General features: G+C 69.0%; 54 protein-coding genes (2 of these 54 running past the window's edge). 31 read left to right on the top strand and 23 right to left on the bottom strand.

Translation table 11 applies throughout. From position 1 onward, the window contains the following. The 3 genes in view from JOE30_RS11010 to JOE30_RS11000 are tightly spaced (each overlapping or abutting the next) and all read right to left on the bottom strand, a layout consistent with a single transcriptional unit that may run on beyond the window. Positions 1 to 157, bottom strand: the 5' portion of a protein-coding gene (locus JOE30_RS11010) for a prenyltransferase (protein ID WP_307806141.1). Its footprint begins 941 nt before the window's first position; only the first 157 of its 1098 coding nucleotides appear in the window; its start codon is at positions 155 to 157; its stop codon lies off the left edge, out of view. Further along, complete coding sequence (locus JOE30_RS11005; protein ID WP_204866664.1) at positions 144 to 896, bottom strand: class I SAM-dependent methyltransferase; 753 nt, start codon at positions 894 to 896, stop codon at positions 144 to 146. Before JOE30_RS11005 ends, JOE30_RS11010 begins: the two co-directional genes overlap by 14 nt. Further along, positions 890 to 2137: a glycosyltransferase family 4 protein gene (locus tag JOE30_RS11000; RefSeq protein ID WP_204866663.1), complete on the bottom strand. Its 1248-nt coding sequence runs from the start codon at positions 2135 to 2137 to the stop codon at positions 890 to 892. The genes JOE30_RS11005 and JOE30_RS11000 overlap by 7 nt, the downstream gene beginning before the upstream one ends. Positions 2138 to 2310: 173 nt before the next feature. Between JOE30_RS11000 and JOE30_RS10995 the strand changes: the two genes are divergently transcribed. Continuing rightward, complete coding sequence (locus JOE30_RS10995) at positions 2311 to 2790, top strand: SRPBCC family protein (protein WP_204866662.1); 480 nt, start codon at positions 2311 to 2313, stop codon at positions 2788 to 2790. Positions 2791 to 2798: 8 nt separating this feature from the next. Here JOE30_RS10995 and JOE30_RS10990 read toward each other — a convergent pair whose 3' ends face one another. From JOE30_RS10990 to JOE30_RS10975, 4 genes are read right to left on the bottom strand one after another with little or no spacing between them, the layout of a single operon-like run. Next, positions 2799 to 4892, bottom strand: a complete 2094-nt coding sequence (locus JOE30_RS10990; RefSeq protein ID WP_204866661.1) for a xanthine dehydrogenase family protein molybdopterin-binding subunit — start codon at positions 4890 to 4892, stop codon at positions 2799 to 2801. After that, a complete protein-coding gene (locus JOE30_RS10985; RefSeq protein ID WP_204866659.1) occupies positions 4889 to 5908 on the bottom strand; it encodes a xanthine dehydrogenase family protein subunit M in 1020 nt (339 codons plus the stop codon). Before JOE30_RS10985 ends, JOE30_RS10990 begins: the two co-directional genes overlap by 4 nt. Then, positions 5905 to 6462, bottom strand: coding sequence for a 2Fe-2S iron-sulfur cluster-binding protein (locus JOE30_RS10980; RefSeq protein WP_204866657.1), 558 nt, complete (start codon positions 6460 to 6462; stop codon positions 5905 to 5907). Before JOE30_RS10980 ends, JOE30_RS10985 begins: the two co-directional genes overlap by 4 nt. A 51-nt stretch (positions 6463 to 6513) precedes the next feature. Further along, positions 6514 to 7311 carry a PIG-L family deacetylase gene (locus JOE30_RS10975; protein ID WP_204866655.1) on the bottom strand — a complete coding sequence of 266 codons (798 nt, stop codon included), beginning with the start codon at positions 7309 to 7311 and terminating at the stop codon, positions 6514 to 6516. 118 nt (positions 7312 to 7429) lie between these two features. On the opposite strand from JOE30_RS10975, the gene JOE30_RS10970 reads away from it, so the two are divergent. The 5 genes from JOE30_RS10970 (at position 7430) to JOE30_RS10950 (ending at position 11807) form a co-directional block, all read left to right on the top strand. Then, positions 7430 to 7765, top strand: a complete 336-nt coding sequence (locus JOE30_RS10970; RefSeq protein ID WP_204866653.1) for a DUF3140 domain-containing protein — start codon at positions 7430 to 7432, stop codon at positions 7763 to 7765. Positions 7766 to 8045: 280 nt separating this feature from the next. Beyond that, complete coding sequence (locus tag JOE30_RS10965) at positions 8046 to 9284, top strand: glycosyltransferase (protein ID WP_204866652.1); 1239 nt, start codon at positions 8046 to 8048, stop codon at positions 9282 to 9284. A 185-nt stretch (positions 9285 to 9469) separates the two neighbouring features. Next, positions 9470 to 9862 (top strand): STAS domain-containing protein, encoded by a 393-nt coding sequence (locus tag JOE30_RS10960; protein WP_051612937.1) that lies wholly within the window; start codon positions 9470 to 9472, stop codon positions 9860 to 9862. Then, on the top strand, positions 9859 to 10368 hold the full coding sequence (locus JOE30_RS10955) for an ATP-binding protein (protein ID WP_204866650.1): 510 nt from the start codon (positions 9859 to 9861) through the stop codon (positions 10366 to 10368). Before JOE30_RS10960 ends, JOE30_RS10955 begins: the two co-directional genes overlap by 4 nt. A gap of 89 nt (positions 10369 to 10457) precedes the next feature. Continuing rightward, the gene (locus tag JOE30_RS10950; protein WP_307806140.1) at positions 10458 to 11807 is read left to right on the top strand and encodes a SpoIIE family protein phosphatase; all 1350 of its coding nucleotides are present in this window, start codon (positions 10458 to 10460) and stop codon (positions 11805 to 11807) included. On the opposite strand, the gene JOE30_RS10945 is transcribed toward JOE30_RS10950, so the two are convergent. Beyond that, positions 11787 to 12338, bottom strand: coding sequence for a CinA family protein (locus tag JOE30_RS10945; RefSeq protein WP_204866648.1), 552 nt, complete (start codon positions 12336 to 12338; stop codon positions 11787 to 11789). The two genes, JOE30_RS10950 and JOE30_RS10945, sit on opposite strands and share 21 nt — an antisense overlap. Positions 12339 to 12447: 109 nt before the next feature. Between JOE30_RS10945 and nadE the strand changes: the two genes are divergently transcribed. Beyond that, positions 12448 to 13272, top strand: coding sequence for an ammonia-dependent NAD(+) synthetase (nadE, locus tag JOE30_RS10940; RefSeq protein ID WP_204866647.1), 825 nt, complete (start codon positions 12448 to 12450; stop codon positions 13270 to 13272). Between the two features lie 345 nt (positions 13273 to 13617). Here nadE and JOE30_RS10935 read toward each other — a convergent pair whose 3' ends face one another. Beyond that, positions 13618 to 14592: a ferritin-like domain-containing protein gene (locus tag JOE30_RS10935; RefSeq protein WP_204866646.1), complete on the bottom strand. Its 975-nt coding sequence runs from the start codon at positions 14590 to 14592 to the stop codon at positions 13618 to 13620. A gap of 151 nt (positions 14593 to 14743) precedes the next feature. Here JOE30_RS10935 and JOE30_RS10930 point away from each other — a divergent pair, with 151 nt between their 5' ends. Next, positions 14744 to 14998 (top strand): hypothetical protein, encoded by a 255-nt coding sequence (locus tag JOE30_RS10930; RefSeq protein ID WP_204866645.1) that lies wholly within the window; start codon positions 14744 to 14746, stop codon positions 14996 to 14998. A gap of 127 nt (positions 14999 to 15125) precedes the next feature. On the opposite strand, the gene JOE30_RS10925 is transcribed toward JOE30_RS10930, so the two are convergent. Beyond that, positions 15126 to 15593: an NUDIX domain-containing protein gene (locus tag JOE30_RS10925; protein ID WP_204866644.1), complete on the bottom strand. Its 468-nt coding sequence runs from the start codon at positions 15591 to 15593 to the stop codon at positions 15126 to 15128. A gap of 98 nt (positions 15594 to 15691) precedes the next feature. Between JOE30_RS10925 and JOE30_RS10920 the strand changes: the two genes are divergently transcribed. Beyond that, positions 15692 to 17350 (top strand): catalase, encoded by a 1659-nt coding sequence (locus JOE30_RS10920; protein ID WP_204866643.1) that lies wholly within the window; start codon positions 15692 to 15694, stop codon positions 17348 to 17350. Positions 17351 to 17603: 253 nt separating this feature from the next. On the opposite strand, the gene JOE30_RS10915 is transcribed toward JOE30_RS10920, so the two are convergent. After that, positions 17604 to 18515, bottom strand: a complete 912-nt coding sequence (locus JOE30_RS10915) for a manganese catalase family protein (RefSeq protein ID WP_027503974.1) — start codon at positions 18513 to 18515, stop codon at positions 17604 to 17606. Between the two features lie 132 nt (positions 18516 to 18647). On the opposite strand from JOE30_RS10915, the gene JOE30_RS10910 reads away from it, so the two are divergent. The 8 genes from JOE30_RS10910 (at position 18648) to JOE30_RS10875 (ending at position 26752) form a co-directional block, all read left to right on the top strand. After that, positions 18648 to 19994, top strand: coding sequence for an APC family permease (locus tag JOE30_RS10910; protein ID WP_204866642.1), 1347 nt, complete (start codon positions 18648 to 18650; stop codon positions 19992 to 19994). Between the two features lie 84 nt (positions 19995 to 20078). Then, positions 20079 to 20336 (top strand): hypothetical protein, encoded by a 258-nt coding sequence (locus JOE30_RS10905; RefSeq protein WP_027503975.1) that lies wholly within the window; start codon positions 20079 to 20081, stop codon positions 20334 to 20336. Continuing rightward, complete coding sequence (locus JOE30_RS10900) at positions 20333 to 21592, top strand: cupin domain-containing protein (protein ID WP_204866640.1); 1260 nt, start codon at positions 20333 to 20335, stop codon at positions 21590 to 21592. The genes JOE30_RS10905 and JOE30_RS10900 overlap by 4 nt, the downstream gene beginning before the upstream one ends. An 8-nt stretch (positions 21593 to 21600) precedes the next feature. Next, positions 21601 to 22503: a sucrase ferredoxin gene (locus JOE30_RS10895; protein WP_204866638.1), complete on the top strand. Its 903-nt coding sequence runs from the start codon at positions 21601 to 21603 to the stop codon at positions 22501 to 22503. Between the two features lie 52 nt (positions 22504 to 22555). Continuing rightward, complete coding sequence (idi, locus tag JOE30_RS10890; protein WP_204866636.1) at positions 22556 to 23137, top strand: isopentenyl-diphosphate Delta-isomerase; 582 nt, start codon at positions 22556 to 22558, stop codon at positions 23135 to 23137. 74 nt (positions 23138 to 23211) lie between these two features. Further along, positions 23212 to 24870, top strand: a complete 1659-nt coding sequence (locus JOE30_RS10885) for a phospholipase D family protein (protein WP_204870278.1) — start codon at positions 23212 to 23214, stop codon at positions 24868 to 24870. A gap of 446 nt (positions 24871 to 25316) precedes the next feature. After that, the gene (locus JOE30_RS10880) at positions 25317 to 26177 is read left to right on the top strand and encodes a cyclopropane mycolic acid synthase family methyltransferase (protein ID WP_056447301.1); all 861 of its coding nucleotides are present in this window, start codon (positions 25317 to 25319) and stop codon (positions 26175 to 26177) included. Positions 26178 to 26332: 155 nt separating this feature from the next. Next, positions 26333 to 26752 (top strand): ChaB family protein, encoded by a 420-nt coding sequence (locus JOE30_RS10875; RefSeq protein WP_204866634.1) that lies wholly within the window; start codon positions 26333 to 26335, stop codon positions 26750 to 26752. A gap of 4 nt (positions 26753 to 26756) precedes the next feature. On the opposite strand, the gene JOE30_RS10870 is transcribed toward JOE30_RS10875, so the two are convergent. The 3 genes from JOE30_RS10870 to JOE30_RS10860 form a co-directional block, all read right to left on the bottom strand. Then, positions 26757 to 27950: an acyl-CoA dehydrogenase family protein gene (locus JOE30_RS10870; RefSeq protein WP_027503983.1), complete on the bottom strand. Its 1194-nt coding sequence runs from the start codon at positions 27948 to 27950 to the stop codon at positions 26757 to 26759. A 10-nt stretch (positions 27951 to 27960) separates the two neighbouring features. Then, complete coding sequence (locus tag JOE30_RS10865) at positions 27961 to 30075, bottom strand: cation-translocating P-type ATPase (protein WP_204870277.1); 2115 nt, start codon at positions 30073 to 30075, stop codon at positions 27961 to 27963. Positions 30076 to 30176: 101 nt separating this feature from the next. Then, positions 30177 to 30458 (bottom strand): DUF1490 family protein, encoded by a 282-nt coding sequence (locus JOE30_RS10860; protein ID WP_204866632.1) that lies wholly within the window; start codon positions 30456 to 30458, stop codon positions 30177 to 30179. Positions 30459 to 30668: 210 nt separating this feature from the next. Between JOE30_RS10860 and JOE30_RS10855 the strand changes: the two genes are divergently transcribed. The 5 genes from JOE30_RS10855 to JOE30_RS10835 are packed head-to-tail and all read left to right on the top strand — an operon-like array spanning position 30669 to position 36846. After that, complete coding sequence (locus tag JOE30_RS10855; RefSeq protein WP_204866630.1) at positions 30669 to 31454, top strand: ABC transporter ATP-binding protein; 786 nt, start codon at positions 30669 to 30671, stop codon at positions 31452 to 31454. Further along, a complete protein-coding gene (locus JOE30_RS10850) occupies positions 31451 to 32227 on the top strand; it encodes an ATP-binding cassette domain-containing protein (RefSeq protein ID WP_307806139.1) in 777 nt (258 codons plus the stop codon). The genes JOE30_RS10855 and JOE30_RS10850 overlap by 4 nt, the downstream gene beginning before the upstream one ends. Positions 32228 to 32264: 37 nt before the next feature. After that, positions 32265 to 33758: an ABC transporter substrate-binding protein gene (locus JOE30_RS10845; protein ID WP_239532355.1), complete on the top strand. Its 1494-nt coding sequence runs from the start codon at positions 32265 to 32267 to the stop codon at positions 33756 to 33758. Next, on the top strand, positions 33755 to 35533 hold the full coding sequence (locus tag JOE30_RS10840; RefSeq protein ID WP_204866628.1) for an ABC transporter permease subunit: 1779 nt from the start codon (positions 33755 to 33757) through the stop codon (positions 35531 to 35533). Before JOE30_RS10845 ends, JOE30_RS10840 begins: the two co-directional genes overlap by 4 nt. Before the next feature lie 20 nt (positions 35534 to 35553). Further along, positions 35554 to 36846 (top strand): MFS transporter, encoded by a 1293-nt coding sequence (locus JOE30_RS10835; protein WP_307806138.1) that lies wholly within the window; start codon positions 35554 to 35556, stop codon positions 36844 to 36846. Here the strand turns inward: JOE30_RS10835 and JOE30_RS10830 are convergent. The 7 genes from JOE30_RS10830 to JOE30_RS10800 form a co-directional block, all read right to left on the bottom strand. Beyond that, positions 36794 to 37423, bottom strand: a complete 630-nt coding sequence (locus tag JOE30_RS10830; protein WP_204866626.1) for a hypothetical protein — start codon at positions 37421 to 37423, stop codon at positions 36794 to 36796. The genes JOE30_RS10835 and JOE30_RS10830 overlap by 53 nt on opposite strands. 557 nt (positions 37424 to 37980) lie before the next feature. After that, positions 37981 to 39465 (bottom strand): 4Fe-4S binding protein, encoded by a 1485-nt coding sequence (locus tag JOE30_RS10825; RefSeq protein WP_204866624.1) that lies wholly within the window; start codon positions 39463 to 39465, stop codon positions 37981 to 37983. Positions 39466 to 39472: 7 nt separating this feature from the next. Then, complete coding sequence (locus JOE30_RS10820; protein WP_204866622.1) at positions 39473 to 40381, bottom strand: diiron oxygenase; 909 nt, start codon at positions 40379 to 40381, stop codon at positions 39473 to 39475. 109 nt (positions 40382 to 40490) lie between these two features. Further along, entirely contained in the window at positions 40491 to 41123 is a 633-nt protein-coding gene (locus JOE30_RS10815; RefSeq protein WP_204866620.1) for a TetR/AcrR family transcriptional regulator, read from the bottom strand. A gap of 68 nt (positions 41124 to 41191) precedes the next feature. Next, positions 41192 to 41845, bottom strand: coding sequence for a TetR/AcrR family transcriptional regulator (locus JOE30_RS10810; RefSeq protein WP_204866618.1), 654 nt, complete (start codon positions 41843 to 41845; stop codon positions 41192 to 41194). Beyond that, positions 41842 to 43317: an MFS transporter gene (locus JOE30_RS10805; RefSeq protein ID WP_204866617.1), complete on the bottom strand. Its 1476-nt coding sequence runs from the start codon at positions 43315 to 43317 to the stop codon at positions 41842 to 41844. The genes JOE30_RS10810 and JOE30_RS10805 overlap by 4 nt, the downstream gene beginning before the upstream one ends. A gap of 145 nt (positions 43318 to 43462) precedes the next feature. Next, positions 43463 to 44839: an AarF/ABC1/UbiB kinase family protein gene (locus JOE30_RS10800; protein WP_204866616.1), complete on the bottom strand. Its 1377-nt coding sequence runs from the start codon at positions 44837 to 44839 to the stop codon at positions 43463 to 43465. A gap of 200 nt (positions 44840 to 45039) precedes the next feature. Between JOE30_RS10800 and car the strand changes: the two genes are divergently transcribed. Further along, entirely contained in the window at positions 45040 to 48591 is a 3552-nt protein-coding gene (gene car / locus JOE30_RS10795; protein WP_204866615.1) for a carboxylic acid reductase, read from the top strand. Between the two features lie 7 nt (positions 48592 to 48598). Here car and JOE30_RS10790 read toward each other — a convergent pair whose 3' ends face one another. Continuing rightward, on the bottom strand, positions 48599 to 49954 hold the full coding sequence (locus JOE30_RS10790) for an NADH:flavin oxidoreductase/NADH oxidase family protein (RefSeq protein WP_204866609.1): 1356 nt from the start codon (positions 49952 to 49954) through the stop codon (positions 48599 to 48601). Between the two features lie 145 nt (positions 49955 to 50099). Between JOE30_RS10790 and JOE30_RS10785 the strand changes: the two genes are divergently transcribed. The 4 genes from JOE30_RS10785 to JOE30_RS10770 all read left to right on the top strand — a co-directional run bounded on the left by JOE30_RS10785 (position 50100) and on the right by JOE30_RS10770 (position 53178). Continuing rightward, on the top strand, positions 50100 to 50978 hold the full coding sequence (locus JOE30_RS10785) for an SDR family NAD(P)-dependent oxidoreductase (protein ID WP_239532353.1): 879 nt from the start codon (positions 50100 to 50102) through the stop codon (positions 50976 to 50978). An 81-nt stretch (positions 50979 to 51059) separates the two neighbouring features. Continuing rightward, positions 51060 to 52211: a diguanylate cyclase gene (locus tag JOE30_RS10780; protein WP_204866607.1), complete on the top strand. Its 1152-nt coding sequence runs from the start codon at positions 51060 to 51062 to the stop codon at positions 52209 to 52211. 8 nt (positions 52212 to 52219) lie between these two features. After that, positions 52220 to 52858, top strand: coding sequence for a TetR/AcrR family transcriptional regulator (locus JOE30_RS10775; protein WP_204866604.1), 639 nt, complete (start codon positions 52220 to 52222; stop codon positions 52856 to 52858). 101 nt (positions 52859 to 52959) lie between these two features. Continuing rightward, positions 52960 to 53178, top strand: coding sequence for a hypothetical protein (locus JOE30_RS10770; protein ID WP_204866603.1), 219 nt, complete (start codon positions 52960 to 52962; stop codon positions 53176 to 53178). A 16-nt stretch (positions 53179 to 53194) separates the two neighbouring features. On the opposite strand, the gene JOE30_RS10765 is transcribed toward JOE30_RS10770, so the two are convergent. Next, complete coding sequence (locus JOE30_RS10765) at positions 53195 to 53791, bottom strand: TetR/AcrR family transcriptional regulator (protein WP_204866601.1); 597 nt, start codon at positions 53789 to 53791, stop codon at positions 53195 to 53197. A 283-nt stretch (positions 53792 to 54074) separates the two neighbouring features. Here JOE30_RS10765 and JOE30_RS10760 point away from each other — a divergent pair, with 283 nt between their 5' ends. From JOE30_RS10760 to JOE30_RS10745, 4 genes are all read left to right on the top strand, one after another. After that, positions 54075 to 54746, top strand: coding sequence for an HAD-IA family hydrolase (locus JOE30_RS10760; RefSeq protein WP_204866599.1), 672 nt, complete (start codon positions 54075 to 54077; stop codon positions 54744 to 54746). Between the two features lie 103 nt (positions 54747 to 54849). After that, positions 54850 to 56091 carry a sedoheptulose 7-phosphate cyclase gene (locus tag JOE30_RS10755; protein ID WP_204866597.1) on the top strand — a complete coding sequence of 414 codons (1242 nt, stop codon included), beginning with the start codon at positions 54850 to 54852 and terminating at the stop codon, positions 56089 to 56091. Next, positions 56084 to 56878 (top strand): O-methyltransferase, encoded by a 795-nt coding sequence (locus tag JOE30_RS10750; RefSeq protein ID WP_204866595.1) that lies wholly within the window; start codon positions 56084 to 56086, stop codon positions 56876 to 56878. The genes JOE30_RS10755 and JOE30_RS10750 overlap by 8 nt, the downstream gene beginning before the upstream one ends. Further along, positions 56875 to 56980: the start of an ATP-grasp enzyme gene (locus tag JOE30_RS10745; protein ID WP_204866593.1), read on the top strand. Its footprint extends 1187 nt past the window's final position; 106 of the gene's 1293 nt are visible here — the first part of the coding sequence; it begins with the start codon at positions 56875 to 56877; its stop codon lies beyond the right edge, outside the window. Before JOE30_RS10750 ends, JOE30_RS10745 begins: the two co-directional genes overlap by 4 nt.

The following is a 56980-nucleotide window of genomic DNA, read 5'->3' as shown; positions in this document are numbered from 1 at the left end:
ATTCGACGTGGTCCCACGGGTCGAGGTGCCCGCCCTCGGACCACGGAATCGCCCCGGATCGGACCTGGACGGCGGCGATGCTGCGCGCACTGGCGAGACACTGCTCGGCGGACAGGATTCCCGGAACCGACGGCGTCACGTGATCAGTGAGCGCCACGCCCGGCCCCCGGTCCGCCGATCCCGGTCTGCGGCTTGCGCAGATAGATCACCACGGACTTGCCGATGACGGGATTCAGGACCTGCTCGAGCACTCGGGTGGTACGCGGGGCCTTCATCATGTCCCACACCAACATCGAGTGATAGCCGCGCACGAGCGGGTGATCATCGTTCCGCACCCCGACCGCGCACTTGAGCCACCAGTACGGAGCGTGCAGTGCGTGCGCGTGGTGGGTGTGCGTGACCTCGAGGCCTGCCGCGGTGAGCGACGCCGCCAAGTCACTCGCACGGTAGATCCGCACGTGGCCGCCCTCGTTCGCGTGGTACTCGTCGGAGAGAGACCAGCAGACCCGCTCGGGTAACCAGCGCGGCACACTCACCGCCACCGTGCCGCCGGGGCGCACCACGCGAGCGATCTCGGCGATGGCCGACGCATCGTCCGGCACGTGCTCGAGCATCTCGGACACGATCACCCCGTCGAACCACTCGTCCGGGAACGGCAGGGACAGCGCGTCGCCGACGACCGTCTCCGCCGTGGCGGACTCCGGTACCTGCTTCTCCTCGGCCATCGCGCCGAACATGACCTTGACCTCGTCGAGTTCGTCCGCGTTCTGGTCGAAGGCGGTGACGTGGGCCCCGCGGCGGTACAACTCGTAGGAGTGACGCCCCTGGCCGCACCCGATGTCGATGACGCGATCGCCCGCACCGAAGCCGAGCCGGTCGAAGTCCATCGTCAGCATGTCGTCTCTCGATTCCCTCGTCCACGGCGATCGGCGATCGCCTTCTCGTACTCCGCGACGGTGGCGGCGGCCACCGCCGGCCAGCCGTAGGTCTGCGTGGCTCGTTCCCGCCCGCGCTCGCCCATGGCGCGTCGGCGGGGCTCGTCGTCCAGCGCGCGCATCAATGCCCGCGCCAGGGCATCGCTGTCACCGGGGGGCACCAGATCGGCGCAGAGCCCGTCGGGCCCCACGACCTCGGGGATCGCCCCGGTGCGGCTCACCACCAGGGGGGTCGCGCAGGCCATGGCCTCGATGGTCGGGAGCGAGAAGCCCTCGTACAGCGACGGCACGCAGGCCACGTCGGCCGACGCCAGCACGCGGGCCAGCTCGGCGTCGTCGAGACCGCTCCGCGTCCGCACGATGTCGTCGATTCCGAGATCGTCGATCAACGTCCGGGTCGGCCCTGCCGGGTCCACCTTCGACACCAGTTCGAGTTCGACCTCCCGCTCGGTGCGGATCTTGGCGACCGCCTCGAGGAGGTGCCGCACGCCCTTGAGTGCGACGTCGGCACTCGCGACCGCGACGATGCGGCCGGACACTCGCGGCGCCGCGCCGGGGGTGAACACGGTGGTGTCGACCCCGAGCGGCACCACCGTCACCGCACCCGGAGCGACACCGAAGGCGCCCACGATATCCACCGCGGACGAGCGGGACACGGTCAGCAACCGCGGGATCCGGCGCGCCACCCGCCGCTGCATGGTGAGGAAGCCGTACCAGCGCCGCACGGTGATCCGTCGTCGCCACGGCGCCGCCGCGAGGTCGAGGGCGCGGTCGCGGGTGATGGGGTGATGAATGGTGGCCACGAGCGGCAACGGGATGCGCAGAAGTCCGTAGCTCAGCGACTGGTTGTCGTGCACCACGTCGAACTCGTCGGCTCGCGCGCGCAGCAGACGAGCGGCGCGTGCCCCGAACGTGCGGGGCTCCGGGAACCCGGCCGTCCACATGGTCAGCACCTCGGACACGTCGACCAGGTCGCGGATCTCGGAGGGCCGCGGGGTCCGGAACGGATCGTCGTCCCGATAGAGGTCGAGGCTCGGTACCCGGGTGAGCCGCACCCGCGGGTCGAGATCGGGATACGGCTGACCGGAGAACACCTCCACCTCGTGCCCCTCGTCCACCAGCGCTCGGCTCAGACGCGCGACGTAGACACCCTGACCGCCGACGTGGGGCTTGCTCCGGTAGGACAGCAGAGCGATGCGCACGTGGGTCCCCCGAGCTGTCGCGGCAGTGTGATGGCAGACACCCTCGCCGCGGTGGAACCGGCGATCATGTCCCGATGTGTCTACCACCTTCCGTTCTTCTCGAATCCACACGACCGACCACCAGCACTGATTCACACTGGACCTCCCCGCCACCCGAGATCGAGGAGACCACGATGACCGGAACCGGCGACAGGGCTCTGCACATCCACTCACCGGCAGGTCTGCCGTTCATCGATGTCCGGCGCCAGTTCGACGCACCCGTGTCCGCGGTCTTCCGGGCCCACGCGGAGCCCGAACTGGTGGCCCGCTGGCTCGGTCCCGCCGGCTACGAGATGTCGGTCGAGGAGTACGACTTCCGCAGCGGTGGCCGGTACCGCTACGTCCACCGTGATCCCGGTGGTGCGGAGTACGCCTTCCACGGCGTGTTCCACACGGTGCGGACGGACGAGTTGGCCGTGCAGACCTTCGAGTACGAGGGCTTCCCCGACGTGGTGAGCATCGAGTTCCTCACGTTCGTCGACCTGGGTGACCGCTGCCGGCTGGAGGGCCACTCGGTGTACCCGACGATGGAGGCGCGGGACTCGATGGCGGCGAGCGGGATGGAGAAGGGCATGCGCGAGGGCTACGAGCGCCTGGACGATCTGCTGGGCTGACCGGGCGGTCACAGGCGCAGCGCGGGGTCCATCCGCTCGATCAGGGTGTCGAGAGTGATGGGCAGGTCTCGCACCCGGACACCGCACGCGTGGAACACCGCGTTGGCGATGGCGGCGGGCGACCCCACGATGCCGATCTCACCGATCCCCTTGCTGCCCATCGGATTCAGATCGTCGTCGTGCTCCTCGACCCAGATCGCCTCGATGTCCGCGACGTCGGCGTCCACCGGCAGGTGGTACTCCGCGAGGTCGGCGTTGAGGAAGCCGCCGTGCCGACGATCCACGATGCCCTCCTCCATGAGTGCCATGCCGATACCGAACACCATGCCGCCCAGGAGCTGTGAGCGCGCCAGCCGAGGATTCAGTACGCGCCCCACGGAGAAGACGCCCAGCATCCGCGTCACCCGGACCTCCCCCGTGTCGACGTCGACGTGCACCTCGGCGAAATGGGCGCCGAACGCCTGCCGCGCCAGCGCCGCACGCTCCTCGAGGTCGTCGGTGGTGTCCGCGGTGGCTGTCGCACCCGGTGAGAGGTCTCCGTCCGAGCGCAGCGCACGACAGGCCTTGGTCACCGCCCAGCCCCACGACGACGTGCCCGAGGACCCGCCCGCGCCGGGCGCGGTGGGCAGCGCACTGTCCCCGACGTGGATGTGGACCCGGTCCAGCGCGACCTCCAGCGCGTCGGCTGCGATCTGGGCGAGCACCGTTCGGGCGCCGGTACCGATGTCCGACGCGGCGACGGACACGTCGACCGTCCCGTCGTCGCGGACGGTCGCCCGCGCCGTGCTCGGCGATGTCATCGCGGGGTAGGTCGCCATCGCGACACCGGTGCCGACGAGGGTGCGCCCCTCGCGGCGCACCGCGGGCCGCGGGTCGCGCCCGGACCAGCCGAAGCGTCGCGCGCCCTCCTCGAACACGGCGCGGACGGTCCGCGAGCTGTAGGGGTGCCCGTCCGCGGGGTCGACCGACGGCTCGTTCCGCAGCCGCAACTCGACGGGGTCCGTTCCGAGCGCGTGGGCCAGTTCGTCGACCGCGCACTCGAGGGCGAACATGCCGGGCGCCTCACCGGGAGCGCGCATCCAGCGTGGTGTCCCGACGTCCAGTGCGACCGCGCGGTGCGTGGTCGAGACGTCGTCGATGTCGTACACGTGGCGACTGCCCTCGGAGGTCTGCTCCACGTACTCCATCACGGTGGAGGTCTGCTGGAGCGAATCGTGCAGCAACGCCGTCATCGAGCCGTTCGCGTCCGCGGACAGTCGGACCCGTTGGATCGTCGGCGTCCGGTAGCCGACGAAGTCGAAGGTCGACCGACGTGGGACCGGGAACGAGACCGGCCGACCCACGACGGACGACGCCATGGCAGCCACGACAGCGTTCGGTCGGGTGCTCCCCTTCGATCCGAAGCCGCCGCCCACGTGCCGGGCGATGACGCGCACGGCGTCCGAGTCGACGCCGAAGAGATCGGCGAGATCTCCGGCCACTCCGGACGGCGCCTGCGTCGAGTCCCAGACCGTGAGGGTCGACCCGTCCTCGCTCCACGCGGCGATCGACGCGTGCGGTTCCATGGGCGCATTGTGTTCGGGCGGCGTCGTGTAGCGGACGTCGACGCACACCGCAGACTCCTCGAAGCGCCGCTCCGGTTCCCCGGTGACGACATCGGTGTCGAAGCCCGCGTTCACCTGCTCGGGTGCGTAGATGCCGGGGTGATGCTCCCGTAATTCGTTGTCGCACTGTCGACTCTCGTACGTGACGTCCAGAACGGAGGCCGCGTACGTCGCCTGCTCCGACGTCTCCGCCACGACCACGGCGACGATCTGCCCGCGGTAGGCGACGACGTCGGACTGGAGCACCTGCAACTCGCCGTCCCCGGCGGACCCGATCGTCGGGGCATTGCCGTGCCACAGCACGGCGAGGACACCCGGAAGCGTCAGCGCCGAGGCGCGGTCCACGTCCAGCACGCGCCCCGCCGGAACGGCGGCGCCGACGATCGCCGCGTGGGCCGGTTCTCCGCCGACGTCCCGGTACTCCGCCGCGTACCGAGCGGCTCCGGTGACCTTGTCGCGGCCCTCGAGCCGCGCGACCGGTGTTCCCGTGACGGTCATCGGGTGGCCGCCTCGTCTGCGGCCGCGTCGGCGAGGGACATCACGGTGGAGGCCACCGTCGACGCGAGGAGCGACAGCTTGTAGTCGTTGTCGGGGAACGTGTGTGCCGCCGCGAGCTCGTGCTCCATCGCAGCGATCACGCCGCTCCGGGACGGGATCGCCCCGAGCAGCTCGGACTCCGCTACTGTGGCCCGCCACGGCTTGTGGGCAGCTCCGCCGAGCGCGATGCGCGCCGTGGTGAACACCCCGTTCTCCACGACCACGACGGCGGCGACGGACACCCTCGCGAAGGCGTAGGACGCACGGTCCCGCACCTTCCGGTAGGTCGAGCGCGCACCGGGTGGAAGCGGCGGTATGTCGAGATGTGTCACCCACTCGTCCTGTCGCAGAGTCGAATCGCGTTCGGGTGCGGACTCGGGAAGCCGATGCAGATCGGCGAACCGGATCTCGCGCACTCCGTCGGTCCCGACGACGGTGACAGTGGGATCGAGCACCGCGAGACCCACGGCCATGTCCGAGGGATGGGTGGCGATGCAGTGCTGCGATGCGCCCAGCACCGCGGCGTTGCGCCGATCGCCGTCCAAGGCCGAGCAGCCGGAGCCCGGTTCGCGCTTGTTGCACGCGGTGTCGACGTTCATGAAGTACGGACAGCGGGTGCGCTGGAACAGGTTCCCGCCTGTGGTCGCCATGTTCCGCAGTTGACCGGACGCACCCGAGAGCACGGCGCGCGACAGGACGGGGAACTGCGAACGCACGACGGGGTCGGCGGCCAGATCGCTGTTGCGAACGAGGGCCCCGACGCGCAGACCCGGCGCCCCGCCGCCACTGCCGTCGTTCCACTCGATGTCCGCCACGGCCAGACCCGTGATGTCGACGAGCCGGTCCGGGGTCTCGATTCCCAGCTTCATCAGATCCACGAGGTTGGTTCCGCCGGCCAGCACGCGGGTGGACCCCTCGGCGAGTGCGGACGCGATGGTCGACGCGTCGGCGGCACGGTCGTACGCAAAGGTTCTCACTGTTCCGCGCCCGTCTCCATCGTCCGATCAGATCTGCCGTCGACGTTCTCTCGCACGGCATCGACGATGTTGGGATAGGCGCCGCACCGACAGATGTTGCCGCTCATCCGTTCACGGATCTCCGCGTCCGAGGCCGTCGGCACGCTGTCGAGGTCCTCGGTGACGGCGCTGGGCCATCCGTTCTTCACCTCGTCGAGCACAGCGACGGCGGAGCAGATCTGACCGGGGGTGCAGTAACCGCACTGGAACGCGTCGTGCGCGAGGAACGACGCCTGCACAGGATGCAGGTCCTCGCCGTCGGCGAGCCCCTCGACGGTGGTGATCTCGTCGTCCTGCGCCGCGACGGCCAGCGTCAGGCAACTGACCACGCGCCGACCACCGGACAGCACCGTGCACGACCCGCACTGGCCGCGGTCGCATCCCTTCTTCGACCCGGTCAGCCCGAGCCGTTCACGGAGCGCGTCGAGGAGGGTCGTCCGGACGTCGCACTCGATCCGGTGCTCCTCGCCGTTGACCGTGAGGCGTACTCCGACATCTCCTGTGGCGAGGCTCATACTCCGGGCTACCCTGCGCTCCCGCCGTCAAACCGTCCCCGGAACACCGGACTACAGGGGCAGGGCGGTCTCACGCACGGCGTCGGGCGCCTCGACCGGGGGCACGATGCGTCGGAACCACTCGGTGCCGAACGCGGACGCGAGATCCTCGTCCGACATGGGGATGAACGGGCCGAAGTCACCGATCTGCGACTCGTGCACCACCATCGCCGCACGCTTGGCGGCCAGAACACCGGACACGTCCACCGCGGTGGTGAGTTCCGACTCGGGCAGGCCGAACGCCTCGATGTCGAGCTGCGAGGCGTCCTCGTTCTCGCTCGGATCCCAGTTGGGGTTCGCCGTCATCATCTCGCGCATGCGGTCACGGTTCATCGTCGCCTCGTAGACGAACGGCACCTCGGCGATGGCCGCGGCGCGCACCCCCACGTGGTGCACCTGCACGTGGTCGGGATGGCCGTAACCACCGTGCGAGTCGTAGACTGTCAGGACACGGGCCTGCTCCTCGACGAGAACGTCCGCGAGCCGCCGAGCGGCCTCCTCGACATCCACGTTGGCGAAGGCGTGCGGGTTCGTGTTGCCCTCGGTCCCGGCCATCCCCGAGTCCGCGTATCCCAGCAGGACCACACGCTGCGCACCCAGCACCTCGGCCGATCGCTCCAGCTCGCGCTGCCGACGATCGTGCAGCGACTCGCCCTCGGTCAACAGGCCTTCGGGCACCTCACCGAGCGCACCGTCCGTCGCCGTCACCAGCACCACTCGGTGGCCGGCGTCGGCCGCCGACCGCATGATCCCGCCGGTGCCGAACACCTCGTCGTCGGGATGGGCATGAAAGCACACCAACACACTCATCGGCAGATGGTCGCACGGGCGCGGTACGCGGGCGCGATCACATCGGGTGTCCATCCGTCTCGTCGGTGCGCCGACAGATCGTGATTGTCGCCCTCGCTTCCGGGGAACGCGATGCGCCATGACACAGAGGAACGAGACGGTGGACGACGTGTGGGACGACTGGAAGGACGCGGTCACCATGACGCGAAAGGAACTCGAGGACTGGCTGACGACCGACGAGTCCCGGTCCGTCGGTGACTCGAAGGACGGTGAGTCCACGGGGCACGAGATGGGGCGGCGCATCACCACGATCCTGGACACGAAGAAGTCCGATCTCACGGACGACGACGTCGCCGCGATGCGCAAGGTCGTCGGATACGTGCACCGACACCGCGCCCAGGGCCCCTCGAAGGACGTGGAGCACTCGCGGTGGCGCTACTCGCTGATGAACTGGGGACACGATCCGCTGAAGTGACACCCACGTCAGATGCGGAGGAGGTATTCGGAGCCGATCGGCGTTCGGATGTTTTCTTCTCTCGATTCGGGATATCCACAATCTGAGGCTCGTCCGCGTGTTCATCACTCACGGCATTCGACGGCGCGCGTACTCCCGCCTGCTCTCGACACACTCGCGGACCCGACGTTCTGTCCGATCCGGACACCAGCCGACCTCGACTTGCACCACCGACAGTAGCGAGACGTCGTTCAGTCACCAGCGACGACTCGGAACGCACGATCCGAGGGACGGACTCCTCATGCGCATCGCCATGGTGTCAGAACACTCCAGCCCGCTCGCCGCGCCGGGCGGCATCGACGCCGGGGGGCAGAACGTCCATGTCGGATGCCTCGCCGTCGCCCTCGTCGACCGCGGCCACGACGTGTCGGTTTTCACTCGACGCGACTCCCGAGACCTCCCCGACGAGGTCACCGTCGATCACGGCTACCGCGTCGTGCACGTTCCGGCAGGTCCGCCCGAGCCAATAGCGAAGGACGAACTACTGCCCCACATGGGCGAATTCGCCTCTCGCCTGGCCGAGCGCTGGACGCGAGACCGACCCGACGTGGTCCACGCCCACTTCTGGATGTCGGGGCTCGCGGCCCAGCTCGCGGCTCGTCCGCTAGCGATTCCCACCGTCGTGACGTTCCACGCACTCGGTGTGGTCGAGCGTCGGCACCAGGGCACGCGGGACACGTCGCCGCTGAGCCGACCCAAGATCGAGCGGCTCATCGCACGCGGAGCCGATCACGTCGTCGCGACGTGCTCGGACGAGGTCACCGAACTGGTCCGGATGGGCATACCGCGCCGACGGGTGTCGGTGGTGCCGTGCGGCGTGGACCTCGAGAAGTTCCAGCCGGCGCCGGTCAGCTCTCCCGGCCCCGCGCGACGGCGGCGGTTGGTCGCGGTCGGCCGTCTGGTGCCTCGCAAGGGTTTCGACCTGACGATCGCGGCTCTCGCGTCGATTCCGGACACCGACCTCATCATCGCCGGCGGCGAGCGCAGCGACGTCTCGGACGACGACGAGGCTCGACGCCTGAAGCAGATCGCGGTCGCCCACGGTGTGGCCGACCGCGTCCGCCTGGTCGGGCAGGTCTCCCGCGACGCGATGCCCGACCTTCTCCGCTCCGCCGACATCGTGGTCTGCACTCCCACGTACGAGCCGTTCGGCATCGTGCCGCTCGAGGCGATGGCGTGCGGGATCCCTGTGGTGGCCACCGCGGTCGGTGGCTTCCTCGACACCGTGATCGACGGTGTCACCGGCGTGCTGGTCCATCGCCGCACACCTGCCGCCGTCGCCGACGCCGTCCGTCGCCTGCTGAACGACGAGGGTCGACGCACCGGCTACGGCATGTCGGCCGCCGATCGCGCTCGTGCGCGGTACTCGTGGGAGCAGATCGCCGTCGACACCGATCGGGTCTACCGGTCATTGCTTCCGGAACCGGCCGCCACCGACACCGCGGACGTATCGGGGGACGACCAGCTGGACCGGGTGTGAGGCCCTGTCACCAGCCCACGACGAGAACGCGTCGGCCGTCCGTACCGATGCTGCTCATCGGGGCTCGATACCCTGGAAAAACCCCGTCAAACTCCCCACCCGGCGCTCGGAGCCGGTGTGGCATCGGTCGGACTCGGCTGCTTGAATGGCCTTTCTGGACCGAACACCGAAAGGCAGGACATCCGATGTCGATCGCCGAGAACACCACGGACGCATTCCGTGTCGACACCGAATGGCACGACGACGCAGCGATCCTGACAGTCGTGGGCGAACTCGATCTGGCCACCGCGCCGATTCTTCAGGACGCGGTGGACGCCGTACGGACCACGGCGTCGAGCGCGCTGATCATCGATCTGACGGGTGTCGATTTTCTCGCGTCGGCCGGTATGACCGTGCTGGTGACCTCGCATCAGGCGGTGGGCGACGACGTCGCCTTCGCCGTCGTCGCCCGCGGTGCGGCCACCGCTCGCCCCCTGCAGTTGGTCGGTCTCGACGAGACGTTCCCCGTGCTCGACACCCGCGAGGCGGCGCTCGCGGCCGTCACCACGTCCGGTTCGCCCGTCGACGACCTCGCATGAGCAGCGCTCCCGGTGTGAGGACCGGGCACGCGTGGGGTACTCCTCCCCTCGTGATCGACGACGCGACGACTGAGCACCACCAGCCCCCCACCCAGTTGTCCCTCACCGATCTCGACGCCGAACCGCAGCGCATCACCGACGCTCGCGTCCGCTTCGGTGCGTGGTTGACGCACACGCCGTTCGACACGGCGCGGACGTACGACATCGTGCTCGCCGTCTACGAGGCGATGGCCAACGTCGTCGAGCACGCCTATGCCGCCACCACCGGTCGACGCGTCTTCGACCTCCAGGCCACCTACGACTCCGCTCGGCTCGAGGTCGCCGTCCGTGATCACGGGACGTGGTCCGACTCGTCGCCCGGGCCTCTCCGTGGCCGCGGTCTGCCGCTGATCGAGACCCTGTCGGACGACGTCACGCTGTCGTCCGCCGACTCGGGCACCACCGTGACCATGGCATGGGACGTGGCACCGACATCCGGCATCGACACCGACGATCAGGTCTCGTAGACTCGTACGCGATTGCTGAGGCTCCCCGCGAGCCTCTCCTCCTCCAGCCCCGGGGAGAGCATTACCGCTCTCGTATCACCGGAGGCTTCGTGACTGCACTCTCGTCCCACGCGTTCGACTCCCCGCGCCGTGCCACGTCGAGAACGGCGATGGATGCCTTCGATCTCGGTCCCGACCTCGCGCAGGCCGCCGAGGCGGCACGTCTGGCCGCGTTGGCCCGGTACGACGTCGAGCACACCGCCGCCGACGGAGCCTTCGACCGCATCGCCCGACTCGCAGCCCGCTGGTTCGACGCGCCGTACGCGTCCGTGTCCATCATCGATGCAGACCTGGTGCGGTTCACCGCCACGTACGGCGACGGGCTCCCGGACCACACCGAACGTCACGACGCCCTGTGCACGATGGCGATGACGCACGACGGGCCGTTCGTCGCGTCGGACACCCTGGCGAACCCGGCCACCGCCGGTAGTGCCTTCGTCCGCGGTGATCTCGGCATCCGCTTCTACGCCGGCGCTCCCATCGTGACCGCCGACGGCTTCCGGCTCGGCACGGTGAACGTCTACGACGTGGTGCCGCGCAAGGTGTCCGACGATCGCGCGGACATCCTGATGGAACTGGCCGACATCGCGATGGACGAGTTCGAGTTGCGGCTCTCGGCCGCGACCACCGTGCGCGCCGAGCGGGAACTCCGCACGCGCGCCGAGGCGGACTCCGCGATCATCGGCGACTACGCCGCCGTGCTGCAGCGCACGCTGCTCCCACCCTCCCTTCCCACCATCGAGGGTCTGACGCTCGCGTCGCACTACCACGCCTCGTCACCGCTGCAGGTCGGCGGCGACTTCTACGACGTCTTCGCGCTGGGCAAGGACCGGTGGGCGTTCTTCCTCGGCGACGTCCAGGGCCACGGCGCCGGCGCGGCAGCCGTGACCTCGCTGGTCCGCTACACCCTGCGGGCCGCGGCGCTCCATCACGACGATCCGACGGAGGGGCTCGCCGAGCTCAATCGACTGTTGTTGATGGACACCTCGCATCAGCGTTTCTGCACCGTGCTGTTCGGTGTGATCACCCCGGATCCTCGCGGCGGCTTCCGTGTCACACTGGCGACGGGCGGGCACCCGCCCGCTCTGCTTCTCGACCCCGCTCGCGGCGAGGTGCACGAGATCCGTTCCAGTACAGGCATGTTCGTCGGCGCTCTGCCGAACGCGACCTTCAGTGCGTGCAGTTTCCGGTTGCAGGAGGGGCAGACACTGCTGCTCTACACGGACGGCATCACGGAGGCACGTCCCGACGGGCGCACCATGTTCGGCGAGGACGGTCTCGCGCAGTTCACGCAGGCCCGCCTCGGACTGTCCACGACGAAGATGGTCGAGGATCTGGTCGCCCTCATCCCCGACCTCTCTCCGATCGACGACATCGCCCTACTCGCGCTGGGCGCCTGACCGGGCGTGGTCGCGCAGCAGGCGTAGCGCGCGTTCGATGGTCGCGGCCAGGACGTCCTTCGGGTCGCCCTCGAAGATCACGCGCTCCGCGCTGGTCGTCCCGTGGTCGGCGATGCCGAACCAGACCGTTCCGGGTTCCACGTCCTCGTTCGTCTCCGGTCCCGCCTCACCGGTGACGGCCACGGCGAGATCCGCGCCGAGCGCCGACGCCGCTCCGCTCGCCATGGCCGTGGCGGCCTCCTCGCTCACCACGGGGCCTCGGGGCACCTGCAACAGCGAGTACTTCACCTCGCTGGCGTACGCGACGATCGACCCGCGGAACCACGTTCCGGACGACGACGCGCGGCCCAGGTTGGCAGCGATGTTCCCGGCGGTGAGCGACTCGGCGGTGGCGATACGAAGGTCGCGTTCGAGTGCGAGTTCCGCGATCTCCGAACAGAGCTCGGCGAGATCCTCGTCGGTGTCGACGCGCTGCTCCGGTTCGGCCGCCTCGCCCTCGATGAGTTCCTCGTTCCCGGCGTGTTGCGACATATCGCTTCGGGTTTCCTCTCGACGTGATGCGTGGACCGGTAGTCCTTCCCGCTCCGTCCGGTGACAAACATCCCCGGCACGCACGGAGGATCGGCGCTAGCGTTGAGTCATGCCAAGCCTTCGCGACACCATTCGAACCGAACTCGAGGTCCGTCCGACCATCGATCCCGCAGCGGAGATCGACACGCGGGTGGGCTTTCTCGCCGACTACGCCGTCGCCACCCGAACTGCCGGCTTCGTGCTCGGCATCAGTGGCGGACAGGACAGCACACTCGTGGGACGCCTGTGCCAGCTCGCCGCGGAACGCGTCCGTGCCGGCGGCGGCGATGCGACGTTCATGGCCGTACGACTCCCCTACGGCGAGCAGGCGGACGAGGCCGACGCGGCGATCTCGCTCGATTTCATCCGCCCCGACACCACGGTGACGGTGGACATCAAGGCGTCCGCGGACGGCGCCGGCGTGGCAGCTGCCACCGCCCTCGGAGTCGATCGACTGCGCGACTTCGTCCGCGGCAACATCAAGGCGCGCGAGCGGATGGTCGCCCAGTACGCGCTCGCGGGCGAGCGGAACCTGCTCGTCGTCGGCACCGATCACGCTGCCGAGGCCGTGACGGGGTTCTTCACCAAGTACGGCGACGGCGGTGTGGACCTCACGCCGCTGACCGGCCTGACCAAGCGCCAGGGTGCGGCCCTGCTGCGCGAACTCGGAGCCCCGGAGAGCACGTGGAAGAAAGTGCCCACCGCCGACCTCGAGGACGACCGGCCGGCACTGCCCGACGAGGAGGCACTGGGTGTGACGTACGCCCAGATCGACGCCTACCTCGAGGGCGAGGACGTGCCCGACGAGGCCGCAGCCACCATCGAGAACTGGTTCGTCAAGACCCGGCACAAGCGCACCACTCCCGTCACCCCCAGTGAGACGTGGTGGCGCTGACCGTCTCGGGCGGTCGGTGTGATCCTGCTCCGAACGGGTAATCCCCCCTCACAGCGCTCGAGAAGTGAGGCGTCGACGCATCACGGTGTTTCGACAGGAGTTGAACAGATGGACATCGACACGGTGGTCTGGACCGAGACCGGTCCGCGGCAGGAATGGTGGGAGGCCGTGATGGCACGGTGCGGAGCAGAGACTGCGCGAGCGGTTCCACTCGACTCGGCATCCTCCCGCCGAGTACGACCGGAACACTCCGACACCCCGATCAGGCGTGCGGGCTGACCCCGGACCGACGAACGACGAAGCCCCCGAGGATCGATGATCCTCGGGGGCTTTCGCGTGTGTGGATCAGGAGATGCCGACGATGTCCTTCGCCAGCGCTGCCAGACGAGTCTGCGCAGCGGAGACCACCGAGTGGCGGTTCTTGTTGCGCTCCTCGTAGGCGACCACGGTGCGCAGATCTGCCGGATCGGTCAATTCCTTGATCTCGGCGACCGCTGCGGCGACGTTCAGACCGTCGTAGTCGGCGATGGGAAGTTCGTGCTCCTCGAGCGTTCCGCCGGCCGCACGGGTGCGGTGGATCGCGTCGGCGACACCGGTCGCGCCGCCGTCACGAGTGACCTCCTCGGCCGTCTCGAGCGCCGCGTCGCGGCTCGCGGTGACGGTGTCGACGGCCAGCTCGGTCGCGCGCTGGCCGCGGCCGATGAGGGTGGACACCTTCGAGGGAACGTCCTTCGCCGTGCCCACGACGCGGTCGACACCTCGTGAGGACCAGGTGACCGGCGTGTTGATGAGACGCACGGCGGCACCGGTGGCGGCCTGGATCGGCGTACGGCGCAGTGCGGCCGGTCCACCCAGGGCGTCCTCGGCGAGGACGGTGGTGAGCCACTCGACGGTCGCGGTGTGGGCGGTCACGAGATCGTCTGCGAGCGACACGACGCCCGGCGTGGACGCGGTCGTGGCGAGAGCCTTGACGTAACGGGCGCGGTCGAGCAGCTGGTGCTCCAGCGCGAGATCGCCGAGCAGGGCCTCGTCGAACGGCTGGGCCTGCTCGCCGATGGCCTTGAGCAGCGCGGTGAGGCGCCCGACGACGGGTGCGACGACGCCGGGGAAGCCACCGAGTTCACGAATGGCGGCATCGATGCGAGCAGCGCGATCGCGTCCGTTCGACGCGTTCTGCAGCAGTTCCTCGCGGACAGCTTCCGTCCGAGCCTGTGCGACGCGAGTCTCGGCCACCTGCACCTCGGTGTTGGTGAGCGCGAGCAGAGCGCGAAGCTGGGCGACGAGCGTCGCCCGTTCGGTGTGTGCGGTGGTGCTGACCATGTGATGTGCCCCCTGTGATGGTTGAGTCTCGGTGCACGAGCAGCCGGAACGACCGCCCCGTGTCAATCGGTGACAGATCGTGGTTACCCGCCGGTACAACGGGGAAAACACAGTGTGACGAGGCACATTCCCCGCGATCGAAGGAGTTCTCATGGCCGACGAACTGGACGAGACGATGCTCGACTCCGTGCAGGAGAAGATCGACGAGGCCAAGCAGGCGGCCGGAGACATCCCCGAGCGGCGTGAGGGCGGGCCGGATCAGGACGATCTCCACGATTCTTCCGACGGTGCCGCCGGGCAGACCGGCGACGCGGCGGAGGCGACACTCGACGAGTTCCGCAACGCCGACGGTGACCGTGACGAGGGCATGACCGAGGGCGGCGGCGGAGGTCAGGGCGCCGCCTGAATGGCCAGAGCGCTCCGCGCCTTCTCAGATCGTGTGCAGTGATCCGCGTTCACCGCGGATCACTGCACACAGGTTCTCTGCACACAACTCTGCCGCGCCGGACGACGGTCGCCGCGCGACCTGCGCCTCAGAGCTGCTCGAGGTGGCGGTCGAGGGCGTCGAGAAGCGGAACCTGCCCGCTCAGCAGCCGACGCCGCGCGGACTCGCGATCGCACCACTCCACTCGGTCGATCTCCGGAAACACCAGCCGCCGACCTGATCTGGGTGGCCACTCCATCTCCACACTGTTGCTCACGGCGGTCGGGGGGTCGAGTTCGCCGCGCACGGCGAACGCACGAACCGACTTGGCCCTGGACTGCGCGACCGTGCCGAGATCGATCCACTCCCCGACGGGCACCGGGGACCCCAGTTCCTCCTCGAACTCTCGGGCCGCCGCTGTGCGCGCATCCTCGGTGTCGGCGTCGTACTCGCCCTTCGGTATCGACCAGGCGCCGGCTTCTCTGCGCGCCCAGAAGGGTCCGCCGGGATGCGCCAGCAGCACCTCCAGCTCGCCCCCACCACCGCGGAACAGCAGCACACCGGCACTCGTCCTCATTCCAGGATTCTGTCGGATCACGTTTTCTCGCGATCGTGTCGGGTACGCGGTCCGCTGCACGAAGCCGCCGTTCCACAGAGCAGTCAAGGAGCCGACACATGACAGACGTCGCGTCGCAGGGGTCGACACCGGCAGACGACCGGGACATCCTCACCAATCGTCAAGGGCATCCCGTCTACGACAACCAGAACCAGCGCACCGTGGGCTCACGCGGTCCTGCCACCCTCGAGAACTACCAGTTCCTCGAGAAGGTCAGCCATTTCGATCGCGAGCGCATCCCGGAGCGCGTCGTCCACGCCCGCGGAGCCGTCGCCTACGGTTATTTCGAGGCCACCGGGAAGTGGGGCGACGAACCCATCGAGAGGTACACCCGCGCGAAGCTGTTCGCCGAGGCCGGCAAGCGCACGGACCTCGCCGTCAGATTCTCGACCGTGATCGGCGGGCGCGACTCGTCCGAGGCCGCGCGCGACCCCCGCGGCTTCGCGATCAAGTTCTACACCGAGGACGGCAACTGGGACCTCGTCGGAAACAACCTGGGCGTCTTCTTCATCCGTGACGCCATCAAGTTCCCCGACGTCATTCACTCGCTCAAGCCGGATCCCGTGACGTTCCGGCAGGAGCCCGCGCGCATCTTCGACTTCATGTCGCAGACACCCGAGGCGACCCACATGCTCGTGAACCTGTTCTCCCCCCGCGGGATTCCGGCCAACTACCGGACGCAGCAGGGTTTCGGAGTGAACACCTACAAGTGGGTCAACGCCGAGGGCGAGACTCACCTGGTGAAGTACCACTGGATCCCGAAGGCGGGAGTCGCGTCGCTCACCGAGGCGGACGCCGCCGCGATCCAGGCGAACGATCTGGGCCATGCGAGCAAGGATCTGTACGAGCACATCGAGCGCGGCGACTTCCCCGAATGGGAACTGCGCGTGCAGATGATGAGCGACGACGAGCACCCAGAGCTGAACTTCGACCCGCTCGACGACACCAAGGTGTGGCCGGAGAACGAGTTCCCGCCGAAGGTGGTGGGCCGCATGGTGCTGGACCGCAACGTCTCGAACCACTTCGCCGAGAACGAGCAGATCTCGTTCGGCACCGGTGTGCTCGTCGACGGCCTGGACTTCTCCGACGACAAGATGCTGGTCGGCCGGACCTTCTCGTACTCGGACACCCAGCGCTACCGCGTGGGGCCGAACTACCTGCAGCTGCCCGTCAACCAGGCGAAGAACGCGCGGGTGTCCACGAACCAGCAGGGCGGCCAGATGCAGTACTCGGTGGACAACACCGGCAGCAATCCGCACGTGAACTACGAGCCCTCCATCACGGGTGGTCTCCGTGAGGCCGAGTACCCGACCCACGACGAGCAGGGTCCGGAGATCCACGGCCGCCTCACCCGCAAGCGGATCGATCGCACCAACGACTACGAGCAGGCCGGTCAGCGGTACCAGCTGATGGATCAGTGGGAGAAGGACGACCTCGTCGCGAATCTCGTCGCGAACATCTCGGAGGCGACGCGCGAGGTGCAGGAGCGGATGGTCTGGCACTTCTTCATGGCCGACGACGAACTCGGCGCCCGCGTGGGAGAGGGGCTGGGCATCTCGGCCGACGACGTCCGCGGACTCGAACCGCTCGCATCGCAGACCCTGTCGGAGGAGGAGGACCAGCGGCGCGCGAATCTCGGGAAGAACGGCCCCCGCGACGTCGCCGACCTGCAGATGACGCACTGCGTCCCGAACGAACGCGCGACGACTGCCGGATGACGTCGCCATGACGCAGGTGTGGACAGCGTCACTCCGCGGGGTTATCGTCGAAGACGCAAGCCGAACAGGTCGTAGGACGAACTCGAGGCAGGTGGTGCGTATCAACACGGTGACGACGAGACACGTGTTCATTCCGACGCGAGGACGATCACGCGGAGCCTGTTCTCCGGATCGACTCGCACCATCCACATCAACCTGACAGAACCCCGGCGCCGTATCGGCGCCGGGGTTCTTCGTCGTTCGGGTCGACCGATCAGCCGGCGTCGGGGTCCAACGTCTCCTTGATCTTGCCCATGACGCCCTTCTCCGTGCCGAGGGCCGCGTTCGACGGTTCGCCGAGTCCGCCGTCGTAGGTGGCGTAGAGCTTCGGGTCCGGCGGCGGTCCGCTCTGCTTGTTCCCCAGCGGCTGCGGATCGGCGAGGAACCTGTTCTCGTGGCGGCCGTCCGGTGCGGTGCCGTGCGCCCACCGGCCCTTGTCGGACTCGGTGCCGTCCGACAGATGCCACAGCGTGCTCGCGTGCTCGTCGTACTCCTCGTCGAACAGGTCGTTCGGCGCCACCACACCCTCCAGACCGTCCGCCTGCAACTCCTCGATGGCCGCGAGCCACATGTTCTGGTGATACGTGTCGCGGGCGAGGTTGAACTTCAGCATGTTCTTGACACCGGGATCGTCGGTCATGTGCCACAGGCGTGCGGTCTGCACGCGGCCCTGCGCCTCGGCCGCGACGTTGGCGCGGAAGTCCGCCAGCAGGTTGCCGCTGGCGACGATGAAGCGGCCGTTCCACGGGACACCGTTGCTGTCGGCGAGCGTGGGTCCGCCACCGGACACGATGGCCTGCTGCGGATCCATCCCGCCCAGTACCGCGGCGACGACGGGATCGGCGGCTGCGTTCTTGGTGGACTCGGTGGCCGGTGCGCCCTCGAGGAGCCGCGCGACCATGGTCGCGATCATCTCCACGTGACCGATCTCCTCGGTCGCGATGTCCATGATGAGGTCCTTGTACTTGCCTTTCATGCGACAGTTCCATCCCTGGAACAGGTACTGCATCGTGACGGTCATCTCGCCGTACGCGCCGCCGATCAACTCTTGCAGCTTGCGGGCGTAGACGGGATCCGGCTTCTCCGGCTTCACGTCGAACTGGAGGTGGTCGGTGTGACGGAACATGAAGGCTCCTGACAGTGCTCGGGGGTCGTGCTCTTGTCGGGCCCCGGCTACCCGGAGGCGGACCCGACAAACGACCCGGATCGCCGGATCGTGCGCGTGGGTAACGGCCCCGCGAACGGGTAACCGGCTGCGATGAGCACCGACCTGAACGACCCTGCGGCCCCGGGCGACTCCCCCGGTCTGCGTCGCGCCGTCACCGGCAAACTCTTGTTCGTCTTCATCCTGGGTGACGTTCTCGGAGCGGGCATCTACGCACTCGTGGGCGAGATCGCCGGCGAGGTCGGCGGTGCCGTGTGGGTGCCGCTGCTGGTGGCCCTCGCCATGGCCATGCTCACCGCGGCTTCGTACGCCGAGCTGGTGACCAAGTACCCGCGTGCGGGTGGCGCCGCCGTGTTCGCCGAGCGAGCCTTCGGACGGCCAGTGGTGTCGTTCCTCGTCGGGTTCTCGATGCTGGCGGCGGGTGTGACGAGTGCGGCCGGGCTGTCCGTCGCCTTCGCCGGTGACTATCTGGGCGCCTTCCTCGACGTCCCGACGGTTCCTGCCGCGCTGGTGTTCCTCGCCGTCGTCGCTCTCCTGAACGCGCGTGGCATCAAGGAGTCGATGCGGGCGAACCTGGTCATGACCGTCGTCGAGGTCAGCGGACTCGTCCTCGTCGTCGTCCTCGCCTGCATCGTGCTCGGTCGCGGCGACGGCGATCTCGGCCGCACCCTCGAGTTCACCGACGCCGTGAACCCTGCCGTGGCGGTCCTCGCGGCGGCACTGCTCGCCTTCTACTCGTTCGTCGGGTTCGAGACCTCGGCCAACATGGCGGAGGAGGTCCGGGACGTGCACCGCGTCTACCCTCGCGCGCTCTTCCTCTCGCTGGCGACGGCCGGTGCGGTCTACGTCGCGGTCGGACTCGCGGTGAGTGCGGTCGTGCCCGCGAGCGACCTCGCGGACACCTCGGCGCCCCTGCTCGCCGTCGTCTCGGCCGCCGACGTCGGTGTCCCCGACAGGCTGTTCGGACTCGTCGCGTTGATCGCCGTGGCCAACGGCGCTCTGCTGACCATGATCATGGCCAGTCGCCTCACGTACGGCATGGCCGGACAACGACTGCTGCCCGCCGTCGCGGGCCAGGTGTTGCCACGGCGGCAGACACCGTGGGTGGCCATCGTCGCGACCACGGTGGTGGCCATGATTCTCGCGGCCACCGGCACGGTCGCAGCACTCGCCGAAACCGTCGTCCTGTTGCTCCTCATCGTGTTCGTCAGCACCAATCTCGCCGTGCTGGTGCTACGCAAGGACCGTGTGGACCATCCGCACTTCCGCACCCCGGTGATCCTTCCGGTGCTCGCTCTGATCAGCTGCGGCGTGCTCGCGACGCAGCAGACCACACAGACATGGCTGCGTGCCGGCGTGCTGCTCCTGGTCGGCGGCGTGCTCTACGCGGCGATGCGGTGGACACGGAGTTTGAGAAGTCCCGAAATCGTCAACACGTGACCTGTCTCCTGTAGAACGGGGACGTTCGATGTGTGTCCGACGCCGGAATTCCGGCGTCCGGTCGTGACGACTGAAAGGTAGACGATGGCTATCAACGACGACGACATCACCACTTCCGGAGCAGCAGGCGGCGAAGGCCCCGCCGACGGCGGCTCCAACCCGAACGGTCACGACGGCGGCGCCGACGGCACCGCGTCCAGCACGGAGGGCCCCGCGGACGGCGGCTCGAACCCGGGTGGACACGACGGCGGCGCGGACGGCTCCGCGGCCAGCGGCGAGGGCCCGGCCGACGGCGGCTCGAACCCCGACGGCCACGACGGCGGTGCGGACGGTACGGCTTGAGCCGACCGACCGATGACGAGCGCGGACCGGGAGACCGGTCCGCGCTGCGTCGTCTTCTGAGCATCGAGCCCCGCGCCTTCGCCGAGGACCACTGGGGTCGCGCGCCGCTCCTGACGCGCGCGGTCGATCTACCCGCTCCGTTCACCGATCTGCTGTCGACGGACGCCGTCGACGAGCTGGTGTCCGAACGCGGCGTGCGCACTCCGTTCGCCCGGATGGCCCGGAACGGCGCACTGACCGACCGCAGTCAGTTCACCGATTCGGGTGGCTTCGGGGCCGAGGTGACCGACCAGCTCGACTCCGCCGGAATTCTGGCGGCCTTCGCGGACGGCCACACCCTCGTCCTGCAGGGACTCCATCGACTGTGGCCTCCCCTCATCCACTTCACCGGCGACCTGGTCGCCGATCTCGGCCACCCGGTGCAGGTCAACTCGTACATCACCCCCGCCTCCTCGCGGGGATTCGATCCCCACTACGACGTGCACGACGTCTTCGTCCTCCAGATCGCCGGCGAGAAGCGGTGGATCCTGCACCCCCCGGTGCAGGAGCATCCCCTGTCGAACCAGCCGTGGTCGGATCGCCGGGACGCCGTCGCCGCCATGGCGCGCACGGACCCGACCCTCGACGTCGTTCTGCGCGAGGGTGATTCGCTGTACGTGCCGCGTGGCTGGATCCATTCCGCCGAGGCCCTGGGTGACACCTCGATCCATCTGACCGTCGGAATGTCGGCCTTCACCCGCTACGACCTGCTGCATCACGTGCTGGGCACCCTCGCGGACGACGCGAGCTTCCGGGCCCCGCTGCCCGTGGGGCTCGATCTGACCGATCCGGACGCCGTCGCACCGCACGTGCGCGCGCTGATCGCAGACCTGACCGCGGCCCTCGCCGAGACCGACGGCCGCGACAGTCGAGCGCGGGCGGCAGCAGAGCGTGTCGGCCGTCGCTTCGTCGAAGTCACGCGGCCGGCCCCGGTGCGTCCTCTCGAGACCGTCCGCACGATGGCCGGCCTGTCCGCGGCCACCGTGGTGACGTGGCGATCCGGGCTCGCCGCGCGGGTGACGCAGTCGCCCGAGTCGGTCGCCGTGACGACGCGGACCAAGACGGTCACGTTGCCCTCGATCGCGGCGGACGCCGTCCGGCAGCTGCACAGCGGAAAAGACTGTGCTGTCGGAGATCTCACCGGTCTCGATGATCAGGACGCGATCGTCGTGGTGCGTCGTCTGCTCCGCGAGGGTCTCGTCGTCGCCCGATCGTGACGACGCCGGTGAGCACCACCGCGGCGTGGCGCCCGTGCAGCGACAACGCTCGTGATCGGGGAGACACGCTGCCCGGCAGCGGTTCTCGTGGAGATCGATGGTTCCTCGTCGAGCTCGCGGGAAGCTGGGGCCCGTCGGCGTTCCTCGATTCCCCGTCCGTCCTCGATCCCGTACTGGGTGGTGCGCTCGTGCGCCGCATCGAGGGTGCCGGATTCCGCCCCCTCGCCGTCCGGGAGCCCGGCCGTCGCCGAGGCCGAGGCAGGTGGCGGTGGGCGTCGGTGGACGCACGGCCGGGGTACGAGAGCGTGCACCGGGGCGAGGTGTCCGACGCGGCCGATCTGCTCGACGTCCCGCTCGACGGATCGTCGGGAATCGCGTCGACGGAAACCATCGTGGCCGTGTGCACCCACGGCAGGCACGACCGCTGTTGCGCCGTCCGCGGTCGCACGATCCTCGCTCCGGCCGTGGCGGCGTACCCCGGCGAGGTGTGGGAGTGCTCGCACCTCGGTGGCGATCGATTCGCCGGCACGATGATCGTCCTGCCGCACGGTCTCTACTACGGCAACGTCGACGACGCGGACGTCGTCCGCATCCTGCGTCGCCACCACGACGGACTCGTCACCCCGGAGTTCCTGCGTGGCCGCAGTGCGCTCTCGGGCGCCGTGCAGGTGGCCCAGCACGCCGCGCGAACCGTCCTGCAGGACTTCGCCATCGACACCCTGCACCCACTCTCGGAGGCCCCCGGCCCGGACGGTCGGCGAGAGGTGCTCCTCGACCACCACGGGGACACCGTCGAGGTGGTTCTCCGGGAGACTCGGTCGGCGCCGATACTCACCACGTGCCACGCCCGCGTCGCCGGGCCGGTACGCACCCACGAGGTCCTGTCCGTCCGCCCGTCTCGGCCCAGCTGATCGACCACTACTCTGGACCGGAAGCCGGTCGTACACATCCGGAAGGACACGTGTGGAACTCGTAGTACTGCTCGATGAGGACGGTCGTGCCATCGGCACCCACGACAAGGCCACTGTGCATCACGACGCCACACCGCTGCACCTGGCGTTCTCGAGCTACGTGATAAACCGCGAGCGCGAGGTCCTGGTGACACAGCGGGCGCACGACAAGCGCACCTGGCCGGGCATCTGGACCAACACGTGCTGCGGACACCCCGCGCCGGGTGAACGTCTCGACTCCGCGGTGCTGCGGCGCCTCGATCACGAACTGGGCATCGGTGCGGACAGCGCAGCTCCGGTGCTCCCGTCGTTCCGGTATCGCGCCGTGATGGACAACGGCGTCGTCGAGTACGAGATCTGCCCGGTGTTCCTCGTCCTGCACGACGACAGGACCGTCGATCCGAGACCGGACGAGGTGGCCGACTACCGCTGGGAACCGTGGGGCGAGTTCGTGACGACCGTGTTGGCGGGCGAGAGCGATCTGTCGCCGTGGTGTCAGGACCAGGTCCGTCAGCTGCACGCCCTGGGTTCCGACCCTCTGGCGTGGCCCACCGGCGGCACCGATTCCCTCCCACCCGCGGCACGCGTCGCGTGACGCACGGGTCGGGACAGCGCGGGGCAGGACAGGACGGCGCCGAGACGGGTGCACCACCTCGCGGCAACGTGCTGATGACGGCGGTCGACCGCATCTCGAACGCCCTCGGTCGATCGTCGATCTTCGCCGACATCGACTTCGACGACGAGACCCATCCCTGGTTCCTGTCCGCGGAGGAGCGCGCCAACCCGGACACCCGCATCCGCGCCTGGACGGAGGGCAACCGCTGCGTCGCTCTGGTGCACGGCGACACCTACTTCCGCGTGCTGAACGAGCACCTCGCCGACGCGGAACCCGATGATCTGGTGATGTTCACCGATTGGCGCGGCGACCCGGAGCAGGTGCTCACCGACCGTGGTCCGACGGTCGAGGACGCGCTGACCGGTGCCGCGACGCGCGGTGTCGTCGTCCGAGGTCTGCTGTGGCGCTCGCACGCGGACGGCCTCGGATACACCGGCGGCAAGAACAGTGCCCTCGCGACCGCCCTCGAGGACGCGGGCGGTGAGTGCGTTCTCGATCAGCGCGTCCTGGCATTCGGGTCCCATCATCAGAAACTCGTGGTGATGCGCTCCGCGTCGCGTGTCGACGGCAATGTCGCCTTCGTGGGCGGTATCGACCTGGCCCGCTCGCGACGCGACGATGCGCACCATCACGGCGATGCCCTGAGCCGACCGTTTCCACCGGAGTACGGGGAGACCCCCGCCTGGCACGACCTGCAGCTCGAGATGCGCGGTCCGGCCGTGCGCGACGTCGAGGACACCTTCCGGGAGCGCTGGGAGGATCCGGCGGCGCTGTCGCGGCTGCCGTGGCACGTGGTGAGCGACGTCGTCCGCCGGCATCGGCGCGAGCCGTCCGAGCTGCCCGCTGCCCTCCCCGACCCGGAGGCGACGGGAACGTGCTCGGTGCAATTGCTCCGCACGTACCCGCGTCGCCGACCGTCGTACCCGTTCGCGCAGGACGGTGAGCGCAGCGCCGCCCGTGCGTACGCCAAGGCCCTCGGTCGCGCCGAGCGCCTGATCTACATCGAGGACCAGTACCTGTGGTCCTTGGACGTCGCGCGGGTCTTCGCGCGTGCGCTGCGCCGCTCGCCCCGGCTCCGCATGATCATCGTGGTACCCCGTCACCTCGACGACGACAGCGCGATCACCATCCCACCGTCGCTCCTCGGCCACGCCGCCGCGTTGGATCTGCTACGTGACGCGGGCGCCGACCGGGTGCTCGTCCTCGACGTGGAGAACGACGACAGCGTGCCGGTCTACGTGCACTCCAAGGTCTGCATCGTCGACGACGTGTGGGCGGCCATCGGTAGCGACAACTTCAATCGCCGTTCCTGGACCCACGATTCGGAGCTCACGGCGGCCGTGGTCGACGAGGAGCGGGATGCGCGCGAGCCCGTCGATCCCGGTGGCCTGGGTGACGGTGCGAGGGTGTTCGCCCGAGACCTCCGCCTCGAACTGCTCGCCGAACACCTGTCCCGTGGGAGCGGCGCGGACGCCGACGTCGCCGACCTCCTCGACCCGGACGACTGCTTCGACGCGGTCGCCGATCAGGTCAGCGAGCTCGACGCGTGGCACGACGGGGGCCGCGACGGTGATCGCCCGCGAGGACGGTTGCGCATGCATGCCATCGAGGTGCCGCCGCTGTGGAAGCAGCGAGTGTTCTCGCTCCTCTACCGGCTGGTGGTCGACCCCGACGGCCGACCACTGCGCCTGCGGTTGACGCGCCGCTTCTGACGGTGCGGCCGCGCGGGCGCTCGGTCATGCCCGAACTGCATCCGCGACAACGTGACTCCTTCGATGCCGTCGTGTCCGGACGAGACGTGCCGGCACTGCTGGTCCTGAGCCCGCTCATCGCGTTGCAACGCGACCAGGTGGACGGCCCGCGTCATCGTCTACGTGGTGTCGGCCGGGTCGCCCTGGCAACCACGATCCTTCGAGGAGCGCGACATCGCCGAGTGACGGCCTCGAAACGGACTTTCGACGACCTGCGGGAGCCGAGAACCGGGACCGACCACGACGGACGCTCGAGACTCGGACCGCAGGTACGTTTAGCGCGTCGACCTGGCGGTTCCGAGCGCGGATCGACTGGGAAGACCGTAGATTCGCGCATGACAGACATCCCCGGGGGAGGGTGTGCCGTCGCTCCTTCCTGCCCGTCGAGTGTGAGGTTGCTAGACCACATGACAGACCTGAAGCCCTTCTTCAAGAACGTTCAGTCGCACTACGACCTGTCCGACGACTTCTTCGCGCTCTTCCTCGACCCCACGTGGACGTACAGCTGTGCGTACTTCGAGCGCGAGGACATGACGCTCGAAGAGGCACAGCTCGCGAAGATCGATCTGGCCCTGGACAAGTTGGGCCTCGAGTCGGGCATGCGCCTGCTCGACGTCGGCTGCGGATGGGGAACCGCGATGATCCGCGCCCGCGAGCGGTTCGATGTGGACGTGGTCGGCCTGACGCTCAGCGAGCACCAGTTCGGACGCGTCCAGTCCCGTCTGGACGACCTCACGGGCGACCGCAAGGCCGAGGTACGCCTGCAGGGCTGGGAGGAGTTCGACGAGCCGGTCGACCGGATCGTCAGCGTCGGCGCCTTCGAACACTTCCGCCGCGCGCGCCACGTCCCGTTCTTCGAGAAGGCGCACTCGTTGCTCCCCTCCGACGGAGTCATGTTGTTGCACACCATCGTCGGCTACGGTCTGGACGATCTGGCGGAGAAGGGTGTCGCCGTCGACAAGCGCGACGCCGTCTTCATGCGCTTCATCCTCCGGGAGATCTTCCCCGGCGGGGAGCTCGAGCGCCCGGGCACCATCCAGGAACGCGCGACGTCCGTCGGGTTCTCGGTCGACCGGGTGCACTCGTTGCAGCAGCACTACGCCCGCACGCTGGAGATCTGGACGGAGAACCTCGAGGCCCGCAAGGACGAGGCCATCGCGATCGCCGGCGACGAGGTCTACGAGCGCTACATCAAGTACCTCGGCGGATGCGCGAAGCAGTTCCGGCGCGGAACCATCGACATCATGCAGTTCACGCTGTCCAAGTAGAACCACGTCGTGGGGAACCATGTCGGCGGGGACGCCGCCGGCATGGTCTGCCACGGCAGCTACACGTTCGTCGTCGGGGTTTTCGCGCCGCCGGACGAGGGTAGGCCACCTGAACACGAGACCCGACGTTCAGGACCCGAGAGAAGGAGGCAGTCGTGCCCACGACGGACGACGACGGCAAGCCCATCGAGTCGGAGCTGCCCTCCACCCTGCAGAAATCGGACGAGAAGGCGCAGCGCACCTTCGCGAAGACACTCGACTCCGCGGAGGAGGAGTACGACGACGAGCAGCGGGCGCACCGAGTCGCCTACTCCTCCCTGAAGCACAGCTACGAGAAGGTGGGCGACCACTGGGAGCCGAAGGACGAGAAGGGCCCCTCCGACGAGCGCGCCGAGAGCGGCGGCCCGAACCCGAAGGGCCACAGCGCCGGCGGCGTCGATGCGAACGCGTCGAAGAAGCACCTCGAGGAGGTCGCTCGCGACCTCGACGTGCACGGCCGATCGACGATGACCAAGGACGAGTTGGTCGACGCCATCGACAAGGAGAACAGGAAGCAGACCGCGAAGAAGCGGTGAGGGGTCAGCGGAAGGCCTGCTGGCCGGTCAGCGCCTTACCGATGGACAGCATGTGCATCTCGCTGGTTCCCTCGTAGGTGAGCACCGACTCCAGGTTGTTGGCGTGCCGCAACGGCGAGTACTCCAGAGTGATGCCGCTACCGCCCAGGATCGTGCGGCACTCGCGAGCGATGGCGATGGCCTCGCGCACGTTGTTGAGCTTGCCCAGACTCACCTGATCCGGCGTGATCTCACCGCGGTCCTTGATCCTGCCGAGGTGGACGGCGAGAAGGAACCCCTTGCCGAGCTCGAGCGTCATGTCGGCCAGCTTCTGTTGCGTCAGCTGGAAACTCGCGAGCGGCCGGTCGAACACCTCGCGGGAGTTCGCGTACGCGATGGCGGTCTCGAGACTGTCTCGCGCTGCGCCGAGAGCGCCGAACACGATGCCGAACCGCGCCTCGTTGAGGCAGGAGAGCGGAGCTCCGAGACTGGTGGCACCCGGCAGCATTGCCGACGACGGCAACCGGATGTCGTCGAAGACGAGTTCCGCCGTCACCGACGCACGGAGCGACAACTTCTTACCGATGGCGTGAGCGGCGAAACCCGGTGCGTCCGTAGGCACGACGAATCCACGAAAGCCCTCGTCGGTCCGCGCCCACACCGTTGCCACGTCGGCGAGGGTGCCGTTGGTGATCCACATCTTGGAGCCGGAGAGGATCCAGTCGTCGCCGTCCCGTCGGGCGCGGGTGCGCATTCCCGACGGGTTGGAGCCGAAGTCGGCCTCGGTCAGCCCGAAACACCCGATGGCCTCCCCGGTGGCGAGACGCGGGAGCCATTCCTGCTTCTGCTCCTCCGACCCGTAGCGGTGGATCGAGAACATGGACAACGAACCCTGCACGGAGACGAAGCTCCGGAACCCGCTGTCGCCCGCCTCGAGTTCCATGCACGCGAGGCCGTAGCTCACCGCATTGGTCCCGGCGCAGCCGTACCCCTCGAGGTGCATGCCCATCAGACCCATGCCGCCGAACTCGCGGGCGATCTCACGCGGAAGGGTGCCGGCCTCGAACCAGTCCCCCACCTCGGGCTTGAGCCGCTTGTCGACGAACGCGCGGACCGTGGCCGCGATGTCCCGCTCGTCCTCGTCGAGCAGGGAGTCGGCGGCGAAGAGGTCGAGCGGTCCGACGGGTGCTGCGGTGGTACGCGGTGCGGTGGTCGTCATTCTGTCGAACCTACCCGGATTCGGGCCTGTACTCGATGAGTCTCGCGCTGTTTCCGACGACGATGATGGACGACGCATTGTGCAGGATCGCCGCGAGAACCGGCGACAGTGCTCCGCCGGCACTGACGGCCAGTCCGATCGCGTTGACCGCGATCGACATGCCGTAGTTCTGGCGGATGACGGCCACCGAGCGCCGCCCCAGGGCGCGCACGTCGAGCAGTCGCGCCAAGTCGTCCCCGGCGAGCGCCACGTCCGCGGTCTCCACCGCGACGTCGGTCCCGGCGGCACCCATCGCGATGCCGATGTCCGCGGCCGCGAGCGCGGGCGCGTCGTTGGTGCCGTCGCCGACGACCGCGACGATGTGGCCCTCCGCCTGCAGGGCGCGGACGACGTCGAGCTTGTCCTCGGGCATGACCTCGGCCCGCCACTCGTCGATGCCGAGTTCGGCCGCGACCGCCGCGGCCGTGGCCGGGTTGTCCCCGGTGAGCATCACGATGCGGTGAACGCCGTCGGCCCGCAACGCGCGCAGCACCTCCGCAGCGTTGTGGCGGATCTCGTCGCGGAGACTGACCAGCCCGACCAGCACACCGTCGACCGCGAGGAGCAGGGGCGTCTCCGCGCGGTGCTGCAGACGGGACACCCACTCGGACGCGTCCTCGGAGACCTCGACGTTCTCCCGGCGCAGCAGGGATGCACTGCCCAGCAGCAGAGTGCGGCCGTCCGAGACGGTCCGCATGCCCAGCCCGACGAGCACCTCGCACTCCTCGTGCGGCGGGATCTCGATGCGACGCTCCTCGGTACTGCGGATCACGGCTTCCGCCAACGGATGTCGAGAGTGGATCTCGGAGCTGGCCGCGTACGCGAGCACCTGCTCCGGCTCCCACGCGTCGTGGAAGGCGATCACATTGGTCACCACCGGGCGCCCGACCGTCAGCGTTCCCGTCTTGTCGAAGACGACGGCATCGACGCGGCCGGCCTGTTCGAGGTGGGACCCGCCCTTGATGAGGATCCCCCGACGGGCACCGTTGCCGATGGCGGCGCTGATAGCGGTGGGAGTGGACAGGCCGACCGCGCACGGGCACGCGACGAGCAGCATGGTCATGGCCCGGCGTACGTCACGGGTGACCAGCAGCGTGGCGGCCGAGAGCAGGAACGACGCGGGCACGAAGCGACGGGAGAAGTTGTCCCCCACGGTCTGGATGGGCGCGCGATCCTCCTGCGCCTGTTCGACCCGCGCGATGATGCGGCCGATCGCCGTGTCACGGCCCACGGCCGACGCGCGGACGACGACCCGGCCGCGCAGCACGACGGACCCGGCCGACAGTCGGGTGCCCGCCGTCACGGTGACCGGCAGTGTCTCGCCGGTGATGGCGGACTGGTCGACGACGGCGTCGCCCTCGATGACGGTGCCGTCGACCGGGACTCCGACATGGTCGTGCACCACGACCTCGTCGCCGACCTCGAGCGAGTCGATGTCCACGGATACCTCGGTGCCGTCTCCGGTCCGGATCCACGCGGTGTCGTGGGTTCCGCTGAGCAGATCCGAGATGGCACGCCTGGTGCGGCGCAGCGTCAGCTCCTGCAGGTACTCGCCGATGTTCAGCAGCCACAGCACGGTGAGGGCGACGACGTTCTCACGCAGGACGAGGCTCGCGACGGTCGCCGCGGACACCAGGGCGTCCGTTCCGGCGGCGCGGCCTCCCGTGAGGGACCGCACGGCGCCCTTCAGGAAGGGATAGCCGGTGAAGACGGTGACACCGGTGGCGACGAGCCGGCTGGTGGGACCCAGCACGGGAGGTCGGCGCAGCGCGTACCGGCGGAGGCCCAGCAGGACCAGGGCCGCTCCGCCCACGGTCATGCGCAGCAGTTCGCCGGTACCGACGTCTGCCGACCGCGGTGTACGCACCGCGACCTGGCCCGGAACGAGCGCGGTCGCCGCGGGTACGGCCGTCAGCGCGGCCAGCACCGACGCGGGGTCGGTACGGGAACGGGAGTACCAGACGACGACGGACGCCGTCCGAGGGAACGCGTGCACCGCGCGGATGCCGGGAACGGCGTCGAGAAAGTCCTCGACCGCGACCGCGCGGACGTCACTTCCGGTGATCCAGTCGAGTCGGACGCGCATCCTGCCGGCGCCGTCGGAGAGGACCTCGGGTGCTGCGGGTGTCGGCGTCTCGGCGGGATCGGTGTCCGCCCGACCGGCGACCGCGGTGCTCACGTCGGCGATCAGTGGTCGTGGCCGTGACCGACGTCGGACGCGGCCGGGGGCCGCGCCTCCTCACCCATGCGATCCTTCGCCTCGGCGACCACGTCGGAGACCGCGAGACGGGCGGACTCGGCCTTGACCTCCGCCTTGCGCACCCCACGCAGGCTCACCTCGGTGACCCGGACTGCAGTCTCGCGCAGCGGTGCACGCTCGACGACCTTCTTCACACCGTTGTAGGCCGCGACGCCCACGACCCCGGTCACGACGGTGGACGCCGCCTTGGCGATGACGGGAAACATCATGATGGGACTCCCTCTGCACCGCGCTGCGAGCAGACGCGGATCGGTGACGGTGGATCGCCTGTGAGGACGACGTGCAGCGATCATAGCGTTACCGACAACCGTTGTCGGATCAGTCGATGATCGCGACCGGTTTGCCCCCGACCGTCACGAACCCCTACTGTCTCGACGACAACGATTATCAGTATCGACAGAAGGCGGAGGGACACCACCGTGCTCGAGGTCGACGACCTGACCGTCCGAGTCGGCGCCACCACGCTCGTGACCGGAATAACGTTCGATGTCGTTGCAGGACAACGTGTCGCGCTGGTCGGCGCGTCCGGTTCCGGAAAATCGGTGATCGCGTCCGCTATCGTCGGCGTCACCGCTCCCGACCTGATCGTCAGCGGTCACGTGCGCATCGGCGGTCACGACGTGGCGGGCACGCCCGTCCCCCGCCGCCCTCGGGACGCGCGGGCGGCGATGGTGTTCCAGGACTCGTCGTCCGCACTCGCCCCCTTCCTCACTGTCGGACGGCAGCTCGATCTCGCACTGCGCCACCGCGGCGAGACGAGTCGGCGACGTGCCGACCGAGAGGAACTGTTGCGCGGCATGGCCTTCACCGATCCCGAGCGCATCGCAGCAGCACGTCCGGCCCAGCTCTCCGGCGGCCAGCGTCAGCGTGTCTGCATCGCGATGGCACTGGCCTCGAACGCCCCGGTGATCGTGGCCGACGAGCCCACCACGGCACTCGATGTGGTCAGCCAGAGCACTGTCGTCGCGACTCTCGGCGCTGCGACCGGCGGCGACCGGGGACCCGCCCTGCTCTTCATCACGCACGATCTGGCCGTCGCCGCTGCTCTCTGCGACCGCGTGGTGGTCGCCGACCAGGGATCGATCATCGAGACAGGTTCCGTCACAGACGTTCTCTCGGCACCGCGCCACCCCGTCACCGCGAGGCTCGTGTCGCGCGCTCGGTCGGCCGACGCGGCGCTGCACTCCGCCCCGGTCGCATCGTGACGTCGGGATCTCCCGGTCTGCACGGCCGCGCACTGACGCGCCGGTACGACGGACACACGATCGCGGTCGACGAGGTCACCGTCTCCGTCGCTCCCTCCGAGCGAGTCGCACTCGTCGGCGCCTCCGGATCGGGCAAGTCCACCCTGCTCCGGATGCTGTTGGCGATGGAGACACCCGACTCCGGCGACGTGACACTCGACGGCGCCGCGATCCGGCCGGGTCCGGCCCGCTCGACCCGGTGGTTCCGCCGCGAGGTGCAGTACGTTCCGCAGGATCCCGGTTCCTCGCTCGACCCGCGTCGCACCGTGCTCGACTCGGTCGCCGCACCGCTGAACTGGCTGCGGTGCGAGGGCGATCACCGCGCTCAGGCGCTCGCGGCCCTGGACTCGGTGGAGGTGGCGGTGTCGATGGCCGGCGCCCGCACCGGTGAGCTCTCGGGCGGCCAGAGGCAACGGGTGGCCATCGCTCGCGCCCTCGCGTGCCGACCCCGCTACCTCGTCGCCGACGAACCGGTCAGTGGTCTCGACCTGCCGCTGCGGGATCTCGTCCTCGACGTCCTCGAGACCGTGTGCGCCCGCGACGGCACCGCGTCGCTGCTGGTGACGCACGATCTCGCCGTGGCCGCCCGCACGAGTGATCGTCTTCTGGTCATGGCCGACGGCGTGATCGTCGAGAGCGGCTCCACCACCGGCGTTCTCAGGTCCCCGCAGCACACCCACACCCGCGCCCTGGTCGATGCGGTACCGCGTCTTCCCGTCCTCTCGCGTCCGTAGTTCGTTCCGTCCGACCCTCCCCCTCGAAAGAATGCCCATGATGCGGTCCCTCCGCCGAATGCTGCCCTTCACGACCGTTCTCACCGTGTCGGCGCTCGCGCTGTCCGGCTGTTTCGCGGCCTCACCGTCCGCCGACGACGGGAGCGGCCGAGTGCGCGTGGCGATGCTGCAGCCGCCGCGCTCCGGACTGACACCGCTGAGTGACGACGCCTTCAAGTTGTCCCGGTGGTCGACGGCCGAGACCCTCGTCGTACTGGACGATCTCGGCGAGGCACAGCCTGCCCTCGCCACCGCCTGGACTCGCGTCGACGACACGACCTGGAGCATCGACCTGCGGCCCGACGTCCGGTTCCACGACGGTGCGCCGCTCGACGCCGCCGCGGTGGTCACCGCGCTCACCGCGGCCACCACCGCCTCGCCGAAGCCCCGCATTCTCGACGGTGTCGACATGACCGTCGAGGCGGACGGCACGGACACCGTGACGGTGCGCACCGCGACGGTGGATCCGCTGATACCCCAGCGACTGTCGAGTCCGCAGCTGGCCATCCTCTCGCCGGACGCGTACGCGGGCGGTGGCCCCGTCGATCCCGTCGGACACGGCACCGGCGCGTTCGTGCTCACCGCGGTGGACGGCACGTCCACGGCGACACTCGATCGCAACGACGATTACTGGGGTGGTCCGGCCAAGGCCTCGGGCATCGACGTGAGTTTCGTCCCCGACGGCACGGCGCGGGCCGCGGCGCTGCGAAACGGCACCGCCGACATCGTCGAGGCAGTGCCGGTGTCGCAGGCGGCGCTGGTCGATCCGGCACTCGTGCACGAGGTGCCCATGCCGCGCACCAACACCCTGTATCTGAACAACAGGACGGGCGCCTTCGCCGACCCGTCGATGCGTGCCGCGGCGCGGGAGGCCGTCGATGCCGATCGACTCGTCGACCAGGTGTACGAGGGCCGAGCCGACGTCGCCCGCGGACTTCTGGGACCCGCCCTGCCGTGGACGGCGGATCGGCCCGCACGCACGACCGCCCCGGCCGGCGATCCCGCGGGACGACGGATCACCCTGGGCACCTTCACCGATCGCGCGGAACTACCCGAGGTGGCGGTGCTGCTGCAGCAGGAGCTCGAGGCCCGCGGTTTCGTGGTGGAACAGGTGGTCCGGGAGTACCAGTTCATCGAGGCCGATGCTCTCGCCGGCGCGTTCGACGCGTTCATCCTGTCGCGGGCGACCGTACTGGACTCGGGTGACCCCGTCGCCTACATGTACTCCGACTTCGCCTGTGCCGGATCCTTCACGATCGCGCAGTTCTGCGACCCTGCCGTCGATTCCGCTCTGGCCACCGCCTCGGCGACCGAGCCGGGAGCAGCGCGCCGCGCCGCCGTCCTCGAGGCGGAACGGCTGATACTCGAGCGCGATGCGGTGGTGCCGATGCTGCACGAGCGCGTCGTGCAGGGTGAGGCCGCGTCGGTGTCGGGTGCGGCGCGCGATCCGCGGGAACGGATGTTGGTCACCACCGACACCACGGTCGGATGACGTCCGGCCGCGTCCTCGTCTCCGCCTCTCGCCTGCTGTCCGTCCTGGGCGTGATCGTGGTGGTCGCACTGCTGCCGTGGCTGTCGGGCCGCGACCCGGCGTTGTCGATCCTGCGTGCGCGCTCCGCCGACCAGGAGCCGACACCCGCCGCGCTCGCCGCGATCCGCGCCGATCTGGGACTCGATGCGGGTCCGATCACGCTGCTGCGCCAGTGGTTCGGCAGAGTCCTGCGGGGCGATCTCGGTACGTCGTGGAACACCGGCAGGCCCGTTCTACCCGGCGCCCTCGACGCGCTCGCCGTCTCGACGACCCTGATGGGCTTCGCCCTCGCGGTGGCCTGTGCGGTGGCGACGGTGATCGTGGCTCCGGCACTGCGCGCCGGGCTGCGGGGGCGGCCGTCCCGCTCGTCGGGTGTCGGCGCCTCGGTTCTCACCTCGGTGCCGGAGTTCCTGCTGGCATCCGTCGCGGTGATCGTCGGCAGTGTGTGGCTGTCGCTACCGTCGTACGGCTGGACCGGTCCGACCTCGGCGATCCTCCCGGCTCTCGCACTCGGCCTCCCGGCCGGCGGGCTGCTGGGCCGTCTGCTCGCCGATGCCGTGTCGGTGTCGTTCACCGAGGCGTGGGTGACCACGTGGACGGCCGCCGACGTGGATCGCGGCACGCTCGCGCGTGCGGTGCTGCGCCGCGCGGCCTCGTCGCTCACCTCCCAGATGGCCCTCGTGATGGTGGGGCTCCTCGGTGGGGCCGTCGCGGTCGAACGCGTCTTCGCCATTCCGGGGATCGGACGATCGATGCTCGGAAATGCTCAGTCGCAGGACCTTCCGGCACTGCAGACCGACATCCTGCTGCTCATGGGGGTCAGCGTCCTCATCGGTGTGGCCGCGCAGGCCGCCCGCCGGGCACTGCTCGGCCGGTCGGTGCACGATCGCGCTGTCCCGGTACCCACCGCACGAGTCGCCGCGGGTCGGTTCCCGTTCGTCGTGCCCGCCGTCGCCGCGAGCGCGCTGGGCATCATGGTGCTCGTCGGCCTGCCCCGCGACCCGTTCGCCACCACGCGAGGCAAATTCCTACCGCCGTCCCTCGCACATCCCTTCGGCACCGACGCATCGGGACGCGACGTGCTCGCCCGCGTCGCTCACGGTGCGGCACACACCGTCACCGTGTCCGCGACGGTCGCTCTAGGATGTGTGCTCGTGGGTCTGGTTCTCGGTTCGGCGGCGCGGGTGTTCACCGGTCCGATCGAGGTGACCAACGCTGCGCCTCCGGTCATCGCCGGCGTGATCGTCGCCTCCGTCGTGGGCCCCGGTGCCGCAGCAGCGGCCGTGGCCGTCCTGTCGGTCTCGTGGGCACCCCTGGCCGCGCACACCGCAGCGCTGTCGGCCGAGGTCGCGGCCAGGCCGTACGTCGCCGTCCTCCCCACCCTCGGCGCAGGTCGACTCCGCGTGCTGTTCGGGTCGGTGCTGCCGGCGGTCGGCCCCGCCGTTCTGCGTCACGGAGTGCTACGGCTGCCGGGCATCGCCCTGGCGCTCGCCGCCCTGGGCTTCCTGGGGCTCGGACCGCAACCACCCAGTCCCGACTGGGGTCTCGTGCTGGCCGACGGGGTGTCCACGGTGGAACGGGCGCCCTGGGTGGCTCTCGCGCCCCTGGCGAGCCTCGTACTGCTGGCGGTCACGGCGGTCTCGCTGTCGAGCGCCGTCCGATCCCGCCGTGGGCGTCGGCCGACCGCCGATCCTGCCGCACAGGCCGACCGTCCCACCGCGCTCTCCGCGTGCTGAGGGCATCTCGCCGCGGTCGGGTGCTTCCCTGGCACGACCTCCACGCGGCCACCCCCACCGTGAGACTGCTCGTCCTGACGCAGATGGCGTTCAACATCGGCTTCTTCATGGTGTTGCCGTACCTGTCCGTGCACCTGACGTCCGATCTCGGTCTCGGCGCCGCGGTGGTCGGTGTCGTACTCGGAGTCCGCACGTTCTCGCAGCAGGGACTCTTCGTCGTCGGCGGAACGCTGGCGGACCGCCTCGGCATCAAACCTGTGGTGCTGACGGGGTGCGTCCTGCGCGTGCTCGGATTCGTGGGACTGGCGTTCGCTCAGAGCCTTCCGGCCGTCCTGGCGGCCACGGCCCTCACCGGTGTGGCCGCGGCACTGTTCTCGCCGGCGGTCGAGAGCGCGGTGGCGCTGGAAGCGGGCGAGGGTGAACGCGCGGGTGGCCAGTCCCGCCTCGACGCGATCGCGTTGTTCACCGTGTTCGGCCAGATCGGCGCGTTCACCGGTCCGTTGCTCGGCTCCGCGCTGCTCGCGGTGGACTTTCGCCTCACCTGCCTCATCGCTGCCGGGGTGTTCGTCGTCATCACGATCGCGCACATGGCGCTGCTGCCCGCTCGACGTGCCGACTCGACCACGGACTCCTGGCTCGACGACTGGCGTGAGATCGCCCGCAACCGCCTCTTCCTCGTCTTCGCCGCAGCGATGAGCGCGCAGCTCGTCGCCTACAACCAGCTCTATCTCCTGCTGCCGCTGCGGGTCGAGCAGGTGTGGGGATCGCAGGCTCCCCTGGGATGGTTCTTCGCCGCGGCATCGGCACTCGTCGTCGTCGGGCAGATGAGCGTGACCCGAGCACTGCGCCGGTTCTCGCTGGTACGCGTGCTCCCGCTGGGTTTCGCCGTCATGGGGATCGCGTTCGGAGCGGCGGCCGTGGCCGCCCTGCTCGGTGCCGAGGGTGCCGCGGGGCTCGTGGGACCCGCCGCGTTCGTCGTGCTGCTGACGGTCGGTCAGATGATCGCCATGCCGTTCGCGCGCGACCTCGTCCCCCGGATGGCGCGGGAGCGCAGCACGGGCTCGTACTACGGCCTGCTGGCCTCGCTGGGCGGGATCGGGGTGCTCGTGGGATCGGTCGCACTCGGCGCGATCATCGACGTGATGCCGGACACGCCTGTGGGCGAAGCGGTTCCGTGGGCGGCCGCGGCGGTCCTGCCGCTCGTGGCGGCAGTGGCGTTGCGCTCGGTGGCTCGCCGACTGGTACCGGTGACCCCAGCGATCACGCCGCCAGAATCAGATCGCGACCCGTCAGAACCTCCGTCTCGCGAGTGATGCGTGCCCACACGTCCTCGGTCACGTCGTCCATGATCGAGAACCGGTCCCACCACATCATGCGGGTCCGGTAGCGCTCGTCGGGGTACGCGGCGGGGGCGATGTTCTCGGCCACACGGCCGCCGCCGGACTCCCACCGTCGCAGCACGTGATCGGCCGCCGTGGCCATGACGTATCGGGCGCCCGTGAACACCATGGTGGGCAGCGCCGTGCGGGACAACAGTGCGGAGAGCGCACCGGGATGCTGGGCGTCCGCGGAGACGAACGCGGTCTTCATCTCCACCACGCCGGCGGGCAGTCGACTGTGGATGAGTTCCGCGACGTCGGGTCGGGCGGCATTGCCCTCCCACTCCACCAGAGCGTGCGACTGGTCCGCACTGAGGTACGGGCCCTGGCCGCGGACGCCGGCGACGACCTGCCCCGCACGGTCGACGGCCGCGTAGAACACAGCGGTGTCCGCACCGTCGGCGACGCGCTCGACGTCGAGCGCGACACCCACTCCGTGGCGCTCGTAGGACCGCGTGGCGCAGGCGAGGTACTCGTCCCACAGCCCACGATCGGCGGACGGGGAACTCATAACCAGAACGGTCCCACTATCACGATCTGCAAGGCGCGTGCTGCCTTGCGTGATCAGGCGGGTGGGGGCGAGCAGAGTCGTCGACATCGGACACCTCTCGGACAGAGTTGTCGGATCGCCGTCCGGCGCCCCGACCAACAGACCACGGACTCGCCGGACGACGAATCCACACACTTATTGTCCCGCTTCCCGGGCAAAAAGTGGATTCCGCCCCGAAATCGGTGACGTGCGACGGAACTGCCCTTTTCGAGGCCCGAGAACGAACCGCAGGTCATTGACCCGTTACGACAACCTATATCCGAGTTACCCGTTCGTATTCCGGGTCGCTTTGGTGACTCTTCGTAGAACTGCACCGACGAAGCAGACTGAATTTCGTGAAAAGCCACGAAGAGCTGGTCGGCGATTCGTGGCGAATTCGCGCCCCACGACGGCGACTCAGGCGCTCTCACAGCGTCACACCGACACCCGGGAACGCAGTCAGCCCCGGACCACACCTCCTGGAGGTGCGGTCCGGGGCTGACGGTGGAGACCGGGAACGGTCGCTCGCCGCGGCTCGCCTATCGGCCGGTGCGGCCGAACAATGGTCGTCGGCCGGCCGTCGCGCGACCCGACGACGTGGCTGCGGAGAGGGAGTCCGCGAGCATCAGCTCGACGGTGCGCTCGGCATCGAGCTTGTTGTCGCCGATACCTCCCGTGGCGCCACGCTTGGCCCATCCCACGACATAGGCCCCGGCCACCGGGCGGTCGTCGGAGTCCACGACGCGACCCTCGACGTTGCGCACGGTTCCGCGGTCCGCGTCGAAGGGAAGTCCGGGAAGTGCAGACCCGCGGTACCCGGTCGCCTGCAGCACCAGGTCGGCGGGAATCGAGCTGACGACACCCGCGTCGGACGCGCCGGATCCGCGGACATCGAGCGCTCCCGGGCGTACCGCCACCGGTGCGCGCCCGAACGAGAAGACGATGCGCCGCGCGCCGTCACCCGTCTCGGCCTCGTCGGCGCGCGGTACCGAGGCGAGCGGTGCGGCGGACGCGGACAACGGCAGCGCCGCCAGGACGGAGGAGAGATCGTCGTCGCCCGCGACCAGAACGGGCACCGATGTGCGATCGACGAGCGCCTGGCACTCGGACCGGGTGAACGCGGCGACCTCGGGACCGCGGCGACCGAGCACGGTCACGTCCTGCACCGCACTGTCCCGCAGCGCAGCGAGCGCGTGGGCCGAGATGTCCGTGCCCACGAGATCCTCGACGGGAGCTGTCAGAATTCGCGCCGCGTCGAGCGCCACGTTCCCGTTACCGATCACGACGACTCGCGTCACGCCGCGCAGATTCACGGCGTCGGCGGGGACGTCGGGGTGACCGGTGTACCAGCCGACGAGGGTGCGGGCGCTCATCGGGACGACCTCGGACTCGAGGGGAAGCTGCCTGTCCCGATCGGCACCCACCGCGTAGACCACCGCGTCGAAGGTCCGCGAGAGTTCCTCCACCGTGACGTCGACACCGACCTCGACGCCGAGGCGCATCGTCACGCGCGAGTGCACGAACAGCGACCGGAAATGTTCACCGATGCGCCGGGTACTCGTATGGTCCGGCGCCACACCGTATCTGGCGAGACCACCCGGCACCGGCAGCTTGTCGAAGAAGGTCACTGCGGCATCGGTCTGCCGCAGGAGCGCCGTCGCGGTGTAGCAGGCGGCCGGTCCGGTTCCCACCACGGCGACTCGCTTCAGCGACACGGAGCCGATGTCCGCCGGTGGGAACGTCGGTGCGCCCCACGCGTGATCGACCGGCCGGTCGCGGTAGTAGTCGGCGTTCAGTTCCGCGTAGATCGCCTGAGACGGCGACAGCCGGGACACCCGCGTGATCGCGTCCACCGGGCACGCGTCCGCGCACGCGCCGCAGTCGATGCAGGACCGCGGATCGATGTACAACAGGTCGGTCTTGCCGAAGTCCGGCTCGTCCGGCGTCGGATGGATGCAGTTGACCGGACACACCGACAGACACGATGCGTCGTTGCAACAGTTCTGGGTGATCGCGAAGGCCATGGGAGCGTCAGACCATGTGGATGGTGCGGTAGACGGCCGCGGCGGGCTTCGTCAGCAGTCCACAGTCGCTGAGAAACGCCATCAGGTGCTGGCTGCTCGTGCGCATCATGACGTGGTGGTGCGTGTTGTTCTTCGCCTCGCGCACAGCCCGGTCCCGGTCGAGACCGGCCGCGGCGTAGACGTCCTTGTTCACCATGTTGGACACGATGACTCGGGCAGCGATGGCGATGAGCAGGGCCGCGGACTTACGGCGGGCAGTGGAGATCCCCGCCATGTTCTCGCGCATCTGCTGACGCGCGAAGGTCATGTGCCGCGATTCCTCGACGACGTGGATCTTGCTGGTGGTGCGCACCAACGGGAGCACGTTCTCGCCGCGCATCCAGTCGCGCTGCATGACGTCGAGCACCTCCTCGGCGACGAGGATGCCGCCGTAGGCGGCCTCGGACACGGCGAGGGTCTTGAAGCCACGACCGAGTTCGATGCTGAGCCGGCGCGGGATGTACGCCTTGATGCCCATGGTGCGGCACGCCTTGGCGAACATCAGGGAGTGGCGGCACTCGTCGGCGATCTCGGTGAGCGCGAACTGGAAGTCCGAGGACGACGAGTCGCTGCAGTACTGATCGCGCAGGACCATCTGCTGCAGGATCATCTCGAACCAGATGCCGGTGCTCATGATCGAGCAGACCTCGTGGCGGGTGAGAGTGACGCGCTGTTCGGGCGTCATCTCCTTCCACAGATCGGTGCCGTAGAGGGTGCTCCACTCGGGATTGAGGCCGAACTGCTCCGGGTCGAGGGGAGCCTCCCAGTCGACCTCCTGCATGGGGTCGTACGAGAGCGCTGCGACGGAATCGAGCAGCCGAGCAGACACGTCCTCTGCATCCGAGACGGTGAGTTCCGGGTCGAGTGTGCTGGTCATGGCGTCGTCCTTCCGTGGGCGGGTACATCTCCGTGACTAACTGTGACAGAGGTTATCAGGTACTCGCCGTCACGGGAAGACGTCGCAAGGTCCGGACGGTGCCGGATCGTCAGGAGATCTGGGGCATCTCCAGATCCGTGTGCGCCACTGCCCGAGCGGTGTCGGGGTCCGTTCCGAGCATCACCAGCAGACGCTCCGCTGCGTCGTCGATCCGGCGGTCGTCGACGGAGCCCGGGTCCTCGAGCCACCGGTGCACCAGGGCGAACAGCACACCCGCGGTCATCGCCGTCGCGAGAGACAGGTCCTCGATCTCGAGTCGTCCGGCGTCCACGGCCGCCGCGAGATCCCGGCGAGCCCGCGGCCCGAGACCACCGGGCGCGTCGAGCAACGCGAACCCCGACCGGTCGACGATCTCCGCGGCCTGACGATGCGAGACGGCGGCACGACCGGTCCGCCTGACGGCGTCGCAGAAGATCTGCACGGGATCGTCCGAGCGAGGCGAGACTCCGTCGAGCGTGTCCCCCATCTGTTCGAGAACCTGCTCCACGGCGGCAGCGAAGAGTGCTGGCTTGTCCTCGAAGTGGTTGTAGAAGCTCCCGAACCCGACGTCGGCGGCGGCCGTGATGTCGGCGATGCTCGCGGTGGAGGAGCGCCCGTCGGCGATCATCTCGCGCGCGGCGTCCACGAGAGCCTGGCGCGTGCGCGCCTTCCGTCGCTCGAGCCTGTTCCCGGCAGTCTGCATCCGGAAAGTCTAGGTCGACGGGCGCTCGATCGTCGGCGCGGCGAGCCCGCTGACGACGCGTCGCGACGTCAGCGGGAGACGGGAGCGGACCAGATCCCCACGATCGCGTCGACGAGGTCGATGCCGCACGCGGTCCAGTACGGCGTCGGATCGGCGCCCGACGCGGCGAACTCCGCCTCTCGTTCGGCCATCACGTGCGTCAGCAGAGTGCGCGCCATGGCTCCTCTGGCCGAGCGGACGTCGGCAGGAATCGGGGGCAGACACGAGGTGATACCGGTGAGCGTCTCTCGCAGTGTCGCCGACGACAGTGCCTCGTCCACCAGGATCGGCCGCAGCACCGGATCCGTCATGACCTGGGAGGCGAATCGCGCGTACCAGGTGGGGGCGCCGAGCTCGGCGAAGTACTGCGTCGACGGCAGGACCAGGGCCGACACCCACGCTCGCAGATCGGCACCCTCCCCGATCGCCGCGACGTGGCCGGATCGGATCCGTTCGACTCCGCCCGTCCGACGGACGACGATCGCGCGGACGAGGTCCTCCTTGCTGCCGAAGTGATAGCCGACCACGGCGCTGTTGCTCTGCCCTGCCGCGTCGCCGACCTGACGATTCGACACCGCCACGACACCGTTCTCCGCGTACAGCCGCTCGGCGGCACCCAGGATCGCCTCGCGCGTCGCCTCGGACCGCGCGGACGGCGCTCGCGTCGACCGGGCCTGGCTCATTCCACCGTCTCGGTGGCCCGGTCGATGACGGAGCCTCCGACGACCTCGGACGCCTCCCCCTCGCCGCCCTGGTGACGCGGAAGGAAGGAGGCGAGCACGACCGAGAGAATCGCCGCGCCGGCAGCGACGGCCATGGTGACCCGGAACGCGGCCTCGGTCGGCACCGCGGTGGATCCGAACGACACGGTCATCGACGCGAGGACGACGCCCGCGACCGCACTGGCGAACGACGTTCCGAGGGATCGCATCAGCGTGTTGAAGCTGTTGGCTGCCGCCGTCTCGGAGGCGGGCACCGCCGACATGATCAGGGCGGGCATCGCTCCGTACGCCAGTCCGATGCCTGCACCGATGACGAGAGAGACCACGATCAGCTGCCACACCGCGCCCATCATCACGATGCCCAGCAGGTAGCCGACGGCGACCGTGGCCGCGCCGGCCATGAGCGTGGTCTTCGGTCCGCGCGTGGTGGTGATACGGGAGGACACCGGCGCGACGGCCATCATGATCAGTCCGGACGGCGCCATCACCAGGCCCGCGACGAGGATCGACTGTCCCAGACCGACACCGGTCGCGGCGGGCAGCTGAAGGATCTGCGGCAGAACGAGACTGAGCGCGAACATCGCGAAACCGAGCATGATCGACGCGGCGTTGGTGAACAGCACCTGCCGCCGCAGCGAGACCCGCAGGTCCACCAGTGGCTGGGGAGTGCGCAGTTCCCACACGATCCACGCCGCGAACGCGAGGACGGACACCAGCAACAGGCCGAGGATCGACGCGCTGCTCCACCCCCAGTCGGAACCCTTCGAGATCCCCAGCAGCAGGGTCACCAGGGCGACCGACAGCGTGAGCGCTCCGCCGATGTCGAACGTGCCGCCGGTGCGCACCGCCGACTCGGGGACGACGACGACGACCGCGACCGCCACCAGCGCGCCGAGCGCAGCCGCCGTCCAGAACAGGAAGTGCCAGTCCGCGTACTCGGCGATGATCGCCGCGGCCGGAAGACCCAGCGCTCCGCCGACTCCGAGCGACGCACTCATCAGCGCGATCGAGCCGGGAAGCTTGTGGCGAGGCAACACGTCCCGCATCACGCTGATGCCGAGGGGAATCACACCGGCGGCGAGACCCTGCAGTGCCCGTCCCACGACGAGGGGCACGAGGCTGTTCGCGAGGGCACCGACCACCGATCCGGCGACGAGCAGCGCCAGGCTCACCAGCAGCATGCGCCGCTTGCCCACCATGTCGCCGAGTCGGCCGGTCACGGGAACGGCGACCGCACCCGCCAGCAGGGTGGCCGTGATGGCCCACGCGGTGTTCGCCGCCGAGGCGTTCACCAGACCGGGGAGCTGGGGAACCAGCGGGATGATCAGTGTCTGCATCAAGGCGACCGTGATGCCGGCGAAGGCCAGTACCGCGACGATGCGTCCGGTTCCGGTCTCCTCCGTCTCGGCCGTGGCAGCGATGGGTGAGGACATGAGGCGAGTCTCTTCTCAGCTAGTTTGAAACAGCTGTTTTAAACTAGGCACCGATCCTTACCCACGTCAACGTTCTCGACGCTCCTGTGGCCCGCATCACCACGGCACCGGATGTCGCACCGCCGCCGAGGGGGATTGCGTTCTGTCATGCGGGCGGGGGCTGCCATGCCGCGATGTCCGCACCCATGGCGGTGCTCGGCGGTTCGTCGTACAACCACTCGCGCGCGATCCGCCCCCAGTTCGCGGTGGCACGGAGTTGCCCCAGGATGCCGAACGTCAGGAAGTCGGCGCGACGGGAGAAGACGTGCTCGGGCGGCAGCCACTGCTTGGTCATGGTGCCGAAGCTGCCCGATCGGGGGTCGACGGCAAGGACGAAACACGCCCCCGCCATCTCGGGCGTCACGGTGACCGACCCGTCGTTCAGGCTGAGTTCCGCTGCTGCGCAGACATAGTCGAGACAATCGCTCGCCGTCACGGCGGCGCCGGGGTCGAGAATCCCCCGCGCGGACATGGCGGTGAGTAGATCGTCTCCGCGCCCCTCGATCGCCGCTCGCAGGCACTCTCTCTCGAAACGCACGTCCGCCGGACTCATCCGCAGGTACAGACCGAAGTCGACGAAGGTGACCCGCCCGTCCCGAGCCAGCAGGACATTGCCCGGATGGGGGTCACCGCAGAACTCGCCGAGCGTGTGCAGAGACCCGATGTAGAAGCGGAACACCGTCTCACCCACCCGGTCTCGCACCTCCGACGACATCACCCGGATCTCGTCGAACGGCACCGCGTCGACGAACTCGGTCGTCAGGACCGCCGCGCCGCACCGCTCCGGCACGGTGTCCGGAATGAAGAAGTGCGGGTGCTCCCGATACAGTGCCGCGACGCGGCGCTGCGTCCGCTCCTCCGCCGGGTAGTCCAGTTCCGCCTCGAGGTTTCGGCGCAACTCGTCGACGACGGCACGCGAAGACAGCATGGGGATCGACGCCGGCAACAGCTTGACGTAGAACGACAGATTCTTCAGGTCGGCCCGCACCGCGTCGTCGATACCGGGGTACTTCACCTTGACGGCCACCTCCCGGCCGTCGTGCAAGCGGGCGCGATGCACCTGGCCGATCGACGCGGCGGCGAACGGGCTCTCGTCGAACTCGGCGTAGAGCGACTCGATCGACTCGCCCAGGTCCGCCTCGATCACGGTGCGCACGTCATCGAACGAGACGGTGGGTGCGCGGCTCTGCAACTCGGCGAGCTTGCGGTGGAACTCGTCGCGGTGCTCGTCGGGGACGAACGACAGGTCCAGCATCGACAGCATCTGGCCCAGCTTCATGGCCGCTCCGCGGAGACCGCCCAGGACGGTCACCAGCCGTTCGGCCGAGCGGACGGCCTCCTTCGCCGTGAGTGCGGCACGTAATTCCTCGGTGCGACCCGCCATGCGTACTCGCATGGTGGCGTTGCGCGCCGTGCGACCCGCGACGAGGCGACCCACCTCGGCGCCCCGGGCCACCCTGGACGTCGGCATCTTCTCCGGCACTCCCCCAGTATCCCGCACCGCGCCGAGGCTCGATCGATCGCGGCACCGCGGACCCGGAAGTTTCTGGCGCACCGGACATCTCGGGCGCTCTATGTCGCACATCACGTTTCCGGAGGTCCGCGAGGGCTTACTCTTACTTCGAGTAACGATATACCGCGCGACGGGGACCGCGCGACGTCGATCAGAGGGGGAAACACAGCATGACCAGCACCATCACATCAGGAGACACACGGACCGACGCTGTTGCCGCCCGCGCGGCACACCTGTTCGACACCGATGCCGAGGTGCGCGCCGCGGCCGCCGACCCCTCGGTGTCGGCTCAGGTGGCGGACCTGACGCCCGATCTGCATGCCATGGTCGAGGTGGTCATGGATCGCTACGCCGACCGGCCCGCACTGGGTCGCCGGGCGTACGACGTCGAGGTCGCGGACGACGGTCGCCGGGTACGTCGGTTGCAGCAACGAATGGACACCATCACGTACGGATCGCTGTGGTCCGATGCCCTCGATCTCGCGACCGCGCTCGGCGACGTCGCCACTCCGGATGCCTTCGTCGCGACCCTGGGATTCGCCGGCGCCGACTACGTCGTCGCCGAACTGGCGACGGTCCGGGCCGGTGCCGTCGCCGTTCCCCTCCAGTCCGGCGCTGCTCCCGGACGCCTCGCCGACATCGCCGCCGAGGTCGAGCCCGTCGCGCTCGTCGTCGACAACGAACAGTTGTCCACCGCCACGGACGTGGCCGCAGCGTGCCCGAGCATCCGCCGCATCGTCGTCCTCGACCACGACGACCGTGTGGACGACGACGTGGACCGCCTCGCCGAGGCTCGACGATCCGCACCGGGCACGGTGCTCGCGATCGAGACGCTGCGGGAAGCGATCGCACGCGGTCGCACCCTCCCCCGGCTCGCTGGTCCCGAGGCCGTCGACCCCGACCGGATCGCCACGTTGATCTACACCTCCGGCAGTACCGGAACCCCGAAGGGCGCCATCCACACCCAGCGCATCGTCTCCCGCCTGTGGTCGACGTCCCACTGGTACGACCAGAGCACCGAGTCCGACGCGGCCGTACGACCCGGTGCGATCACGCTGGACTACCTGCCCATGAGCCACCTCGCCGGACGCGCAGTGGTGTTCACGACCCTGGCTGCCGGCGGCATCGTGTACTTCGCGAGTTCGAGCGATCTGTCCACGCTTCTCGACGACTACGCACTCGCCCGGCCGACCGTGGCCATGCTGGTTCCCCGTGTGTGCGATCTGCTGCGGCAGACGGCCCTCGGACGCATCGAGACCAGGGCGCATCGCACCGGCGAGAGCGCGGACGACGTCCGCGCCGAGGTCCTCGAGGACATGCGATCCACCACACTCGGTGGCCGCATCCTCTCCGCAGTGGTGGGTACCGCGCCGACCTCCCCCGAGGTGATCGAGTTCGTCTCCGAGCTCCTGGACACGGCAGTGCAGAACAACTACGGCTCCACCGAGGCCGGCATGGTGTTGTTCGACGGCGTCGTCCAGCGGCCGCCGGTGCTCGAGTACCGCCTCGACGACGTTCCGGAGCTCGGGTACGCGGTGACCGACCGCCCCTACCCGCGCGGTGAGCTTCTCCTCAAGACCGATTCCCTCGTACCCGGCTACTACAAGCGGCCGGACGTGACGGCCGAGATGTTCAGTGCGGACGGCTTCTACCGCACCGGAGACGTGGTCGCGGAGACGGAGCCGGACCATCTCGTGTACGTCGATCGCCGCAAGAACGTGCTGAAACTGGCGCAGGGTGAGTTCGTCGCCCTCTCGCGCCTCGAATCGATCTACGCGTCCGCCGACGCCGTCGACCAAATTCATCTGCACGGCAGCGGCGAGCGGTCCTACCTCCTCGCCGTGGTCGTGCCCGCCGACGGAGCCGACACCACCACCGTGCTCGACTCCCTGCAGGCGCTCGCGCGCGAGGAGCAGCTCGAGTCCTACGAGGTTCCGCGCGACATCGTCCTGGCCGCGGAACCTTTCACGCAGGAGAACGGGTTGCTCTCGGGAGCGAACAAGCAGCTGCGTCCCGCGCTGACGGCGCGCTACGGCGAGGCGCTCGAGGACAGGTACCGCGAGATCGACGAGGGGCAGACGGCGAAGATGAGCCAACTGCGCCGCCGCGGCGCCGACGCACCCGTCCTGAGGACCGTCGGTGAGGCCGCCGCGGCGCTGCTGGGATGCGCCGGCACCGAGGTCTCGCCCGATGCGCACTTCACCGATCTCGGCGGTGACTCGTTGTCCGCGTTGACGTTCGCCACCCTGCTGCAGGACATCTTCGAGGTGGACGTCCCCGTCACGGTCGTCATCGCGCCGTCGTCCGATCTCGCGGCGATCGCGACCCACATCGAGCGGCGACGCGGCGACGCGGATGCCACGGGAGCCGCGACCTTCGCCTCGGTGCACGGAGCGCAGGCGACTCACGCCCGCGCCGATCAGCTGACGCTGAGCGCAGTCCTCGGCGCCGAGTTCCTCTCGTCCGCGGATGATGTGGGACCGGTGCGCACCGACACCCGGACGGTGTTGCTCACGGGCGCCAACGGGTATCTCGGTCGCTTCCTGTGCCTGGAGTGGCTCGAACGCCAGGCCGCGGTCGGCGGCACCGTCGTGTGCCTCGTGCGCGGACGCACCGCGGCGGACGCTCGTGCCCGTCTCGACACCGCGTTCGACACCGGTGACCCGGCCCTGTGGTCGCGGTGGACGGAGCTGGCCGACGCCGCACTCGAGGTCGTCGTCGGCGATGTGGGCGAGGCGAACCTGGGCGTGAGCGTCGAGGAGTACACGTCGCTGGCCGAGCGGATCGACCGCATCGTGCATCCCGCGGCCCTGGTCAATCACGCACTGCCGTACGAGCAGTTGTTCGGCCCCAACGTGATCGGCACCGCAGAGATCGCGCGGCTCGCCCTGACACATCACCTCAAGCCGGTGACCTACCTGTCCACCGTGGCCGTCGCGGCGGGCGTCGCGTCCTTCTCCGAGGACGGCGACATCCGCGAGATCAGTCCGGTCCGCGTTCTCGACGAGTCGTACGCCAACGGGTACGGCACCTCCAAGTGGGCGGGTGAAGTGGTGCTGCGCAACGCCTCCGATGCCTTCGGACTCCCCGTGACCGTGTTCCGTTCGGACATGATCCTGGCGCACCCCCGGTGGACCGGTCAGCTCAACGTCCCGGACATCTTCACCCGCACGGTGCTGTCGCTGATCGCCACCGGCATCGCTCCCGAGACGTTCTACCGGCAGGACACGGGCGCACCCGTCGACGATGCGGGACGTCCGCGCGCACACTACGACGGACTCCCCGCCGATTTCACCGCCGCGGCGATCACCGAGCTCGGTGGCGGCGCGACGTCGGGGTACCGGACCTTCGACGTGCTCAATCCCCACGACGACGGCATCTCTCTCGACACCGTCGTCGACTGGATCATCGAGTCCGGCAGGCCGATTCGGCGCATCGCCGACTACGACACCTGGTTCGCCGAGTTCTCCGACGCACTCGAGTCCCTGCCGTCGGCGCAGCGGTCCGCCTCGGTGCTGCCGCTGCGGCACGCCTACGCGCGGCCGGACCTGCCGACCGCCGGGTCACCGCTGCCGGCCGAGGTGTTCCGTGCCGCGGTCCGCGACACGTCGACACCGGGGTCGGCACTGGCGGACATCGACGACATCCCGCACCTGTCACGCGACCTCGTCGCGAAGTACGTGCGTGATCTCGAGGCGCTGGGGTTGATTCCGACGCTCTGACCGGCGATCAGCGTCCGGTGCGTGACCGGACGAGCCGGACGGCGGGATCGAGGATCCGGTGGCGTGCGAGCGCGAACGCTGACCCCACGGGGGAGCTCGCACCGCCACCGGATCCTCGCCGCGCCGCGGTGAAGGCGTCGATCCCGTTGCGCTGCAACGACGACAGCAACGTCTTCGCCACCGGCCGCGCCGGATCCGGATCCTTGCCGGCACCCATCAGATGCAACTGATCGGTGTGCCACTGTAGATCCAGCAGTCCCCCCAGCGACCGGACGGAGCGGTGGGTGGCGAAGCGGGCAGGCACCGGAACGGAGATGGACGGGCTGGGCAGTGCGGTGACGGTGCCGTCGAGAACGTCCCGCGCCGCTCCGGGCAGCACGGCGGTCGGGCGGCCGAGTCCCACCATCTGACACGCACCGGACCGCACCGCGTCCAGCATTCCGTCGCGCGTGCGGAACCCGCCGGTCACGGCGAGCGGGATGTGCGGCGCGAGGTCGCGCACCGTCACGGCGTAGTCGAGGAAGTACGCCTCGCGCGACGCCGTACTGGCCGACACCGCGGTGCCCATCATCGCGGGCGACTCGTAGCTGCCGCCACTGATCTCGAGGAGATCGACCGGCAGATCACCGATCATGGAGACCACCTCGCGGGACTCGTCCTCGCTGAAACCGCCGCGCTGGAAGTCCGCCGAGTTGAGCTTGATGCCGACGGCGAAGCCCGGGGAGACGGCGGCGCGTACTCGTCGCACCACCTCGAGCAGGAAACGCGCGCGCCCCTCGATGTCGCCGCCCCACTCGTCGGTCCGCAGGTTCGTCAGGGGCGAGAGGAACTGACTGACGAGATAGCCGTGGGCGGCGTGGATCTGCACTCCGTCGAACCCCGCCTCCTCGGCCACCGCGGCCGTCGTCGCGAACCGCGACAGGATGTCCTCGATGTCCGCACCGGTGGCCGCGCGGGGCGCGGGGATCCCGGGGATGTCCAGGCCCACCGCGGACGGGGCCAGGGTGCCGCCGACCGTCGTCACCGGGTTGCCCTGACGGCCGGGGTGGTTGATCTGCATCCAGATCGGACTGCCACCGTCCTGCGCCGTCTTCGCCCACCGGGAGAGGGCGTCCAGATCGCGGCCGTCCGCGACTGCGACGTTGCCGGGCTCACCCAGATGCCGGTGGTCGACCATGACGTTCCCGGTGACGAGGAGCCCGTAGCCGCCGTCGCCCCATCGGCGGTAGAGACGCGACAGTCTCTCGTCCGGAGCGTTGTCACGGGTACCCAGCGCCTCACTGAGCGCGGACTTCATGATCCGGTTCGGCAGGACCTGACCGTTGGGCAACGTCAGCGGTGCGGACAGCGACACGTCAGGCATGGAACCCCTCGTCGGGTGAATGGGTGGGTGGATCCGTTCCCCGGAGTACACCAGATGTGGTGTGATGATAGTTGTCATCACTTACCGCCGGTGATCGCCCGGTTCCCGGGCCCGCATCGACCGACAACGAGAGAGTCGCAGCATCATGACCTCTGGCACCCGGAACATGTTCCGGAGATCACCGCGGCTCCACCTCGACGGCTGCGTGGCCGTCGTGACGGGGGCGGGCGGCGGCATCGGATCCGCCGTCGCGCGCGAACTCGTCTCCCGCGGCGCGGCGGTCGCTCTGCTCGACGTCGCTCCGTCTGTCAACGACGTCGCTCGTTCCCTCGGCGACCGGGCGATCGCGCTCCGCGTGGACGTGACGTCTCTCGACGAACTCCGCACGGCCGTCGCCACCGTCCACGATCGGTTCGGCGGGATCGACGTGGTGCACGCCAACGCGGGCATCTCGAGCGGCGACACCGCGTACACCGTGGCGACTGTTCCCGACGGGGTCTTCGAGCGTGTCGTCTCGGTCAACCTGAACGGAGTGTGGAACACGATCCGGGCGACACTGCCGGATATCGTCACCGCCCGCGGCCACGTGCTGATCACGTCCTCGACCTACGCCTACCTCAATGGCCTGGCGAACGCTCCGTACGCTGCGACCAAGGCCGCGGTGGAGCAGATCGGTCGCGCCCTGCGCGCCGAGCTCGCCCACACGGGCGCGACCGCGGGGGTTCTGTACCCGGGGTGGGTCGCGACCCCCATCGCAGACGTTGCCTTCGGCGCCGACGACATCGCGACGGCCCTGGTGGCGCGAGCCTTCCCCGCGCCCCTGCTCACGCCCATCTCCCCCGAGGTGCTCGCGGCGGGAGCGGTCGACGGTATCGAGCGACGAGCAGCACGGATCCAGCTTCCCCGCAGGTGGCGGGCCTATTCGTCGATGCGAGGGATTGCGAATCCGCTGTCCGATCTCGTGCTGGAGAAGGACCGCACGATCCGGGCGCTCGTCGCGAGGCTCGAACGTCGCCACCTCTGATCCGGCAATTTCCCCGTTTGTGACCCACATACTGGTCATCAGCACCACTGGTGTCTGTTGTCACGGGTACTGTCCCGATGCATGACGCTCGCCGCGCTGCTCAGGGAATGCTGGTCCGCCCAGCGTGACACGCAGCAGTTGCGGCTGTTCGTGGAGTCGCGTGGTCTCGCGCGATGGATGCGCGGCCTGATCTCCTGCCTCACCCTCGTCGTCACGGCCATCGCGATCCTGTCGCTCGGATCGCCGTCCGGGGCGCAGGGCCTCGTCGACCGCGCGGTCGTCCTCGTGACCATCGTGGTCGGAATCGGCTGGGCCGTGCGCTGGAACGTCGCGCACTGGCCGTCCTTCCGCGAGTCCGTCGTCTTCTTCGTCTACGCCGACGTCGCCATCGCCGTGGTCTGCTTCCTCGACTCGAGTTCGCTCGCGGGTCTGAGCGGCGCCGGCCTCCTGGTGCTCCTCGGGACCTACGCGACCTTCCTGCTGGGGCCGCGAGTGTTACTGGTGCACGTCCTGTGGTGCGCGTTCTCCATCACGGTCCTCGCCGTCAAGGTCGCGCTCGATCCCGAGTACGACCTCGCCATCGCCGTCGCGAAGGCGATCATGCTGACCGTTGTCGGCGTGGTGGTACCCCTCGTGATCGAACTGGGCGTGCATCTCATCCGCGTCGACGCGGACAAGTCGTTGACCGATCCGCTCACCGGCCTCAGCAACCGCCGGGGGCTCGAGTCACGACTGATGCTCCTCGCCGACGACATGCGCTCCACGACCACCCGCGCCGCCGCTGCCCACCCCGTGGCTGCCGTGATCGTGCTCGATCTCGACAAATTCAAGGCGATCAACGACGAACTCGGGCACAACGTCGGCGACGAGGTGCTGATTCGCGTCGGACACAGCCTGGTGCGCGCGGCGGGATCCACCGCCGTGGTCACACGCCACGGCGGCGAGGAGTTCCTCGTCTTCGATCTGTACGACGACGCGCTCGCGGCGCTGCGGGCCGCCCGCGCCGTCCGCGACGCGGTGGCGGAGAGGATCTCGGGGCCCGCGGTCACCGCGAGTGTCGGGCTGGCGATGGCGAGCACGACAGCCCTGCTGCACGATCGCCACCGCCTGTCGGCCACACTCACCGAACTCGTCGACCGGGGCGACACCGCGATGTACCGGGCGAAGCGATCGGGTGGGCACTGCGTCGCCGTGGACGGGGGAACGGCGCGTGGTCTCGCGTCGACCGGTTGAATGGTGGTGTGACCGATCCATCGCCCGCACGAACCTACGGTGGGGAGAGCGTCGCGGAGCGCACAGCTCGTCGGCGGCGCCAACTGCTCGACGCGGGGCGCGCGTCCTTCGGATCGGTGGGTTTCCGAGCATCGACGGTACGTGGCATCTGTCGTGACGCGCACGTCGCCGATCGCTACTTCTACGAGCTGTTCCCCACCCTCGAGGATCTTCTGGTCGCGGTGTACCGCGAGTGCATCGACGCGCTGACCCGATCCACCATGGCGGCGGTCGACGACCTGCCCGCCGGAACGGACGCGTCGACGCTGTCGCTTCGTGGGCTCGACGGCTTCTTCCGAGCCGTGGAGGACCGCGAGCTCGCGCGGATCGTGTGGCTCGAGGTGCTCGGGGTGAGTCCTCGTGTGGACCGCACGTATCTCGACACGATGCACGGATTCGGCGAGCTGATGGTGGGGCTCCTCGGTCGCCACACGCCGAACATCCCCGTCGGCAGTTCCCTCGACAGGTTGGCCACCGCCGCTGTCGGCGGCATCAGTCACACCGCCATGACGTGGCTCATGGACGGATACCGCGCGGACAGAACCGATCTCGTTCACGGGACCGCACGGTTCCTCGCTGCGGTCGTCGGTGCGGCCGAGCCCGAATAATTCGGTCGACGCGGTCCCCCCTCGGGTGTTTCAGTGGTGCGACATTCGACAAGGCCGGAGGCCGGCCGACACCGAACCGACCACGACACGAGGACGCACGCATGTATCCCACCGATCCCGACGTGTTCCTGCTCGTCCGACGGCAGGAACACGCGACCTTCACCCGCAACGCCGAACACCGGCGCGTGGCTCGCGCCCGCGCACGTCTCGCCCGCGACGAACTCCGCGTCCAGCGCGCATGGGAGGAACTGACGGCGGCACTGGCCGAGTCCTCGCAGTCGCGGCAGTCCCTGGCCGACCTGGTGCGCAGCAGCCGCTGAGTCAGCGGCTGTCGAGTCAGCGGCCGATGCCCCGAAGGAGAATGTCGACGGCGGCCTCGATGGTGGCGTCGTCGGGCAGGGTCCCGTACATCAGCGTCGGGCAGACCACGGAGCCGGACAGCATGGACACCGCCGCCTCGAGCTCCGGGCCCTGGATCACCGCACCGAGCATCTGCCGAGTGTGCTTCTCGCCGTCGTCGACGATGCGGCGGCGCACTCGGCCGATCTCGGCGACGGTGGCCCCCCACTGGGCCATCGCCATGAGCACGCGATCGAGGCGCTGCGTGGCGATGGCGTCGCGGAGCATCCGCAGCTCACCGATCAGGTCCGTGCGGACGTCGCCGACCAGGTCGTGATGCGGCATGTCGCCGATCGCCTCGAGTGCCATGGTGAGCAGGTCGGAGCGGGACGGCCAGTGGGTGTACAGCGTGGTCTTGGAGTAACCGGCCACCCGTGCGACGTGGGCATGGGTCACCGCCTCCCACCCCTCGCCCGTCAGCACCTCGAGCGCGGCGCGCGAGACGTCCGCGCGAGTGCGAGCGACGCGGGCGTCCTCTGCCACGGCGTCGGGCTCGATTCCGATTCCGTTCTCGCCCGACGGGGTATCACTCATTTCGTCACTCACCTCCTCGGTCGACTGGTTCATCGAAGTTCGGGCATCGACGTTCGAGCATCGAAGTTCGAGCATCGAAGTTCGAGCATCGAAGTTCGGGGGTTGAAGTTACGCGATTTTCGAGTACAGACCTATTGAACTAAATGTTCACTACTGTACTGTTGGACCAGCTTCATGCACGGCATTTCGACCGCGAACTCCCCCACCATCATTCGCGACGGGTCTTCCGTCGCCTCGGGCCTCGGCGCACCACAGCGTCGGGCCGGTCCACGGAAGGACACCGATGTCTGCCATCCTCTTCGGCTCCATCAGTACACTCGCCGACACGTCCGAGCTCCAGCGACGCGCCTTCAACGAAGCGTTCTCCTCGCACGGGCTCGACTGGAACTGGTCACGCGACGATTACCGGTCCATGCTCGGGTCCAATGGCGGCGCGAACCGGATCGAGGACTACGCGGCGTCCAAGGGTGTCGAGGTCGATGCCTCCGCGGTGCACGCGACGAAGTCGGAGATCTTCCGGTCACTCCTCTCCTCGGCCGGTGTGAGCCCGCGACCCGGCGTCGTGGACACCATCGCCGCGGCGAAGAAGTCGGGTGCCAAGCTCGGTTTCGTCACGACCACCTCGAAAGAGAACGTCAGCGCGGTGCTCGAGGCACTGTCGCCGCAGGTCTCCCGCGACTCGTTCGACGTCCTCGTCGACGCGGACGACGTCGAGCAGGGTAAGCCCGACCCCGCGTCCTACGCCTTCGCCCTCGACAAGCTGGGCGAACAGCCGTCCTCCTGCGTCGCGATCGAGGACAACGCCGGTGGCGTCGCTGCCGCAGCGGCAGCCGACATCACCTGCGTCGCGTTCCCGAACGAGAACACGGCCGGCAGCGATTTCTCCTCGGCATCGGAGACGGTCGAATCCCTCGACCCCGCTCGCATCGAATCTCTGGTGACGGCTCGACCATGACCCTCACCAGTCGACTCCACACCCTGTCGAGCCACATCCACGTCAACCCCGGTTCCCCCGTCGAGCGCGATGCTCGCGAACCGTTTTCCTCGGGAGAGAAGTAGTGAGCAACCTCCAGGCACGTGTCACCGCAGACGATCGCACCTTCCACGTCGAGGGATACGAGAAGATCGAGTACGACCTCGTGTACGTCGACGGCGTCTTCGACATCGCGAACACCGAGCTCTCGGACAGCTACCGACCGTACGGCCGCGCTCTGATGGTGGTGGACGACAGCGTTCTCGCGCTGTACGGCGACGCGATCCACACCTATTTCCGCCACCACGAGATCGCGCTGACCATCGTCCCGGTGCAGATCCGCGAGACGGCGAAGTCGATCGAGACCTTCGAACGGATCGTGGGCGAATTCGATCGCTTCGGCCTGGTACGCACCGAACCCGTCCTGGTCGTCGGCGGCGGACTCACGACGGACGTCGCCGGCTTCGCGTGCGCCAGCTACCGCCGGAACACGCCGTACATCCGCATCCCCACGACGCTGATCGGTCTCATCGACGCCAGCGTCAGCATCAAGGTCGCCGTCAACTACGGCAAGCACAAGAACCGTCTCGGCGCGTACCACGCCTCGCAGAAGGTGTTGCTGGACTTCAGCTTCCTGGGCACCCTGCCGGAGGACCAGGTCCGCAACGGCATGGCGGAGCTCATCAAGATCTCCGTCGTGGGCAACCTCGAGATCTTCGAGATGCTCGAGAAGCACGGCCCGGAGCTGCTGGCGACGCGATTCGGTCACCTCGACGGCACCGCGGAACTGCGCGGGATCGCCGACCGCCTCACCTACAAGGCCATCGCGACCATGCTGGAGCTGGAAGCGCCCAATCTCCACGAGATCGACCTCGATCGCGTGATCGCTTTCGGCCACACCTGGAGTCCGACGCTCGAGCTCACCCCGCCCGCGCCGTTCTTCCACGGACACGCCATCAACATCGACATGGCGCTGTCCACCACCCTCGCGGAACAGCGCGGCCACATCACGGCCGACGACCGCGACCGCGTGCTCGGCGTCATGAGCGGGATCGGGCTCGCGCTCGACAGCTCCTACCTGACGGCCGACCTGCTCGCCGAGGCCACGTCGTCCATCCTCAAGACCCGAGACGGGATTCTCCGCGCGGCTGTGCCGGCGCCCATCGGGTCCTGCGAGTTCCTGAACGACGTGACCGTCGACGAACTGTCGGACACGCTCACCCTGCACAAGAAGATCTGCCTCGAGCACGACCGCGACGGCGACGGCGTGGACATGTTCACCGCGCCGCAACCGGAGGTCGCGGTCGGTTCGTCGCACGATGAGTGATGCACGGCCGGTCACACCGACCACCATCGCCGCGGCCGAGCTGACGGAGCTGTGCCGGGACCTCGACGACCTCGGGGTCCCGGCAGCCGTCCTCGGCCGCGCTCGACGTGCGCGTGACGTGATCGCGGGGCTCGACCCGTACCTCGACGAGTGCACCACCCCGGAATCTCCCGCTCTCGCGGATCTGGCCGCACGCACGCGATCCGCGGAATGGTCCGGCAGCACGCTCGAGCAGGAGATGCTGTCCGGCCACGTCGAGGGCCGTTTCCTCGACTTCCTGGTCCGGATGACCCGCGCCTCGTCGGTTCTCGAGATCGGCATGTTCACGGGATACTCGGCACTCGCCATGGCCGAGGCGCTTCCGCCCGGCGGCACCGTCGTCGCTTGTGAACTGGACGAGCCCGTCGCGGCGTTCGCCCGACAATGCTTCGACGCGTCGCCGGCAGGCGAGATGATCGAGATCCTCGTCGGTCCTGCGTCGGAATCCCTCACCCGTCTCGCCGACGAGGGACGCCGATTCGACCTGGTCTTCATCGACGCCGACAAGGCCGGGTACCTCGGATACCTGACGACGCTTCTCGACTCCGAGCTGCTGACGCCGGACGCCGTGGTCGCCGTCGACAACACACTCCTGCAGGCCGAGCCGTACCTCGATACGGCCATGTCGGACAACGGTTCCGCCATCGCGGCGTTCAATCGCGCCGTGGCGGCGGACCCCCGTGTCGAGCAGGTTCTGGTCCCGCTGCGGGACGGACTGACGCTCATTCGTCGATCGAGCGCGTCGTGACGAGCGCCGGTCGGTCCCTGGCGGTCCTCGTCGGCTCGCTCGTGACCGCCCCGCTCGACCTCGTGCCCGTCCTGGCGGCACTCGCCCGACCGCGCACAGCAC

This window comes from Rhodococcus sp. PvP016, from assembly GCF_017832185.1.
Classification (GTDB): domain Bacteria; phylum Actinomycetota; class Actinomycetes; order Mycobacteriales; family Mycobacteriaceae; genus Rhodococcoides.
Note: the sequence above shows the minus strand (reverse complement) of the source record. Positions and strands in the feature narration are given on the sequence as shown.

What these genes read in the sequence shown, in the direction of transcription:
- JOE30_RS10885 (WP_204870278.1), top strand. Translation starts at nt 23,212, where the DNA reads ATGACGGCGGTCGACCGCATCTCGAACGCCCTCGGTCGATCGTCGATC.
- JOE30_RS11005 (WP_204866664.1), bottom strand. Translation starts at nt 896, where the DNA reads ATGCTGACGATGGACTTCGACCGGCTCGGCTTCGGTGCGGGCGATCGC.
- JOE30_RS10760 (WP_204866599.1), top strand. Translation starts at nt 54,075, where the DNA reads ATGTCTGCCATCCTCTTCGGCTCCATCAGTACACTCGCCGACACGTCC.
- JOE30_RS10805 (WP_204866617.1), bottom strand. Translation starts at nt 43,317, where the DNA reads ATGTCCTCACCCATCGCTGCCACGGCCGAGACGGAGGAGACCGGAACC.
- JOE30_RS10830 (WP_204866626.1), bottom strand. Translation starts at nt 37,423, where the DNA reads ATGAGTTCCCCGTCCGCCGATCGTGGGCTGTGGGACGAGTACCTCGCC.
- JOE30_RS10865 (WP_204870277.1), bottom strand. Translation starts at nt 30,075, where the DNA reads ATGCGCGTCCGACTCGACTGGATCACCGGAAGTGACGTCCGCGCGGTC.
- JOE30_RS10790 (WP_204866609.1), bottom strand. Translation starts at nt 49,954, where the DNA reads ATGCCTGACGTGTCGCTGTCCGCACCGCTGACGTTGCCCAACGGTCAG.
- JOE30_RS10925 (WP_204866644.1), bottom strand. Translation starts at nt 15,593, where the DNA reads ATGAGGACGAGTGCCGGTGTGCTGCTGTTCCGCGGTGGTGGGGGCGAG.
- JOE30_RS10750 (WP_204866595.1), top strand. Translation starts at nt 56,084, where the DNA reads ATGAGTGATGCACGGCCGGTCACACCGACCACCATCGCCGCGGCCGAG.
- JOE30_RS10765 (WP_204866601.1), bottom strand. Translation starts at nt 53,791, where the DNA reads ATGAGTGATACCCCGTCGGGCGAGAACGGAATCGGAATCGAGCCCGAC.
- JOE30_RS10965 (WP_204866652.1), top strand. Translation starts at nt 8,046, where the DNA reads ATGCGCATCGCCATGGTGTCAGAACACTCCAGCCCGCTCGCCGCGCCG.
- JOE30_RS10905 (WP_027503975.1), top strand. Translation starts at nt 20,079, where the DNA reads ATGGCTATCAACGACGACGACATCACCACTTCCGGAGCAGCAGGCGGC.
- JOE30_RS10960 (WP_051612937.1), top strand. Translation starts at nt 9,470, where the DNA reads ATGTCGATCGCCGAGAACACCACGGACGCATTCCGTGTCGACACCGAA.
- JOE30_RS10975 (WP_204866655.1), bottom strand. Translation starts at nt 7,311, where the DNA reads ATGAGTGTGTTGGTGTGCTTTCATGCCCATCCCGACGACGAGGTGTTC.
- JOE30_RS10955 (WP_204866650.1), top strand. Translation starts at nt 9,859, where the DNA reads ATGAGCAGCGCTCCCGGTGTGAGGACCGGGCACGCGTGGGGTACTCCT.
- JOE30_RS10935 (WP_204866646.1), bottom strand. Translation starts at nt 14,592, where the DNA reads ATGGTCAGCACCACCGCACACACCGAACGGGCGACGCTCGTCGCCCAG.
- nadE (WP_204866647.1), top strand. Translation starts at nt 12,448, where the DNA reads ATGCCAAGCCTTCGCGACACCATTCGAACCGAACTCGAGGTCCGTCCG.
- JOE30_RS10870 (WP_027503983.1), bottom strand. Translation starts at nt 27,950, where the DNA reads ATGACGACCACCGCACCGCGTACCACCGCAGCACCCGTCGGACCGCTC.
- JOE30_RS10845 (WP_239532355.1), top strand. Translation starts at nt 32,265, where the DNA reads ATGATGCGGTCCCTCCGCCGAATGCTGCCCTTCACGACCGTTCTCACC.
- car (WP_204866615.1), top strand. Translation starts at nt 45,040, where the DNA reads ATGACCAGCACCATCACATCAGGAGACACACGGACCGACGCTGTTGCC.
- JOE30_RS10880 (WP_056447301.1), top strand. Translation starts at nt 25,317, where the DNA reads ATGACAGACCTGAAGCCCTTCTTCAAGAACGTTCAGTCGCACTACGAC.
- JOE30_RS10840 (WP_204866628.1), top strand. Translation starts at nt 33,755, where the DNA reads ATGACGTCCGGCCGCGTCCTCGTCTCCGCCTCTCGCCTGCTGTCCGTC.
- JOE30_RS10995 (WP_204866662.1), top strand. Translation starts at nt 2,311, where the DNA reads ATGACCGGAACCGGCGACAGGGCTCTGCACATCCACTCACCGGCAGGT.
- JOE30_RS10785 (WP_239532353.1), top strand. Translation starts at nt 50,100, where the DNA reads ATGACCTCTGGCACCCGGAACATGTTCCGGAGATCACCGCGGCTCCAC.
- JOE30_RS10780 (WP_204866607.1), top strand. Translation starts at nt 51,060, where the DNA reads ATGACGCTCGCCGCGCTGCTCAGGGAATGCTGGTCCGCCCAGCGTGAC.
- JOE30_RS10920 (WP_204866643.1), top strand. Translation starts at nt 15,692, where the DNA reads ATGACAGACGTCGCGTCGCAGGGGTCGACACCGGCAGACGACCGGGAC.
- JOE30_RS10945 (WP_204866648.1), bottom strand. Translation starts at nt 12,338, where the DNA reads ATGTCGCAACACGCCGGGAACGAGGAACTCATCGAGGGCGAGGCGGCC.
- JOE30_RS10815 (WP_204866620.1), bottom strand. Translation starts at nt 41,123, where the DNA reads ATGCAGACTGCCGGGAACAGGCTCGAGCGACGGAAGGCGCGCACGCGC.
- JOE30_RS10930 (WP_204866645.1), top strand. Translation starts at nt 14,744, where the DNA reads ATGGCCGACGAACTGGACGAGACGATGCTCGACTCCGTGCAGGAGAAG.
- JOE30_RS10770 (WP_204866603.1), top strand. Translation starts at nt 52,960, where the DNA reads ATGTATCCCACCGATCCCGACGTGTTCCTGCTCGTCCGACGGCAGGAA.
- JOE30_RS10820 (WP_204866622.1), bottom strand. Translation starts at nt 40,381, where the DNA reads ATGACCAGCACACTCGACCCGGAACTCACCGTCTCGGATGCAGAGGAC.
- JOE30_RS10980 (WP_204866657.1), bottom strand. Translation starts at nt 6,462, where the DNA reads ATGAGCCTCGCCACAGGAGATGTCGGAGTACGCCTCACGGTCAACGGC.
- JOE30_RS10825 (WP_204866624.1), bottom strand. Translation starts at nt 39,465, where the DNA reads ATGGCCTTCGCGATCACCCAGAACTGTTGCAACGACGCATCGTGTCTG.
- JOE30_RS10810 (WP_204866618.1), bottom strand. Translation starts at nt 41,845, where the DNA reads ATGAGCCAGGCCCGGTCGACGCGAGCGCCGTCCGCGCGGTCCGAGGCG.
- JOE30_RS10910 (WP_204866642.1), top strand. Translation starts at nt 18,648, where the DNA reads ATGAGCACCGACCTGAACGACCCTGCGGCCCCGGGCGACTCCCCCGGT.
- JOE30_RS10860 (WP_204866632.1), bottom strand. Translation starts at nt 30,458, where the DNA reads ATGATGTTTCCCGTCATCGCCAAGGCGGCGTCCACCGTCGTGACCGGG.
- JOE30_RS10970 (WP_204866653.1), top strand. Translation starts at nt 7,430, where the DNA reads ATGACACAGAGGAACGAGACGGTGGACGACGTGTGGGACGACTGGAAG.
- JOE30_RS10915 (WP_027503974.1), bottom strand. Translation starts at nt 18,515, where the DNA reads ATGTTCCGTCACACCGACCACCTCCAGTTCGACGTGAAGCCGGAGAAG.
- JOE30_RS10990 (WP_204866661.1), bottom strand. Translation starts at nt 4,892, where the DNA reads ATGACCGTCACGGGAACACCGGTCGCGCGGCTCGAGGGCCGCGACAAG.